This window comes from Salipiger mucosus DSM 16094, assembly GCF_000442255.1.
GTDB lineage: Bacteria > Pseudomonadota > Alphaproteobacteria > Rhodobacterales > Rhodobacteraceae > Salipiger > Salipiger mucosus.
Genome location: NZ_KE557275.1, coordinates 184,047 through 241,447, shown reverse-complemented (window position 1 = coordinate 241,447; position 57,401 = coordinate 184,047). Strand labels below are relative to the sequence as shown.

Below are 57,401 nucleotides of genomic sequence, written 5' to 3'. Positions count from 1 at the left end.
CCATGCTGACCGCGCAGATGCAGAACCAGGATCCGCTCAATCCGCTCGACGCATCGGACTATGCCACCCAGCTGGCAACCTTTTCGCAGGTCGAACAGCAGGTGCTTACCAACGACCTTCTCACCAACCTGGGCGCGCAGTTGGCAGGGAGTGCATTCCAGCAGATGGCCGCCTGGGTAGGCATGGAGGCGCTGGCCCGCGCGCCGGTCCGCTACGAGGGTCAACCGATCGAGCTGCGTCCCGAGGGCGCGAATGGCGCCGAGAGCGCGCGCCTAGTGATCTACGATTCATCCGGCGACGTGGTTGCCACGCACCAGCTCGACCTTTCCGACCCATTCTTCACCTGGGACGGCAAGGATGGCGGTGGCGGTGATGTGCCGAACGGGGTCTACAGTTTCGAGATCGAAAGCTACGCCGAGGGGGAACTCATCAACACGCATACCGCGCTGGCCTACAGTGAGATCGGCGAAGTGCGTGAGGAGGCGGGATATGTGTACCTGACTCTCTCGGATGGGTCTCTGGTTCAGGCCGACACGGTGATCGGCCTGCGCTCGCCGGACGGGGCGAGCTAGCCCTGGGTCTCGCGGTAGCTGCGATACCAGTCGACGAAGGCCGCGACGCCCTCGTCGAGCGGGGTGCGGGGCAGGGGGCCGGTGAGCTGGGTGAGCAGCGCGGTATCGGCCCATGTCGCGGGCACGTCACCGGGCTGCATGTCCATGTAGTTGCGTTGCGCCGGCTGGCCGAGGGCCCGCTCGATGGCCGAGACGAAATCCTCGAGCGGTTGCGGCGCGCCGTGCCCGATGTTGAGGACGCGAAACGGGGCCACGGGCGACAGGCTGTCGCCCTCGACCGACTGGCCGATGACCGGGGGCACCCCGGCCAGGCGTCGCAGCCCTTCGATCAGGTCGCCGACATAGGTGAAATCGCGGCGCATGTTGCCGTGGTTGTAGATGTCGATGGGCCGGCCGCCGAGGATCGCTTCCACGAACTTGAAGAGCGCCATGTCGGGCCGTCCCCAGGGCCCGTAGACCGTGAAGAACCGGAACATGGTGATCGGCAGGTCGTAAAGATGCGCATAGGAATGCGCCATGGCCTCGTTCGCCTTCTTCGTCGCCGCGTAGAAGGACATCTGGTGATCGGCCTTCATCGTCTCGCGGTAGGGCATCTCGGTGTTGGCGCCATAGACCGAAGAGGTCGAGGCCATGAGCAGGTGCGCCGGTGGCACGGCCCGCGCCGCCTCAAGCACCTCCATCGTGCCGAGCAGGTTGGACTGCGCGTAGGACCGCGGCGCCTCGATCGAGTAGCGAACGCCCGCCTGTGCCGCGAGATGCACGACAAGGTCCGGCTTCACCCGGTCAAAGAGCGCAGCCAAAGCCCCCACGTCTTCGATCCTCTGGATCACCGGCTGAAAGCGCGCGTTGCTGCCGAGGATCGCGTGCCGCCGTTTCTTGAGCCCCACGTCGTAGTAGTCCGTCAGCGCGTCCACGCCAACGACGCGGTAGCCCTCGTCCAGCAGGCGCTGGCACAGGTGGAACCCGATGAACCCGGCGGACCCGGTGACAAGCGCCGTGCGATCGGTCTCTGCCATGCGATCGTTCCTTTCAGGATCGGGGCCCGTCGGGCCGAAAAAGCCGGGTTGCCAGGCTGTCAGGCCGAGACATGCCAGAGCAGGACAAGCGCCGCGCCAAGGGCGGTGCCGCCGCCGCCCCAGAACAGGCGCCCGGGCCATGGGTTGCGCCTGGGCGGCTCTCGCGGATCAGCCTGACGGATGAGCGCGGCCTCGACAAGGCCCGGCAGGCGCGGGCCGAAGCGCGCGAGCACCTGCGCCGCGCGGGTCAGGTCGCGGACCGAGGCGCGGGGGCCGATGGCGTTCTTGATGTAGTCCTCGACCACGGGGTGCGCGACGCGCCAGATGTTCATGTGCGGATTGAGCGAGCGTGCCACGCCCTCGACCACCACCATGGTGCGCTGCAGCAGGATCAGCTCGGTCCGTGTCTCCATGCCGAAACGCTCCGTCACCTCGAAGAGATAGGAGAGCAGCCGCGCCATGGAGATCCGCGTGGCGTCCATGCCGAAGATGGGCTCGCCCACCGCGCGCAGGGCGCGGGCGAATTCGTCGACGTCGCGGTCCGCGGGGACGTAGCCCGCCTCGAAGTGCACCTCGGCGACGCGCTTGTAGTCGCGGCGAATGAACCCGTAGAGAATCTCGGCGTAGACCCTTCGGGTGTATTCGTCGATATGCCCCATGATGCCGAAATCATAGGCGACGATATCGCCGTTGGGCGCGACCTTGAGATTGCCCTGGTGCATGTCGGCGTGGAAATAGCCATCGCGCAGGGCGTGGTTCAGGAAGAGCTGAAGCACCCGCTCGCTCAGTGCGACGCGGTCGTGGCCGGCCCGGTCGATGGCGTCGTTGTCGCCCAGCGGCACGCCCTCGGCCCAGCTCATGGTCATGACCCTGCGGCCGGACAGGCCCCAGACCACTTCGGGCAGCTGGAAGCCTGCGTCACCCTCGGTATTGGCGGCGAATTCGCTCGCGGCGGCCGATTCCAGCCGCAGGTCCAGCTCGCCCAGCACAACGCTCTCGAAATGCGCGACCACGTCGCGAGGCCGGAGCCGGCGCGCCGAGGGCGCGAGCGTCTCGATCACGAAGGCCGAGAAGTAGAAGGCGTCGATATCCGTGCGGAAGGCACGCTCGATCCCCGGGCGCAGCACCTTGACGGCGACGGGCTGGCCGGTTTCGGCCAGACGTGCCTTGTGCACCTGCGCGATCGAGGCCGCGGCGACCGGTTCGCCGAACTCGGAAAAGGCCTCCTCCACGGTCAGACCAAGCTCGGCCCGGACCTGTTGCCTTGCGGTCTCGATGGAGAAGGGCGGCAGCTTGTCCTGCAGAACGCGCAACTGCTGAGCCAGCTCGTTGCCCACCACGTCGGGGCGGGTCGAAAGGATCTGCCCGAACTTGATGTAGGCCGGCCCCAGCGCAGAGAGCGCGCGCGTGGCCGGCGGCATCGAGGGGTCGCCCTCGTAGCCCAGCCACTTGAAGGGCCAGCCCAGCAGGCGCGCGGCGATGCGCAGCGGCCGCGGCGCGTCGAAGGCATCCAGCACGACGCCCATGGCGCCGGTGCGTTCCAGCGTGGCGCCGGTGCGAACCAGGCGCCAGATATTGTGCGGGCCCTTCACGCGCTACAGCTTCCAGCCGGAATGCAGGCAGGCAATGCCCATCGAGAGGTTGCGGTATTTCGCCTGCCCGAAACCCGCGTCGCGCACCATGCCAAGGAAGGTTTCCTGGTCGGGGAAGCGGCGGATCGACTCGACGAGGTATTGGTAACTGTCGCGATCACCCGCGATCAGCTGGCCCATGCGCGGGATGATGTTGAAGGAGTAGAGGTCATAGGCCCACTGCATCAGCTCGTTGGGGATCTGGCTGAACTCCAGCACCATGAGGCGGCCGCCGGGTTTCAGCACGCGGTAGGCCTCGGCCAGCGCATCCTGCGGCCGGGTGACGTTCCGGATGCCGAAGGAGATCGTGTAGACGTCGAAGCTGTTGGCCGGAAAGGGCAGCGCCATCGCGTCCCCCACCACCCAGTCCAGCTGATCGGCCATTTCCGCCGCCTCGGCCCGCTTGCGGCCTTCGACCAGCATGGGCTCGGTCAGGTCCAGCACCGTGGCGTGGCCGTATCCGGCCCGCTTGAGGAAGCGGAAGGCGATGTCGCCTGTGCCGCCGGCCACGTCCAGCAGCCGCTGGCCGGGACGGGGCGCAAGCCAGTCCATCATCGCGTCCTTCCACACCCGGTGGATGCCCATCGACATGGCGTCGTTCATCACGTCGTATTTCGACGCCACCGAGCCGAAGATGCCGCGCACGCGGCCGGCCTTTTCCGTCTCGGGGATCTCGGCAAAGCCGAAATGCGTGGTTTTTCCAGTCTCGTCGGTCATGGCCCTTGCCGTCTGCTGCTCGGGACTCCTTATAGGGCGGCGGGGGCGCGCTGCAATGCGACCCATGCGAAAGAGGACGTCCATGCCCGAACTGCCCGAGGTCGAAACCGTGCGCCGTGGCCTTGCCCCGGTGATGGAGGGGCTGCGCATCGCCCGGGCCGAGGTGAACCGCCCCGACCTGCGCTGGCCCTTTCCGCCGCGCATGGCCGAGCGGCTGACCGGCGCGAGGGTGGAGCGGCTGCGGCGGCGGTCGAAGTACATCCTTGCCGATCTCGACAGTGGCGAGACGTTGCTGGTGCACCTCGGGATGTCGGGGCGCATGCTGATCTCGGGCGACCCGCTGGGGCGCTTCGTGCACGACCATCCGGCGCCCGCGAAGCACGATCACGTCGTCTTTCACATGGAGAGCGGCGCACGGGTGACCTTCAACGACCCGCGCCGCTTCGGGGCGATGGACCTGATGCCGACCGACGCCACCGAGGCGCATCCCCTGCTGGCCGCGATCGGGCCGGAACCGCTTGGAAACACCTTCAGCGAATCCCATCTCGTTGCGGCGCTGGCGGGGCGGAACACCCCCATCAAGGCCGCGCTGCTCGACCAGAAGATCGTCGCCGGGCTGGGCAACATCTACGTCTGCGAGGCGCTGTTCCGTTGCGGCATCCATCCCGCCCGCAGGGTCAGGCGCATTTCCGAACGCCGCATCGCCACCCTGGTGCCCGTCATCCGTGCGGTGCTGGACGAGGCCATCGCCGCAGGCGGATCGTCATTGCGTGACTACCGCCAAGCCGATGGTGAGCTTGGATATTTCCAGCATTCCTTCGACGTCTACGGCCGCGAGGGGCAACCGTGCCGCACGCCGGACTGCACGAAGACCGTGCATCGAATCGTGCAATCCGGGCGCTCGACGTTCTACTGCCCGGCCTGTCAAAGATAACTTGATCGCGGGCTCCAAGGTGTTAAGGCTCGCGTTTGGACGCTAACGCTTGGGAGCCCGAAGCCATGGCCTACGAGTCGATCATCGTCGAGATCGAGGACCACGTCGCCATCATCACCCTGAATCGCCCGGATGCCCTGAACGCGCTGAACAGCCAGCTTCTGCAGGAGCTTTCGAAGGCGCTGGGTGAGGCCGACGCGAACGACAAGGTGCGCTGCATCATCATCACCGGCTCGGCTAAGGCCTTTGCCGCCGGTGCCGACATCAAGGAGATGTCGGACAAGAGCTTTGTCGACATGTACATGTCGGACTACTTCGAGCCGGCCATGCGGACGATCTCGAACGTGCGCAAGCCGGTGATCGCCGCGGTCGCGGGCTACGCGCTGGGCGGCGGCTGCGAACTGGCGATGATGTGCGACTTCATCATCGCGGGCGAGAACGCCAAGTTCGGCCAGCCCGAGATCAACCTCGGCGTGATCGCCGGCATGGGCGGCACCCAGCGCCTGACGCGCTACGTCGGCAAGGCCAAGGCGATGGACATGCACCTCACCGGTCGCTTCATGGATGCCGAAGAGGCCGAGCGCTCGGGGCTGGTGAGCCGCGTCGTGCCGCCGAAGAAGGTTCTGGAAGAGGCGCGGCAGGCCGCCGAGAAGATCTCGGAGAAGTCGCTGCTTGCCTCCATCGCCGCCAAGCAGGCGGTGAACCGGTCCTACGAGACGACCCAGGAAGAAGGCCTGCTCTTCGAGCGCCGCCTGTTCCATTCGCTCTTCGCCACCGAAGACCAGAAGGAAGGCATGTCTGCATTCCTGGAGAAGCGCAGCCCGCAGTTCCGAGACCGCTGAGGCCTTGTCCGGCTGCCCGGACGGGAGGTTTTGCGCGAATGCCTTTGCATTTCGCGCAAAACCGTCTATAGGCGCCCGATACATGCGTGTGATGCCCGCTCAGGCTAGAATCGGTCCGGTCTCGTGACCCGGGTCTGACAGGTGTTGCATGCCGAACAGTCACTGACCCGATACAAGACCAGGAACGATCATCATGGCCAACACGCCGCAGTCCAAGAAACGCGCCCGCCAGAACACCAAGCGGTTCGACGTCAACCGCGCGCGCCGCTCGCGTATCCGCACTTTCCTCCGCAAGGTCGAAGAGGCGATTGCCTCGGGCGACAAGGCCGCCGCACAGGCCGCGCTCCGCGCCGCTCAGCCCGAGCTGATGCGCGGTGTGACCAAGGGCGTCTTCCACAAGAACACCGCCGCGCGGAAGATGTCGCGCCTCTCGTCACGGGTGAAGGCGCTGGGCTGAAAAGCCACAGTCGACTCGAGCTGATCGAAAAGGCGCCACCACATGTGGCGCCTTTTGTCGTTTGAGCCACTGAATATCGTTTCGCGAGATTCTTTTCTGGAATACCGTGAGTCAAGGCAGATGTTCAGTTGCCGCTCTTTGTCGAAGGTTGGTAATTTCCCCGAGCGAGTCATATCGCTTGGGGGGACAGGCAGGCAGAGACGCGGCCCATATTGCGTGGCGAGCTCTCTGCGGGTTTGACGGTCTGCTGCAGGCCGGCAATTCCACGGGCATCACGCCCGGCCAGTCCAATATATCGATGCGCGAACAGCGCCTGCATGCGGGATCCGGACAGGCACCGGCCACGCAACTCGGGACGCTTTTCGACAGGAATGGCAGGCCATTCCAGCCCGTGCCGTCAGGCAACGGGGCGTGCATCCTTTCCCCGGGCGTTGCTGGCTCGCGACGGGCAATTGCGGATTTGGGGTCCGCATCACAAAAGCGGGGACGAGATGATAAAGGAACAATGGGGCGCGTTGCAGGACCGTCTGAGCAGCACCATCGGCGAGAACAACTACAAGACCTGGATCAAGCCGCTCGAATTCCACGGAATCGAGGACGGCGAGGTCGCGGTGTTCCACGTGCCGACGAACTTCATCGGCACCTACGTGTCGCAGAACTACGGTGATCTTCTGCTGTCGCATGTCGCGTCGCTGAACGACCAGGTGCGCCGGCTGCAGTTCCGCGTCGCCAACGCGCCGCGCCCGGACGCCGGCACGCCGCGGGCGGCCGCTCCGACACCCGCCGCCCAGCCCCAGGCGACCAACGGCGCCGCGACCGACCTGCTTCCCAGCGCCCCGCTGGATGCCCGCTTCACCTTCGAAAGCTTCGTCGTCGGCAAGCCGAACGAGCTCGCCCACGCGGCCGCAAAGCGCGTCGCCGAGGGCGGACAGGTCACCTTCAACCCGCTGTTCCTCTACGGCGGCGTCGGCCTCGGCAAGACGCACCTCATGCACGCCATCAGCTGGGAGCTGCGCACCCGCCACCCCGAGCTGAACGTCCTCTACCTGTCGGCCGAACAGTTCATGTACCGCTTCGTGCAGGCCCTGCGCGAGCGCCGGATGATGGACTTCAAGGAGCTCTTCCGCTCGGTCGACGTGCTGATGGTCGACGACGTGCAGTTCATCGCCGGCAAGGACAGCACCCAGGAAGAGTTCTTCCACACGTTCAACGCGCTGGTGGACCAGAACAAGCAGATCGTGATCTCGGCCGACCGCGCCCCCGACGAGATCAAGGACCTCGAGAACCGCATCCGCAGCCGCCTGCAGTCGGGCCTGGTCGTCGACCTGCACCCCACCGACTACGAGCTGCGCCTCGGCATCCTGCAATCCAAGGTAGACAGCTACCGCAGCCAGTATCCCGCGCTGGAGGTGGACGCCGGCATCCTCGAGTTCCTCGCGCACCGCATCTCTACCAACGTCCGCGTGCTCGAGGGCGCGCTGACCCGCCTCTTCGCCTTCGCCTCGCTGGTGGGCCAGCCGATCACGATGGAACTCACGCAGGACTGTCTCGCCGACGTGCTGCGCGCCTCGGACCGCAAGATCTCGATCGAGGAGATTCAGCGCAAGGTGGCCGAGCACTACAACATCCGCCTCAGCGACCTGATCGGGCCCAAGCGGGTGCGCAATTTCGCCCGGCCACGGCAAGTGGCGATGTACCTGTGCAAGCAGCTCACCGCACGGTCACTGCCCGAGATCGGCCGCCGCTTCGGCGGGCGCGACCACACCACCGTCATGCACGGCGTGAAGCGCATCGAGGAGCTGCGCTCGCAGGACAGCCAGATCGCCGACGACGTCGAATTGCTGCGCCGCGCGCTCGAAGCGTGAGACCCCATCACAACACAAGCGCATGGGCCCGCGGGAACGGGCGCCATGCCCTTGACGCTGCCGGAAAACTCTTCGATCAATCGGCAAAACAGGGTTGGAGCATGCCGCGCAGGGCGCTAGGCTGCGCCTCCGGCCATGCGGAGGGCGAGGGTGATGAAAGTCAGCATTGAACGGGCGGTCCTGCTCAAGGCGGTAAGCCAGGCGCAATCGGTGGTCGAACGCCGCAACACGATTCCGATCCTGGCCAACGTGCTGATCGAGGCCGAGGGCGATACCGTCAGCTTCCGCGCGACGGACCTCGACATCGAGGTGCTGGACCGCGCCCCGGCGCAGGTCGAGCGCGCGGGCGCCACCACCGTCTCGGCCGTGACCCTGCACGAGATCGTCCGGAAGCTGCCGGACGGCGCGCTGGTGCAACTGGCCGACGATGCCGCCTCCGGGCGGCTGACGGTCACCGCGGGCCGGTCGAACTTCAATCTCGCGACGCTCCCGCGCGAGGATTTCCCGGTCATGGCCTCCTCGGAGTACTCCTCGAACTTCTCCGCCAAGGCCGAGGTGCTGCGCCGGCTCTACGACAAGTCGAAGTTCGCCATCTCGACCGAGGAGACGCGCTACTACCTGAACGGCGTCTACATGCACGTCGCGGAGAGCGAGGAGGGCCGGGTGCTGCGCTGCGTGGCAACCGACGGCCACCGGCTCGCCCGCATCGACGCGGCGCTGCCCGCCGGGGCCGAGGAGATGCCGGGGGTGATCGTGCCGCGCAAGACGGTGAATGAGCTGCGCAAGCTGCTCGACGACGACGAGATGGACATCGCGGTCTCGGTCTCCGAGACCAAGGTGCGCTTCGCCACGCCCGATATCACGCTGACCTCCAAGGTGATCGACGGCACCTTCCCCGATTACTCCCGCGTGATCCCAATGGGCAACACGCGCCGGCTCGAGGTCGATGCCAAGGAATTCGCCAAGGCCGTGGACCGTGTGGCCACCGTGTCGTCCGAGCGGTCGCGGGCGGTCAAGCTGCAGCTCGACGAGGACCGCCTCGTGCTGTCGGTGAACGCTCCGGACAGCGGTGCCGCCGAGGAAGAGCTGGCCGTGGCCTACGGCGACGAGCCGCTCGAGATCGGCTTCAACGCGAAGTACCTGCAAGAGATCGCCGACCAGGTCGACCGCGAGAACGCGGTATTCCTGTTCAACTCCTCGGGCGACCCGACGCTGATGCGCGAGGGGTCCGATACCAGCGCGGTCTATGTCGTGATGCCGATGCGGGTGTGAGCTGGCCGCGACCCGTCCGCCAGAGCCGCCTTTGCGTATTTGGAGAAAGATGAAAGACCGGAATCCGCATCCCTTTCATCTTTCCGAAAATACGCATGATCCCCTGTCGTCGCGGCACCGCGCCCGAGGGTCCGGCGCATGAGCCTCCACCTGTCCCGCCTGAGCCTGTCGCACTTCCGCTCGCACAAACGCGCTGTGGTGGAGGTCGATGCGCGGCCGGTGGCGATCTTCGGCCCGAATGGTGCTGGCAAGACCAACCTGATCGAAGCGGTTTCACTCTTCTCGCCGGGTCGTGGGCTGAGGCGCGCGGCCGCGCCGGACATGGCGCGCCGACCGGAAGACCTCGGCTGGACCGTTTTGGGCCTTCTGCAGACCCCGGGGGGCCTGCACGAGATCGACTTCCGGTCCGAGGGTGGATCTGCGCGGCAGGTGCAGATCGACGGAAAGCCGGCGCCACAGACGGCGCTGGGGCGTCTGTCCCGGGTTCTCTGGCTGGTGCCCTCGATGGACCGGCTCTGGATCGAGGGGCCCGAAGGGCGGCGTCGATTCCTCGACCGAATGGCGCTGAGTTTCTTTCCGGACCATGCCGAGGCGGCGCTGGCCTATGAAAAGGCGATGCGCGAGCGCAACCGCCTGCTCAAGGACCAGGTGCGCGACCCGCACTGGTATGCCGCGCTCGAGGCGCAGATGGCGCAGGGCGGCGCGGTGCTGACAGCGAACCGGCGGGCCGCACTGGAGCGGCTGTCGGAGGCGCAGGCCGGTGCCGAGACCTCGTTTCCGGCGGCCGAGCTCGAGCTGGTCTCGACCGAAGCCGAGATCCCCGGGACCGAGGCCGACCTTGCCGCGGCGCTCGCCGAGAGCCGCTTTCGCGACCTGGCCGCCGGTCGCGCGCTGGTCGGGCCGCACCGCGCTGACCTGCGCGGGGTCTATGCCGCCAAGGGTGTGCCGGCGGCCGACTGTTCGACCGGCGAGCAGAAGGCGCTGCTGATCTCGCTGATCCTTGCCAATGCCCGGGCGCTTGCCACTGACATCGGCGCACCCCCGATCCTGCTGCTGGACGAGGTTTCGGCGCATCTCGATTCCGACCGGCGTGCGGCGCTTTACGACGAGATCTGCGCGCTGGGTGCCCAGGCCTGGATGACCGGCACGGGCCCGGAGCTGTTCGACGATCTCGGCGCCCGGGCGCAGCGCCTGCACGTCACCGAGGAGGCCGGCCAATCGCTGGTTGAAAAGCGCGAATGACCCCCCCAAATCTTGTGTCAGCGGCGTGACAATCTCCCCCGTTCCGCGTATAAAATCCTCAAATATCATGAAGGAAGGCGGCATGGCCGAACCCGCAGGCGCCCAGAACGATTACGGCGCGAATTCCATCAAGGTTCTCAAGGGCCTGGAGGCGGTGCGCAAGCGCCCCGGCATGTATATCGGGGACACAGATGACGGCTCCGGCCTGCATCACATGGTCTACGAGGTCGTGGACAACGGCATCGACGAGGCGCTGGCCGGGCATGCCGATTTCGTGCTGGTCAAGATCCACGCCGATAACAGCGTCTCGGTCCGGGACAACGGTCGCGGGATCCCGGTCGATTTGCACGAGGGCGAGGGTGTTTCGGCAGCCGAGGTCATCATGACCCAGCTGCACGCTGGCGGGAAGTTCGACCAGAACTCCTACAAGGTCTCCGGCGGCCTGCACGGCGTGGGCGTCTCGGTGGTGAACGCGCTCTCGGTCTGGCTCGAGCTGCGCATCTGGCGCGACGGCAAGGAGCACTATGCCCGTTTCGAGCACGGCGAGACGGTCGAACATCTGCGCGTCACCGGCGAGGCCGAGGGCGAGACCGGGACCGAGGTGCGCTTCCTGGCCTCGACCGAGACCTTCAGCAATCTCGACTATGAGTTCGCCACGCTGGAGAAGCGCCTGCGCGAGCTCGCCTTCCTGAACTCGGGCGTGCGCATCATTCTCGCGGACGAACGCCCGGCCGAGCCGCTGCGCAGCGAATTGCACTACGAGGGCGGTGTCCGCGAGTTCGTGAAGTATCTCGACCGCTCGAAGCACCCGATGATGTCCGATCCGATCCACATGGTGGGCGAGCGCGACGGCATCGGCGTCGAGGTGGCGATGTGGTGGAACGACAGCTTCAACGAGATGGTGCTGCCCTTCACCAACAACATCCCGCAGCGCGACGGCGGCACGCACATGGCGGGCTTCCGCGGGGCGCTGACCCGGACGCTGACACGCTATGCGGCGGACAGCGGGCTCGCACGCAAGGAGAAGGTGAATTTCACTGGGGATGACGCAAGGGAAGGCCTGACCTGCGTGCTCTCGGTGAAGGTGCCTGATCCGAAATTCTCGTCCCAGACCAAGGACAAGCTGGTGTCCTCCGAGGTGCGCCCGGCTGTGGAAAACCTTGTGAGCGAAAAGCTGGCCGAGTGGTTCGACGAGCACCCGAACGAGGCGAAGGTCATCGTCGGAAAGATCGTCGAGGCGGCGCTGGCGCGCGAGGCGGCGCGCAAGGCGCGCGAGTTGACGCGGCGCAAGACGGCGATGGACGTGAACTACCTCGCGGGCAAGCTCAAGGATTGTTCCGAGAAGGATCCCTCCAAGACCGAGCTCTTCCTGGTCGAGGGCGACTCGGCCGGCGGCTCGGCCCAGACCGGGCGTGACCGGGGCACGCAGGCCGTCCTGCCCCTGCGCGGCAAGATCCTGAACGTCGAGCGCGCGCGCTTCGACCGGATGCTGGGCAGCCAGGAGATCGGCAACCTCGTGATGGCGCTTGGCACCGGCATCGGCCGCGACGAGTTCGACATCTCGAAGCTGCGCTACCACAAGATCATCATCATGACCGACGCGGACGTCGACGGGGCCCACATCCGGACGCTGCTGCTGACGTTCTTCTACCGGCAGATGCCCGAACTGATCGAGGGCGGGTATCTCTACATCGCGCAGCCCCCGCTCTTCAAGGTGACGCGCGGCAAGTCCGAGGTCTACGTCAAGGACCAGGCGGGCCTCGACGACTATCTGATCCGGCAGGGTGTCGACGGGGCACAGCTGACGCTCGGCAGTGGCGAGGCCATCGCAGGCCAGGACCTGACCCGTGTCGTGGACGAGGCGCGCCAGCTCAAGCGCGTGCTGGATGCCTTCCCGACGCATTACCAGCGCCACATCCTCGAACAGGCCGCCATTGCGGGGGCCTTTACGCCGGGCGCGGTGGAGTCGGACCTGCAGGGCGTCGCCGACCGTGTGGCGCAGCGGCTCGACCTGATCGCCGTCGAATACGAGAAGGGCTGGCAGGGCCGCATCACGCAGGATCGCGGCATTCGCCTTGCCCGCATCCTGCGCGGGGTCGAGGAGGTGCGTACCCTCGACGGACCGATGCTGCGCTCGGGCGAGGCCCGGCGCACCGGCAGTTTCACGGAGGCGCTGCAAAACATCTACAACGTGCCCGCGACGCTCGAGCGCAAGGATCGGCGCCAGGCGATCTACGGCCCGCTTGGCCTGCTCGAGGCGATCCTCGATGAGGGCGAGAAGGGCCTGACTCTGCAGCGTTACAAGGGCCTTGGCGAGATGAACCCGGACCAGCTGTGGGAGACCACGCTGGACCCGGATGCGCGGACCTTGCTGCAGGTGACCATCGACGACATGGCAGAGGCGGACGACCTCTTCACCAAGCTGATGGGCGACGTGGTGGAACCGCGCCGCGATTTCATCCAGCAGAACGCGTTGAGCGTCGAGAACTTGGATTTCTGAGGGATGTAGGCGCGCGTAGTTTTTCGCCGCGCGAATATTTTTTCGCGTAGGGATGACGGGTTAAAAGTGAAAAATTTATACTTGTCAGTAGGTTGTCGAAACTTTCAAAAGCGGCAACCTACTTCGCAAACTGATCAAGCGTAGAGCCTTTACGGAGCGAAGTGGCCAGCAGCCTCTTTCTGCTCTGGCCCAGAATTGGCCATTGCCCATGAAGGCTGCGCTGAGCAATTCTCCATAGAATGAAGTTGCCAAGGGTCGGAGGTTGCGGCTTAGAGCGAGATGACCGGCGGCAGGCGGACCTTGGGATGACGAGCGGGATGCCAGAGGGCTTGGGCTCACGGTGCATACTCGGCAGCGGTTACCATGGAGGGAAGACGGAAGCTCCGCTACCTTCGAGACAACTGGTCGTCGACCCCGGTCATCCGAGCTCGCCAAGCCAGCATTTCGCGGCTGACCAGATACTGGCTGACCTGCTCCCCATAGAGTCCGCGTTCTTTAGTTCGCTCTGTTCAGCGTTTGGTCCTCGACTGACCGTTGGTGATACTCCCACGGTGAGCCCGTCGAGGCTCGTGTGGGGGCGGTGGTGATTGTAGTCGTTGCGCCATTCAGCGATCAGCTCCCGGGCGTGACGCAGGTTGGTGCCATCGTAGATCGCGCAGGAGCCAGAGCCGCTTTGCCAGCCGCCACCGTGCAGCCAGACCATGACCGGCAGGCCCTCGGCGCCCTGGGGCGCCCAGATGTTCAGCGCCAGGCAGTCGTCCCCGGCCTCGGCGTAGTCTGGCGGGGCGAAGGCGGGGGTGACAGGGGTGCCGTCGACCGGTTCAGGGCCCTCGCGGGGCGGTGTCGGCGTGGCGGTCGGCGACAAAGGATTCGGTCCAAGAGACGACTGGTTGCGGTGGAAGGAAGCGGTTTTCGCCCGCGATGGATCGCGCGTAGGGAATGCCGAGGAAGAGGGCGGCGCCGGCCCCGGCCAGGACCGCGCGTCGGCCGAGGCTGAAGTCGGAAAGCACGATTGTGATGATCGTCTCCTTCGTTGCGGCTGGGCGCGCCGGTCTACTCATGTGAAAACCGCCGCCCCGGAGGGCGGCGGCATCTGTCATCGGGCGGGCGTCACGCAGGCGAAGCTGTCGATCGACGCTTCATCGCCGCCGGTGTATTCGGCTGTGGCCGGGTAGGCGCAGACCGGCATCTGGCGGTCCGGCATGGACGGGGCAGAGGCGGGCATCCGTTCCGGCGCTTCGCCGCTGTCCTGCCAGTCTTCCAGCAGCGTCAGCGGATCGAAATCCTCGAAAGCGGGGCCGCCGCCGCAGTGGGTCATGCCGGGCACCACGAAGAGCCGGGCGAAGTCATCCCCGGTGTCCTCGGTCGCCGCGTCATGCCAGCGGGCGATGTCATGGGCGGAGAAGATCGGGTCCGCCGCCCCTTGGAAGATCACCATCTTGCCACCGCGCGCGGCATAGGTCGTCAGGAAGGTCTCGTCCGCGTCGAAATATCCGCCGACATCAGCCACGGCGCGCGCGAGTTCGCCGAAGTCGAGATCGGCGGGCACCTCTTGCGGAGGCGTCATGAAGACGGCGCCGGCCGACGGCACGCTGAGGCTCTGGTGCATCGCGGGCCGCTCGGCGGTGCCCAGCTTCCAGGCGCGCCAGCCGTCGGCGCTGATACCCGGATCCCAGGGATAGCCGGTGTAGACCGGGTTGCCCGCGCTGTCCTTGGCGCCATCCATGATGGCCAGCAGGGCGTCCAGCTTGTCGTCGTCCAGCTGCCCGCGCAGCGCCTGCGGGTCGAAGTCGCACTGGCCGTAGGCGGCGACCACACCGTCCTCCAGCTCGTCCAGCGCATCGCATTGGGCGAGGACCTCCTCCGAAACGAGGTTCAGATCCTCGGGCGTCAGGGCCGCATGAAGCTGCCCCTCGGGAGCGATCGGCATTAGCTGTTCAACATCCCAGACCGAGCCGACTGCGGCCCGCGACAAGTGAAAGCCGGGGTTGCCCACGACCACGCCGTCGAACTCCAGCGGGAAGCGTTGCGCGGCCATCATCGCTTCGCGTCCGCCGTTGGAACAGCCCATGAAATACGACTGGCCGGGCGCGCCGTCATATTAGGCGCGGATCAACGACTTGGCCGTGTCGGTCACCTTGCCGATGGAGGCATAGGCGAGGTCCAGCCGTGCCTGTTGATCGGCGGTGAAGTCGAGGTTGAGACCGTTGTGTCCGCCGTCCATGCTGACCACGGCATAGCCCCGCGCCAGCGCCGGGGTCGCCGTCGATCCGGTCGAGGGGATGGCCCCGATGGCCGGCGCGATGAAGCCGTCGGTGCCGCCGCCGCCCTGGAACAGGGACCGTCCGTTCCAATCCTCGGGCATCCGGAGTTGGAAGCGGATGCCGTATTGGTTGCCGTCAGCACCGGTGCGGTCCTCGATCTTGCCCTCGACCAGGCAATGCGCGCCAACCTCGACCGGGCGGGGCGAGCCGCCGGTCATCGCGCTCATCGGGTCAGGTGGCAGAGTTCCTGCACCCTGAGCGCTGGCGGTGCGGATCTGGGTCGACGGCAGGTCGATGCCGGTCAGCGCCGCGCAGGCATCTCCGGATTGGGCCAGCGCGGGACCGGCCAGCGTGGTCGACCCCAGCAGGGCAAGGGTGAGCAGTTGGGTCTTCATGGGGGTGTCCGTCTTGGTCTTCGTGGGGTGTCTGCCTTGGCATTTCAGCCAGGATGTCCATATAATTGACTTATGGTCAGATAAATAGTGACCGCCGGTCATTTAGCAAGGTCTGGCCCCGGTGCAAGGAAGGAAATCGACATGGTCTTGCCGAAAAACAGGCAGCGTGCGCGCTCGGACAGCGAGAAAGAGGCGCGGCGCGATGCGATCCTTGCGGCGGCGCAGCGCCTGATTGGCAGGGTCGGGATCGACGGCATGACCATGAACGCCCTTGCGACCGAGGCCGGGGTGTCCAAGGGCACGCTCTACATCTACTTCAGCAGCAAGGAAGAGGTGCTGCTCGCGCTCTTCGTCGATGCGATGGCGCAGGTGGTCGCGATCATCGAAGCAGAGGCGAACGCTGACACGCTGATCGAGGTCATGGGCCGTGCGCCGACCGAAGCCCCGCTGTTCGTGCCGCTTTTGGCGCGGCTGGTGGCGGTGATCGAAGCCAACGTGCCGGACACGTCGCTCTTTGCGGAGAAGCGGAAGATGCGGGACATGGGGCAGCGCGTTGCCGCCTTCATCGCGCAGGTGACCGGGGCGCCGGAGCACAAGGCGCGTGAGGCCAGCACGGCGCTGATGCTGACGATGCAGGGGGCGGCGCAGTTCGATATTTCGGCGCGGCGGGATCTGTCGTCGGTGCCGGACGACATGCGCCCCATGTTCGAAGGCCAGTCCTTCTCCAAATCCTTCCCCGCGGCCGCTCGGCTGATCCTGTCCGGGGTCACGTCGGATGGCCCGTCCTGAAGCCTGAGGGGCTCAGACGGCCGCGCTGTCCTGATCGATGAGGCGCTTCAGGTCCTTGGATGGGGCCAGGCCGAACATCCGTGCATATTCGCGGCTGAACTGAGAGGGGCTTTCGTAGCCGACCGCGAAACCCGCACGGGCGATCTCGGTGCCTGACAGGATCGCGCGCCGGGGGGCCTGAAGGCGCAGGGCCTTCTGGTATTGCAGGGGGCTCATGCCTGTGGCGTTTCGGAAATGGCGGTGGAAGGAGGCGATGCTCATCCCGGCGCAATTGGCCATGTCCTGCACCGGAACGCTTTCGTCCAGGTGGGTGCGGATCCAGGTCAGCGCCCGGCGCACCTGTGTCAGCTTGGGGTCCGAGGCGACGATCTGGTGCAGGGCGGCGGCTTGCGGCCCGCGCAGCAGCCGATAGAGCAGCTCGCGCTGAATCAGCGGGCCGAGGATCGCGGCGTCCTCGGGGGCATCTTGCAGAGCGAGAAGGCGCGCACAAACCTCCGGCGGGCCCTCGGCGACTGGCCCGAAGGCATAGCATTTGCCCTTCTCCGCAGCGACCTGGGGCGCATCGGCCAACAGGTCTGCCAGGGCATCGCGCCGCAGGGCGACACGGATGGCGAGATAGGGCGCATCACGGCTGGCCCGGGTGACCCGGCCCGTCACCGGCAGGTCGATGGAGCCCACGAAACAGGTGCCCGGCGCATAGTCCAGAATGGCCTGCCCGATGGTGACCTCCATCGCGCCCTGCAAGACGATCACGGCCATCGGTTCAAAGAACATGGCCATGCGGCTGTCGGTCGATCTGGCGGACAGAAGGGTCACGCCCTCCAGAAGGTCGACCGCATCCTGCTGCGCGACGATCCCGGCCGCGCGCGCCGCCAGCTTTGCGATGTCTTCGGGCATTCGGGCCTCCTGCATGGGCAGCCGGTTTGATCGGATCAGGCAAGTCTCCGAGAGAATGCATGATGGCGCCCGATGATCCTATGCATACCTTCACTTTGCAAGACAGGGTGTTGCGCCTTCTGCCGCTAGGGGGCGCGCACTGCCTTTCGGCGCGCGGGCCCGCCCGGGCTGCACGGATCGGGCAGGCACCCCCTGTCACAACAGACACCAAGACCCCTGCGCGGGCGCGTGCGCCCCGCAGGCAAGACACGGAGATCATACCGTGGCAGACCGCATCAAGGTCGGCTTCATCGGCCTCAACCCCGACAGCAACTGGGCCTTCAACGCGCACCTTCCGGCGCTGAAGACCCTGACCGACGACTTCGAGATCACAGGCGTTGCCAACAGCACCCCCGAAAGCGGTCAGCGGACGGCCGAGGCGCATGGGCTGACAGCCTTCGACACGCCCGCCGACCTCGTCACCTCGGACCAGATCGACCTGGTCGTCGTCACGGTCAAGGTGCCTCACCACTTCGAACTGGTCAGGCTCGCGTTGAACGCGGGCAAGCATGTCTATTGTGAATGGCCGCTGGGGAACGGGCTGGAGGAGGCGCGCAAGCTTGCCGCGCTGGCCGAGGAAAAGGGCGTTGTCGCCGTCGCCGGCACCCAGGCGCGTGCGGCGCTGGAAGTCGAGCATCTGAAGACCCTGATCGCCGACGGCTATGTCGGGCGCGTGCTCTCGACCTCTCTCATCGGGTCGGGCGGGAACTGGGCGAACACGACCTCTGCCGCGCTTTACTACCTGTTCGACAAGGCCAATGGCGGCACCATGGAGGACATTCCGATGGGCCATACGCTTGCCGCCGTGCGCGACGTGCTGGGCGATTTCGGCCCTCTCAGCGCCACCAAGACCTTCAATTTCGACACGGTGACGGTGACCGATACGGGTGAGGAACGGCCGAAGACCGCGCCTGATCAGGTCATGGTGCAGGGCCAGATGGCCAGCGGCGCGGCGCTGTCGCTCCATTACCGTGGCGGCACCAATCGTGGGACCAATTTCCTGTGGGAAATCAACGGGACGGAGGGCGATATTCAGGTCACCGCAGGGCTTGGTCACGCGCAGATGGTGCAACTGACCATCAAGGGCGCGCATGGGGACGAGACCGAGCTGACCGAGCAGATGCCGGACGCGTCGCTCTACGAGGGCAAGCCCGAGTTTCCGGGCGCGCGCAACGTGGCCGGGGTCTATGCCCGCATGGCCAACGACATCCGATCCGGATCGCGCACGGCGCCAAGCTTTGCTGATGCCGTAGAATTGCACGAAGTTCTGGACCGGATAGAACGCTCTGCGTCGAATGCCTGATTTTGGCTCTTGGCCGGCCCGACAATCGGGCCGGCGCTCGAAGCGGCGCGGGCCAGACAGGACCTGAGGAAGACGCCCATAACGAGGCCGCGAGCAGGACGGCCTCGGCAACTGACATGGGCGTACGCTTTCCCGGCAAGATTGATGAGCGCCCATCATGAGCGTCCGCGTCCTGCGCAGCATAGTGCGTCGCAGAGTTCAGGTTAGTTTGTTCATCATAAGAGACGGTTCGTGCTGCTGATGCCAGAGCTTCGCGGTGTCGCCCGCAGGTCGACGAAACAACAGGAGAGCTTGATGATGAAATCCCTCAAACCCCGTGCGCTTGCCGCGACTGTCGCGGTGCAGTCCTTGGTCCTGGCCCCGATGCCGGCGGCTGCCCATCATGGCTGGAGCAGCTTCGAGACCACACGCGCCTATTACATCCAGGGCACCGTGACGGATGTCCGCTGGGGCAATCCGCACAGCGAGGTCACGATCACCGTGGACCAGACAGAATTGCCGGATGGGTTCCGGGAACGTCCATGGCCACAGGGCGCCAACCCGTCGGAGGGCGATGCAACCATGGCGTCGGCCCGGCCCTATGAGGGCGAACACCAGGAGATCCACCTGACCCTGGCAGGGCCCGGCTGGATGTCCCGCTGGGGCCTCGACCGGCCGCTCGAAACGGGGGAAACCCTCGAGGTGCTGGGATATCTTGGTGCCGAAGACGCGTATGACCTGCGCCCCGTGATGTTCTGGCTGGAAGACGGGCAGGGCGTCTGGCAACAACTGACGGCCTTTCCCAGCCAACCCGAACCGGCGAACTGATCCTTGCCAGCCTGGTTTGTCTCTGCGCTCGCGGACCTGGAACGCACGCCAGTGGCGATCTGGGTCCGCATGGCGCCGCAAGCCTACCCTCTGCTCGAAAGCCTCCACATCCTTGGGATCGCCCTGTTGGTCGGAGGGGCGATCGTCGTCGACCTGCGTCTGATGGGGCTGGGCGGACGGCATGTGCCCGTGACCACGGTGACCCGCAACGTGCTGCCGCTGTGTCTTGTCGGTTTCGCGGCCGCGGCGATCAGCGGCGGCCTGATGTTCACGGGCGTCGCCCGTGCGGTCGGTCTCAGCGCGGCGGCGCCTTGGAAGCTGGGGCTTATCCTGATCTCCGGCGTGAACATCTTGATCTTCCATGTCGGCATCTACCGATCCGTCCATGCCTGGGATCAGGCAGCGGTTCCTCCCTGGCCCGCCAGGATCGCCGGGGCGCTCTCGATGATTGGTTGGGTTGGCGTTCTGGTGGCTGGCCGGTATCTTGCCTATGTTTAACAGGCCGCTGAAAAACTCCGGCCTCGACGCCCGTAGCGGAACATGACTCATCGCCACCACGGCATGGATGGAGGTGGCGATGCGCGGACCGGACCAGGTGACGGTATCGCTGTTCAGCTACGTGGATCTCGAGGAGCGCACCTGCGTCGAGGAGACGGTGATGCCCAGCCGATCCGCCTCGGCGTGCCCGTCAAAGCCCAGCGGGTTGACGATGAACAACGCCCCGCCGGGTTTCAGGCTGGTCAGGAGGCGTGCCGCAGCTGCCCCGCCGACACAGTCGAGCACCAGGTCCAGGCCCGTGCTGACCTCTTCGGGGGTCTCCTGCGTGTAGTCGATCACCTCGTCCGCGCCGAGATCACGCAGCAGGTCCCCGTGACGCCCCGAGGCGACGGCGATCACATGCGCGCCCTGCCATTTTGCCACCTGAAGCGCCAGGTGCCCGACGCCGCCCGCAGCGCCGTTGACCAGCACGCGCTTGCCCTTCAGCGGAACGGGGACGTGCGCCACCGGCTGGAACGGGTTCGGAGCGTCGTGGCCGACCTCGATCAACCACCCCGCCCGCTCCGCGCTTCGATAACTGCGCTGCAGTGTCACCTGCGCTAGGTCGGCGGATCGCCGAGGTCGTCGCGTTCGATCTGGGACGGGAAGATCCATCGCTGGCGGACCAGGCCCTTGTCCTCTTCGAAAGCGCAACCCATGCGGCGGTCCATCGTGGAGCAGAGGCCGTCTCCGCAGCGCGCGAAGTTGCGGCCACGCTGGTCGAGGGCGCACGACCATAAGCCAGGCGCTGCGCATCGGCGTGACGGGCTTTGACCTTGCAGCCCTCACCGTGCTGGCCGCGGTCTTCCGATCCAGCAAAGCGCACAGGTCTGCGCCAGAACAGCCGGTTTGAATTGCACGTCTTCCCACGGGCCAGGCGGCTTGATTTCCAACTCGGAGAGAGCGTCGGACAAGCTGGAACTGGCGGCAACTTGACCTTGGGCGATGCTGCCGCGGTCTTCGAAGCAGCGTTTCCCGTCGGTGTATCGTGGCAGTTATCCCTCCTGCATCAAGCGATGCGGCCTCGCGGATCTGGCGTCACCGGAATGCAGGTTCGCTTCCTGCGCACCGCTGTCATTTGTCCAAGCCGCAGCGAACGACAGCGCGCCGGCCTTCGGCACAGCCGGGCGGCCGGTCTTCTTGGGCTTTCCGTTACGATCTGTCCGATCCCTGACGCATGAAACGAAAGCGCCCCGCGCTGCCCTTGGGCGGCGCGGGGCGCAGTGTCATGCCTTGAGAAAAGGCCTCAGCCGAGGATGCCGTTCAGCGTGGCCGAGGGGCGCATCACCGAGAGCGTCTTGGCCTCGTCGCCGTGGTAGTAGCCGCCAAGGTCCACAGGGCTGCCCTGAACGGCGGCCAGTTCACCGACGATCTTGTCCTCGTTCGCGGCGAGCTTTTCGGCGATGGGCGCGAAATAGGCCGCGATCTCGGCGTCGTCGGACTGTGCCGCCAGCGCCTCGGCCCAGTAGCGGGCGAACCAGTAGTGGCTGTCGCGGTTGTCGGGCTGGCCGACCTTGCGCGAGGGCGAGCGGTCGTTGTCCAGCACGCCCTGCGTCGCGACCTCGACGGCCTTGCCCAGCACGCGGGCCTTGGCGTTGTCCTTCTGGTCGGCGAGGAACTTGAAGCTCTCGCCAAGCGCGCAGAACTCGCCCAGGCTGTCCCAGCGCAGGTGGTTTTCCTCGACCAGCTGCTGCACGTGCTTGGGCGCCGAGCCGCCCGCGCCGGTCTCGAAGAGGCCGCCGCCGTTCATCAGCTTCACGATGGACAGCATCTTGGCCGAGGTGCCCAGCTCGAGGATCGGGAAGAGGTCGGTGAGGTAGTCGCGCAGCACATTGCCGGAAATCGCGATCGAGTTCTCGCCCTTGCGGATGGTCTCGAGCGTCTTGCGCGTGGCCTTGGCCGGCGAGAGGATCTCGAACTTGTCGGCGACGCCCTTGGCCTCGAGGATCGGCTTCACATACTTGATGAGCTCCGCGTCATGCGCGCGGTTCTCGTCCAGCCAGAAGATCGCCTGGCAGCCCTCGGCGGCCTGGCGGTCGATCGCCAGCTGCACCCAGTCCTCGATCGGGCGCTGCTTGGCGGTGGCCGAACGCCAGATGTCGCCGGGCTCGACCGCGTGTTCGTGCAGCACGTCGCCGTTGGCGGCGATCATCTTGACCGTGCCCTTGGCCGGGATCTCGAAGGTGGTCGGGTGGCTGCCGTATTCCTCGGCCTTCTGCGCCATGAGGCCGACGTTCTGAACCGTGCCCGAGGTGGTCGGGTCCAGCTTGCCGGTCTCCTGGAAGTATTTCACCGTCTCGTCGTAGACCGGCGCGTAGGAGTTGTCGGGGATCACGCAGTTGGTGTCGTGTTGCGCGTCGTCCGGGCCCCAGCCCTTGCCGCCGTCGCGGATCACCGCCGGCATCGAGGCGTCGATGATGACGTCCGAGGGGACGTGCAGATTGGTGATGCCCTTGGACGAGTTCACCATGTACATCGGCGGGCGCTGCTCGCGCACCTCTTCGATGGCGGCGAGGATCTCGGGCTTGTCCTTGACGCGCTCCAGCAGGTCGCCGAGGCCGGAGTTCGGGTTCACGCCGGCGGCCTTCATCTCGTCGCCGTACTTGTCGAAGACCGGCTTGAGCCAGGTCTTCACCGCGTGGCCGAAGATGATCGGGTCCGAGACCTTCATCATCGTGGCCTTCATGTGCAGCGAGAACAGCGTGCCGTCCTTCTTGGTCTCCTCGATCTGCTCGGCGAGGAAGGCGTCGAGGGCCTTGGCGCTCATGAAGGTGGCGTCGACCACGGTGCCGGCGTCGAGCTTCACGCCCTCCTTAAGCACGGTCTCGGAACCGTCGTCACCGACGAGCACGATCTTCGCGGCGCCGGCCTGGTTCTCGGGGAGCGTCAGGCTCTTCTCGTTCGAGAAGAAGTCGCCGCCCGACATCGCCGAGACCTTGGTCTTGCGTGTCCGAGGACCACTCGCCCATGCGGTGCGGGTTCGCCATGGCGAATTTCTTGACCGCGGCGGCGGCGCGGCGGTCCGAGTTGCCCTCGCGCAGGACCGGGTTCACGGCCGAGCCCTTGACCGTGTCGTACTTGGCCCGGACGGCCTTTTCCTCGTCGGTCGAGGGGGAATAGGGGTAGTCGGGCAGCGCGTAGCCCTGGTCCTGCAGCTCCTTGATCGCGGCCACGAGCTGCGGCTCGGAGGCGGAGATGTTCGGAAGCTTGATGACGTTGGCCTGGGGCTGCTTCACCCAGTCGCCCAGCCAGGCAAGATCGTCGCCCTGCTTCTGCTCGTCGGTCAGCACCTCCGGGAAGGTGGCCAGGATGCGACCCGCGAGCGAGATATCGCGCGTCTCGATGCTGACGCCGGCGGCTTCGGCAAAACTGCGTACGATCGGCAGAAGCGAGTGCGAGGCCAGCTCGGGCGCTTCGTCTACCTTTGTATACACAATATCGGGAGTCGAGTTCTCAGCCATGGTACAAATACCCCTCCTAGAGTCGATGGTGGCTTAAACGAGCGCGCCGCCAAGGTCCACAGCCCGGAATGACGCGGCCTAGATCCGGCGTGCCCGAAGCGTCAGAACCTGTCGAATTGCCCGGTGCGGCGGCACCGTGCGGAAGATGTCGCCCAGCATGGCGGCATCGGCGCGAAGCCCGGCGAGGCGGCCGTGCTTGGCGTATTTCAGCGGGCTATCGACGGCGGGCCAATGGACCACCGAGACCCGCATCCTGTTCTCGAGCCAGAGCCCGTTGATGAAGACCTCCAGCCCGAAGCGCGGCAGGCGGCGGATCGTGTCGGTGTGCGGAAGCAGCAGGTCGCGCGGCATGACACGCTCGCCCGAGATGTAGTCGATGCCCAGCAGGTGCCATAGCCGCGGCGCGTTGCGGCGCAGGCTGATCGCCACGTCGGCCCGCCCGGCCAGCACCGGCGCCGCGAGATCGCTGAGGTGATCGGCGCCGAGCCCCAAGAGGTCGGCATCAAGAAGCATGATAAGCCGGCCCTGCGCGGCCTCGATCCCGGCGGCGACGGCGCGGCTCTTGCCGCCGTTCTCGGGCTGGCGAAGGATGCGCCGCCCGGCGTGATCGCCGGCCGCGGCCTCGGCGATGTCGGCGGTGCCGTCGTCCGAGCCGTCATCGACCACGATCACCTCGTCGATCAGGGGGTGACCGCGCAGCGCGTCCAGCACCGTCTCGATGCGGGGCGCCTCGTTGAAGGCCGGGATGATGCAGGTGAGGGCCGTCATGCCTGTTTCTTCGAGCGGGTTTTCATGATGTAGACGAGGCCGCCAAGCACCAGCACTGCCAGCAGCACCAGCGAGACGCGTGCGATCCAGCTGTCGATCTGGCTGTAGGCCGAGCCGAAGGCATAGCCGAGGCCGACGAAGAGCAGGCTCTTGGGGACCGTCGCGACAAGGTTGATGCCGATGAAGCGCAGCAGGGGCATCCGCGCGAGGCCCGCGGCGACCAGAACGGCGGCGCCGGCCGAATGGGTGAGCTTGCCGATCACCAGCGTGCGCCCGCCCTTGGTGCCGAAATGTGACCCCAGGGCCGTCAGCCGCGCGCGGTTCAGTCCCAGCCGCAACCGCCAGCGCGGGGGCAGGCGGTTGATGCCCCAGCGACCCAGCGCGTAGAGCACCACGTCGCCCAGCAGGTCCGCGAGGATCACCACAAGGGTCACGCTCCACAGGTCCATGAGGCCACGGCTGGCCAGCCAGGCGGCGATCACCGTGACGATCGGCCCCTCGATCAACGCGATCGGCGCGAGGATGGCCAGGCCGTTCTTGGCGATCAGGGCTGCGACGGTTTCAAGTCCGAACAAGCGTCACTCCGCAGGGCCGGGAGCGGGCTGCCTGCCCATCTCCGTGCCTCGCCAGCTAAAGCCTTTGGCGGTCCATGTCACGGCCCAGATCGCGGGCAGCAGGGCGTCGCGGATCAGCATGGCGGCCAGATCGCGGGGTCCGTGCGGCCAGCCTGCAACCCGCGCCAGCGCGATCTCGGCGCCGTACCAGGCGATGAGCAGCGGGGGCAGCGTCCAGGCTGACGCACTGCCCGTGGCGACCAGCGCCGCGAGCGCGGCCAGCGGCAGCAACGGGCCCTGGGCGATCTCGGCCGTGAAGAGCAGGGGAAAGCCGTCGCGGCGCACCTGGCTCCAGCGCAGCTGCCGGGCCCAGACCTCGGCAGCGGCGCGCGTGCCGATGGGCTGCGCGAAGAGCCGCCGCGTCAGGCGCACTTTCAGGCCCTGCCGCCGCACCAGCTTGGTCGAGGCCACGTCCTCGGCGAGGTTGCCGCCGAGTGCGCGCAGCCCGCCGCCGGCCTCGAGGACGGCGCGCGGCCAGAACAGCGTCTTGCCCTGCGCAAAGCCCATGCCCAGCGAGTCCGCCGCCAGCTGCCAGCGCGCCTGCGAGCTGTTGAGAAAGGCGCATTCCACGGCGCCCCAGAGGTTGCCAGGCCGGATACCCACAGGGGGTGCGGTCACGAGACCGGTTTGCAGGTCGCGCGTGGCCACGAGGCGGTGCAGGTAGTCCGGCGGCAGCAGCAGGTTGCTGTCGGTCATCGCGACCCAGTCGCCCCGCGCGGCCATGTAGCCCTTGTGCAGGTTGTTGAGCTTCGGGTTGCCGGTGATGGCCGGATCTCCGATCAGCAGCCGCGCCTCGACTGCCGGATGCTCGGCGATCAGCCGGCGGACGAGCGGCACGGCGGGGTCGTCCGCATCCTGCGCGCAGAAGATGATCTCGTAGCGCGGGTAGTCCTGCGCGAAGGAGGACCGCAGCGTCTCTTCGTCGAAGGCATCGACGCCGCAGACCGGGCGCACCAGCGAGACGAAGGGCAGGGCGTCGTCCCGTGGCGCAGGCGCGCCGGGGCGCAGATAGCGCCAAGCCGCCAGCGCGGCCGACAGCAGGTGCACGCCGAAGGTCGCCGCGACGAGGAGCAGAAGCGTGGCCGTCAGAAACGTCATGCGATGCCCCCGGCCAGCGCGCCGCCCTCGGCTGGGCGCGGAAGACCCTCGGCCGGGCGCGCGGGCGCCTTGAGCGCCTCGGTGCCGTGGCGCAGCAATTGCAGCCGGCCGTCGCGATCCTCGGCCAGCGCGGTGAGGCTGTCGACCCAGTCGCCGCAGTTGGCGAAGACCATGCCGTCGCGCGTGCTGCGCAGGCCGGGCTTGTGCGAATGGCCGCAGATCACGCCGCGTGCCCCGGCGGCCCGGGCGAGCGTCGTCAGGCGGTTCTCGAACCGGTCGCCCATGGCCAGAAGCTGGTTCGCCCAGCCGATGACACGCTGCCCCGGGGTCCGGGCCGGGTCGAACGGCCCGGCCGCCGCCTGGATCCAGTGATCGAGCTGGCGCAGGCTGCCGTCCAGCCGGCTGCCCAGGCGCGTCATCGCGTGCCAGCGCAGGATGCGCGGATCGCACTGGTCGCCGTGCAGCACGAGGTAGCGCCGTCCGTCCGCCGCCTTGTGGATCACGGCCTCGCGCAGCTCCCATCCCTCGATCCGGGCATCGGGCGCGCGCATCACCGTGTCGTGGTTGCCGGGCAGGTAGACGATGCGCGCCCCGGCGCGGGCGCGGTCGCGCAGGTCCTCGAGAACATCGTCATGTGCCGCCGACCAGTGGACGCGGCCGCCGTGCCAGAGGTCGAAGATGTCCCCGACGAGGTAGATGGTCTCGGCCTCGACCGTGCGCAGGAAGGTGCGGACCACGTCCGCCCGGCTGGCCCGGGCGCCGAGGTGCAGGTCCGACAGGAACAGGGTCCGGTAGAACTGGCGGGCGTCGGCGCCGGAAGACGGCATGGCGTTGGATCCTTTCCGATTTCGCCAGCCTTATGACGATTCGTTGTATCGGGACTGTGACGGCCCTCAACGTGTGGTCAGGTTCCATGTTCCATCACGGCACCGGGATCGACCCGGCGTTTGCCAGGCTCGCGAACGCACGAAAACGGCCCGGTGCGCTGGGGCACCGGGCCGGCGGAAAACCCCTTGTTGCAGGCGTCAGCCCTGCGTTTCTGCCGAGATCGCCGCGCGGATGCCCTGTTCCAGCATGACCCGAAGCCGCGCCTCGACGGCCGCGCGCCAGGCGTCGCTGGCCTGCAATGCCTCGGGGAAGAGCCCGGGCAGCGCCATGAGCCGCGACAGGATGTCGCCCGCACCCTCGGCGCCCTCCAGCGTCTCGGCGATGGCCGCCTCGCGCGGGTCGCGCAGGGCATAGGCCTCGCCGGCGTCGGTCCGGCCCACGGCGTAGCGCATCCAGGCCGCAGCGGCGAAGGCGAAGGCATCGAGCGATTGCCCCGCCTCGAGCGCCGCGCAGGCGGGAGCGAAGATGCGCTGCGGCAGCTTCTCGGTGCCGTCCATGGCGATCTGGTAGGTCTCGTGCGCGAGGTGCGGGTTCGCGAAGCGGTCGCGCAGCGCCTGCGCGTAGTCCGCGAAATCGACTCCCGCGAGCGGCGCCAAGGTCGCTGCGGCGGCATCCAGGTGCCGCCCGACCAGCGCCGAGAGCTCCGCATCGCCCATCACGTCGCGCACGTACCTGTGCCCGGCGAGGAAGCCGGAGTAGGCCAGCATGGAATGCGCGCCGTTCAGCATCCGCAGCTTCATTTCCTCGTAGGGGCGCACGTCCGCGGCAAAGATCGCGCCACCCGCGCCCCAGCGCGGTCGGCCCTGCGGGAAGTCGTCCTCGATGACCCATTGCCGAAAGGCCTCGGTCTCGATGGCGGCGGCGTCCTCGTGGCCGGTCATCTCGCGGGCAAGCGCCAGCGTGCCCGCGCCGCGCGCCGGCGTGATGCGGTCCACCATGGTCGAAGGGAAGGCCACCTCGGCCGAGATATGGCCGACAAGCCCCGGCGCCGTGCGGTCTGCGAAGTCGACTAGCAGCGCGCGCAGAAGTGTGCCGTTTTCCGGCAGGTTGTCGCAGCACAGCACGGTGAAGGGCTCGATCCCCAGCTCGCGGCGGCGCCCCAGCGCCCAGACCAGCAGGCCCGCGATGCCCACCGGGTTCTCCGGGTCCACGAGGTCGGCCGAGATGGCCGGGTGCGCCGGATCGACGCCCCCGGTGGCGCGGTCGATGCCATAGCCCTTTTCCGTGACGGTCAGCGAGACGATGCGCGTCGCCGGATCGCAGAGCGCGTCCAGCACCGCCTGCCGGTCATTCGTCAGCGAGAGGGCCTGCGCAATGGCGCCGATCACCCGCGCCGAGGTGCCCTCGGCGGAATGTTCGATCACCGTGTAGAGCCCGTTCTGCGGCGACAGTTCCTCGGCCGGGGCGGTGCTGCGCAGGCTGACGCCGATGATGCGCCAGTCGCCGCCGCCCTCGGCCAGCGCGTCGTCGGTGTAGACCGCCTGGTGCGCCTTGTGAAAGGCGCCAAGGCCGATGTGCACGATCCCTGCGCCATGCGCCTCGGGGTCGTAGCCGGGCCGGGCCACCGTGTCGGGTAGCCCGTCGAGCGAGGTCAGGCGCCGCGTCATGCCAGCTCCGCCGTGACGCGGGGCTCAAGCGCGGCGATGATGCCGCGCAGCTCGGCCAGGCCCTTGAGCCGGCCGATCGCGGGATAGCCCGGCTGCGCCCGGCGGCCGAGGTCGTCCAGGATGTCCTGCCCGTGGTCGGGTCGGAACGGGATCGACCAGTCGGCGCGGCCCTCCGCCTTGCGGCGGGCCTCTTCGCGCAGCGCGGCTTCGACCAGCGCCACCATGTCGGTGTCGCCGCCCAGGTGTTCGGCCTCGTAGAAGGAGCCGCGGATCTCGCTCGTCTCGCGCTTGACGTTGCGCAGGTGCAGGAAGTGCACCCGGTCGCCCAGTCGCTGCATCATGCCCGGCAGGTCGTTGTCCGGCCGCGCGCCCAGCGAGCCCGAGCAGAGCGTGATGCCGTTCGCGGGGCTGTCCACGGCGCGCATGACCTCGGAGTAATGCGCCTCGGTCGACATGATCCGGGGCAGGCCCAGCAGCGGCACCGGCGGATCGTCGGGGTGGCAGCACATGCGCAGGCCCAGCTCCTCGCAGGTGGGCACCACCTCGGACAGGAAGTCGACGAGGTTCGCGCGCAGCTGCGCCTCGCTCATGGCGGCGTATTCCGCCAGATGGTCGCGCACGTCCTCGAGGGTAAAGCTCTCGGCGGCGCCAGGCAGGCCGAAGACCACGTTCTTGGCCAGCGCCATGCGCTGCGCGTCGCTGGCCTGCGCGTGGCGGCGGGCGGCCTCGTCCTGCAGGGCGGCGTCATAGTCCTCGGCCGCGCCGGGGCGTTCGAGCACGTGGATGTCGAACATCGCGAAATCCGCGAGGTCGAAGCGCATGCAGGTGGCGCCGCCGGGCAGCGTCCACGCGAGGTCGGTGCGGGTCCAGTCCAGCACCGGCATGAAGTTGTAGCAGATCGTCTCGAGCCCGGCCTCGGCGAGATTGCGCAGGCTCTCGCGGTAGGCGTCGATATGCGCGCGCCAGTCGCCGGACTGCTTCTTGATGTCCTCGGAGACGGGCAGGCTCTCGACCACGTCCCAGCGCATGCCGGTGTCGGTGCCGTCGGCTGCCGTCGAGATCGCCTCCCGCCGTGCGGCGATTTCCCCCGGCGTCCAGACCGCGCCCGTGGGCACGTGGTGCAGCGCGGTGACGATGCCCTCTGCGCCTGCCTGCCTCACGTCCTGAATCGATACCTGGTCCTGCGGACCGAACCAGCGCCACGTCTGTCTCATTGCGGCTCCTCCCGAGTCGTCTGCGTCGGGAGTCCATAACATTCCTGTTGGTTGCTGACTAGTATGGAAGTATGGTATCGGCATGCGGAGGGAGGACGAATCATGAAGCCGGGCACCCACATTCTGGAGTCTCTTGATCCGGCTCGACCGATTTCTCCCCAGATTTCGCGCGGGCTGCGCGATGCCATCATCCGAAACCGTCTCACGCCCGGAAACCGGATCTCGGAGTCCGAGATCGCGCGTGGCTGCAACGTGAGCCGGCAGCCGGTGCGCGAGGCCTTCATCAAGCTCGCGGCGCAGGGCCTGCTGCTGATCCTGCCTCAGCGCGGCACCATCGTCAGCCGCATCGCCTATTCCGCCGTGCTCGACGCGCGCTTCCTGCGCGAGGCGATAGAAGCCGACATCGTCAAGATCCTCGCCCAGCGGGCGGACCCGACGCTTGTCGCCGACCTGCGCGCGCAGGTCGAAAAGCAGAAGGCGGTTGCCGGCAGCGCGCCGCACGATTTCATCCAACTCGACGAGACCTTTCACCGCACGCTGGCCGAGGCGGCCGGCAAGGCCACGGCCTGGCGTCAGGTCGAGGGGCTCAAGGCGCAGATGGACCGCGTGCGGTTCCTGTCGCTGGGCCAGTTCCCGGTGACCAAGCTGATCGCCCAGCACGGCGCCATCGTCGATGCCATCGCCAAGGGCGACGTGCCCGCCGCCGAGCGGGCAGTGCGCCTGCACCTGCGCGAAATCCTGCGCGACCTGCCGACGGTGGTCGCCGCGCATCCCGATTTTTTCGAGTTGCCGGACGGGGCGCTCCCCGAGCCGGTGAACGTGCCAATCCAAGGAGGAGACCTGTAATGGCATTCAACTGGAAACCCAAAGCCATCGCTGCGGCGACGGCCGTCATGCTGGCCGGCCCGCTTTCGGCGCAGGAGACGACCCTGCAGCTGGGCCACCTCGCGAACGAGGACAACTCGTGGCACAAGGCCGCCGTGAAGTTCGGCGAGGAGCTCTCGGCGCTGACCGACGGCCGCATCGCCGTCGAGGTCTACCCCAACGAGTCGCTCGGCAAGGAGATCGACCTCATCAACGGCATGCAGCTGGGCACCGTCGACATGACGATCACCGGCGAGAGCCTGCAGAACTGGGCGCCGATGGCGGCCCTTCTGGCCGTGCCCTACGCTTACAGCTCGCTCGAGCACATGGACGAGGTCGCCAGCGGCGAGATCGGCGACCAGATCGAGGCGCAGATCGTCGAGCAGGCGCAGATCCGTCCGATCGCCTACTTCGCCCGCGGCCCGCGCAACCTGACCTCGAACCGTCCGATCACCACGCCCGACGAGCTGGACGGCCTGAAGATGCGCGTGCCCAACGTGCCGCTCTTCGTCGACGTCTGGAAGTCGCTCGGCGCCCAGCCGACCCCGATGGCCTTCTCCGAGGTCTTCACCTCGCTGCAGAACGGCACCATCGGCGCGCAGGAGAACCCGCTCGCGCTGATCCGTTCGGCCAACTTCAACGAGGTGCAGAGCCACGTGAACATGACCGAGCACGTCCGGTCGTGGATCTACCTCACCATCTCGGAAATGACCTGGAACGAGCTGTCTGCCGAGGATCAGGACGCCGTGATGGAGGCCGCGTCGCGCGCCCAGGAGTACGAGCGCGAGCTCTTCCTCCAGAGCCTCGAGGATGACCGCGCCTGGCTCGAAGAGAACGGCATGACCTTCGTCGAGGTCGACGGCCCGGCCTTCCAGGCACAGGCCAAGGACGCCGTCCTGGCCAACGTCAACGAAGAGATCACGCCGATCGTCGAGGACCTGTTCTCGGCGTCGGAAAGCAACTGATCACTCGCGGAAGCGCGGCGGTCCCGGTTCAGGGGCCGCCGCACCGCGCATGGTGGACGCTATGAAGACTGCCGAACGCATCATCCGGATCCTCTCGCTCCTCGCCCGCATCGGCGCGGGAGTGGCCTTTGCCGTCCTGATCGCCGCCGTCCTGATCCAGGTCGTGACGCGGACGCTGGGCAACTCGCCCGTCTGGACCGAGGAACTAACACGCTTCGCGCTGCTCTACCTCGTGGCCTTCGGCGCGGGGCTGGCGCTGCGCACGGGCGACATGGTCAATGTCGACGTCATCTGCGAACACCTGCCGGGCCGCGCCCCCTGGGTGCTGCGCCTGGTCTCGGCCGTGGCGACCGCCGGGCTGGCGCTCTACCTGATCCCGGCCGCCTGGAAATACACCTCGATCGGCGCGATGCAGAGTTCGCCCGCGCTTGGTCTGCAAATGAATTTCGTGCATTTCACCATCACGCTGCTGCTGGCGCTGCTGGCGCTCTTCGCGTTGCTGCGGGTGGTGGGGATGCTCTCGGGCGCCGAGGACGGCAAGCCCGAAAAGGCCGTCGACGCGCCGGAAAGCTGACAACATGGAAGTCTGGGTTCTCTTCGCCGTCTTCGTGGGCGGGCTCATCATCGGCATCCCCGTGGCGATCACGCTGGGGCTGTCCTCTCTCGTATACATCCTGCTGTCGGGCATTCCGGCGGTGGTCATGCCGCAGAAGATGTATGCCGGCATGGATGTCTTCGTTCTGCTCTCGATCCCCGGCTTCATCCTCGCCGGGAACCTGATGAACCAGGGCGGCATCACGAACCGCATCATCCGCTTCGCGCAGGCGCTCATCGGCTGGGTGCGCGGCGGGCTCGGGCTGACCAACATCGGCGCCTCGATGCTCTTTGGCGGCATCACGGGCACCGCCGTGGCCGACGCGGCCTCGATCGGCGGCGTGATGATCCCCGGCATGAAGAAGGCCGGCTACCCCGGCGATTTCTCGGCCGCGGTGACGGCGGCCTCCTCGACCGTCGGACCGATCATCCCGCCCTCCGTGCCCATGATCATCGTCGGTGCGCTCTCGGGCATCTCGGTCGGCAAGATGTTCCTCGCCGGCGCCATTCCCGGCATCCTGATGGGCGTGGCCATGATGGTGACGGCCTACGTGATCTCGGCGCGCAAGAACTTCCCCCGCCAGCCCTGGCAGGGCTGGGGCGAGGTCGCGCGCAGCTTCGGCGGTGCCTTCTGGGCGCTGGCGATGACCTTCCTCATCATCTACGGGCTGCTCTCCGGCCTCGCCACGCCGACCGAGACCGCCGTCGTCGCCTCGGTCTACGCGCTGATCGTCGGCGCCTTCATCTACCGCGAGCTCAAGCTGCGCAAGGTGCCCGCCATCCTCGTCGACAGCGCGATCTCGGCGGCCGGCATCCTCGCGCTGGTGGGCTTCGCCAACGTCTTCGGCTGGATCCTCGTCTCCGAGCGTATCCCGCAGGCCATCGCCGACGCGGTGCTCGGTTTCACCGACAACCCCTTCCTGGTGATCCTGATCATCAACCTGCTGCTGCTCTTCGTCGGCATGTTCATGGAGACGATCGCCGCGCTCATCATCCTCTTCGTGCCGCTGCTCTCGCTGGCGCAGGCGGTGGGGATCGATCCGCTTCACTTCGCCACCTTCGCGGTGCTGAACCTGATGATCGGCCTGACAACGCCGCCGGTGGGGGTCTGTCTCTTCGTCTGCGCAGGGATCGCGCGGCTGCCGCTGGCGCCGGTGATCGTCGCGGTGCTGCCGTTCCTGTTGACGAACATCGCCGTGCTGCTGCTTGTCTCCTACGTGCCGGCCATCGCGACATGGCTGCCCAACACGCTCATGCCCTGAAGGAGGGTCCCATGGACACCCGCGTCTGCCGTCTCCACCAGAAGGGAGACATCCGCATCGAAACCCTCGACGTCGCCGCGCCCGGCCCGGGCGAGGCGCTGCTGGCGCTGTCCGCCGGCGGGATCTGCGGTTCGGACCTGCACTACTACCAGCACGGCGGCTTCGGCCCCATCGTGGTGAAGGAGCCGATCATCCTGGGCCACGAGGCCTCGGGCACCGTGCTCGCGGTGGGCGAGGGCGTGACCGGGCTGGAAAAGGGCGCGCATGTCGCGATCAACCCCTCGCGCCCCTGCGGCGACTGCGAATACTGCAACGCGGGCCTGCCGACGCACTGCCTGAACATGCGCTTCTCCGGCTCCGCCATGCGCTTTCCGCATGAACAGGGCCTTTTCCGCGACCGCATCGTCGTGGACGCGGCGCAATGCGTGCCGGTCTCGGGCGATGTCTCGCTGGCCGAGGCGGCCTGTTCCGAGCCGCTCGCGGTCTGCACCCACGCCCACGCCATGTCGGGCGGCACCGAGGGAAAGCGCGTGCTGGTCACCGGCGCGGGGCCCATCGGCGCGCTCTGCGCGGCCGTGGCAAAGGCCGGGGGTGCCTCCGAGGTGGTGGTGACCGACCTGCAGGACTTCACGCTGTCGAAGGCCGCCGAGATGGGCGCGACCGAGACGGTCAACATGGCCACGCAGGCCGACCGTTTCGCGCGCTTCACCGAGAACAAGGGCCATTTCGACGTGGTCTTCGAGTGCTCGGCGGCGGCGCCCGCCATCGCCTCTGCCATCTCGGCGCTGCGCCCGCAGGGCAAGCTGGTGCAGGTCGGCGTCGGCGGCGAGACGAAAGTGCCGCTTAATGCCATCGTCGGCAAGGAACTCACCTTCCAGGGCACGCAGCGCTTCCTGCGCGAGGACTTCGAGACGGCGGCCTCGAACATCTCGTCGCGCCGCATCGACGTGCGGCCGATGATCACCGGCTCCTTTCCGCTCGAGGACGCCGACGCCGCCTTCAAGCTGGCCGGGGACCGGACGCAGGCCGTGAAGGTGCACCTCAGCTTCGCGGGCTAGGGCGCCGGGCCGGCACATCATCACGACAGGCGCGCGGGCATCCGCCCGCGACAGCGAAAAGGCCGCCGGCACCCGTTGCCGGCGGCGTCACATGGGAGGACATCATGACGGACCGCTATTCGCGCGACGATCTCAAGGCGCTTGCGCTGGACATGCTCACCAAGGGCGGGCTCGCCGCCGAGAAGGCCGAGGTCGTGGCCGAGCTTCTGACCCGCACCGACGAGCTTGGCGTCACCACGCATGGGCTGTCGATGGTGCCCTACTACCTGCCCGAGATCGCATCGGGCGGCATGTCCTCGGAGGGAGAACTCGAGGTGGTGACCGACAAGGGCGCCACGATGGTCTGGGACGGCAACTACCTGCCGGGTCACTGGATCATGACGCAGGCGCTCGAGACCTGCATGGAGCGTGCAGGCAGCCACGGTATCGCCGCGCTGGCGATCCGGCGCAGCCACCACATCGGCTGTCTCTCGACACTCACCCGCATCGCGGCCGAGCGCGGGTTCGTCTGCATGATCTCGACCTCGGACCCCTCGGGCCGCTGGGTCGCACCCTATGGCGGGACGGAGCCGACGCTCACGCCCAACCCCTGGGCCGTGGGGTATCCGGCGGGCGACCACCCGGTGCTGATCGACACCTGCGCCTCAATCACGACGGTCTCGAAGGTGCGCGAGTACATCAACAGCGGGCGGCAGTTCGACCACCCCTGGATGCTGGACGGCGAGGGCAACGCGACCACCGACCCGACCGTCGTGAACGCCGATCCGCGCGGCACGATCCTGCCGGTGGGCGGCATGGACCACGGCCACAAGGGCTATGCCATGGGGCTGACGGTCGAGATGCTGAGCCAGGCGCTTTCGGGCCACGGCCGGGCCGAGGAGGTCACGCGCTGGGGCGGCAATGTCTTCGTGCAGGTCATGGACCCCGAAGCCTTTGCCGGGCTCGATCCCTTCAAGGCGCAGGTTGACGCGCTGAACGCGGCCTGCCGGGCGAACCGGCCCGCGCCGGGGTTCGATCAGGTGCGCATCCCGGGCGATCGCGCCGCGGCCATGGTCGAGCGCAGCCGGACCGAGGGCATCGCGCTGCCCGACGAGGTCTGGACCCGCGTGCGCGCCAGCGCAGAAGAGCTGGGTGTGGCGCTGCCGGAGCCGCTCTGAAGGCAGTTTCAAGCCGGGGAACAAGGGCCGGCGCCCGACCGCGGGCGGTCGCGGTGCAAGTGGTGGTTCCCCGGCCCGGAATCAAGCGCAAAGCGCGCCGGGCCAGCGCCCGTCCGCCCCCTCGGGCGGGCGCTTTTCGACATCCGGCCTGCCGCCTCGATTGCTGGCATATGGCCGAGGGATAAAGTGCCGGAGCCTCTCGCGGAAGAAGCGCCCACCCGGCGGACGGGCGCCGGCCCTCCCGAAAGGGCCGGCTTCGAGCCTCAGAACTTCGCGCGCAGATCGCAGAGCGCGGCGCGCAGGACCAGGACGTCGCCGCCCACCGCCACGAACTCGACGCCCATGTCGACGTAGTCCTTGGCCACGTCCGGCACCGTGGCCAGCACGCCGGCCGCCTTGCCGCCTTCCTGGATGCGCTTGAGCGCCCCGGTCACGGCCTCGCGCACCTCGGGAGCGTCGGGTCCGTAACCCATGTCGGTGCCAAGGTCGCTGGGTCCGATGAACACGCCGTCCACGCCCTCGACCGCGAGGATATCGTCCAGCGCCTCGAGGCCCTTCAGGCTCTCGACCTGCACCAGCAGGCAGACGGTCTCATTCGCGGTCTGTGTGTAGTCACCGATGGCGCTGTAGCCCGAGGCCCGGGCCACCGCCGCGCCGACGCCGCGCACGCCCTTGGGCGGGTAGAGCATGGAGCGCACCGCTTCGCGCGCCTGCTCGGCGGAGTCGATCATCGGAACGAGGATCGTCTGCGCGCCGATGTCCAGCATCTGCTTGATCGTCGCGCGGTTGTCGTCGGGGACGCGCACCACGGGGTGGCTCTTGTCGCCCACGGCGCGCAGCTGGCCGAGGATGTCGCGCAGACCGTTGGGCCCGTGCTCGCCGTCGATCACCAGCCAGTCGTAGCCGCAGCCTGCGGCCAGTTCGGCGATGCTGGCGTCGCCCGAGGACACCCAGAGGCCGACCTGGGTCTCGCGGGCTTCGAGCCGCTTCTTGAAGGTGTTGGCGGGTGCGGGCATGAGGTCTCCTCCGGTTGATCCGGCGCGACCATAAGCCGGGTTTCAGGGCGACCGCCAGCAGATATCCCGGCGCCGCAAAACCGTGCGCCGATGCCGCGCTGCGGCAGGCCGACCGCGATGGCCCCTTTACAAGTGGGCGGGAACGTGGCGCTAAGGAGGTATGAGCGATGCCCTTTCCATCGTCGTGGTCGAAACCGACCGGGATCGCGCGCTGCTGATCGTCGACAGCCTGCGTGACGCCGGGGCGTTCGACGTTCACGTCATCTCGGAGCCCACGGGCCTGGCCCGCAAGATCCTCGCGCGGCAGCCGGACGTGGTGCTGATCGACCTCGAGAGCCCCTCGCGCGACACGCTTGAGGAACTGGCGCTGGCCTCGGGGCCACTCGACCGTCCGGTGGCCATGTTCGTCGACCGCGACAACGAGGGACTGACCGATGCCGCGATCGAGGCGGGCGTCTCGGCCTATGTCGTCGACGGGCTACAGCGGCAGCGCGTGAAGCCCATCCTCGACGCCGCCATCGCCCGCTTCCGCATGTTCCAGCGGATGCGCACCGAACTGGCCGAGACCAAGCGCGCGCTGGAAGAGCGCAAGGTCATCGACCGCGCCAAGGGCATGCTGATGAAAGCCCGCGGCGTGGACGAGGACGAAGCCTATGCCCTGCTGCGCAAGACCGCCATGGACCAGGGCCGCCGGGTGGCCGAGGTGGCGCAGGCGCTTGTCACGGCCGCGGGGCTGCTGTCATGAGGGCCGCGACCCTCTCGGTCGGGTTCATCCCGCTGGTCGATGCCGCGCCGCTGATCGTGGCGCAGGACATGGGCTATGCCGCCGAGGAGGGGATTTCGCTCGACCTGCGCCGCGCCGCCTCGTGGTCGAGCCTGCGCGACATGCTCAACTTCGGCCGGGTCGATGCGGCGCAGATGCTCTCGCCCATGCCGATCGCGGGCGCGCTGGGACTGGGCGGCGCGGGACCGACCATGTCGGTCGTGTCTGTCCTCTCGATGAACGGGCAGGTGGTGGGCGTCAGCAATGCGCTGGCCGCGCGGCTGCGCGACGCGGGCCACGACTTTGCCTTCGACGACGCACGCCTCGCGGGCGAGGCGCTGATCCGCGTCAGCCCCGAACCGCTGCGCATCGGCGTGCCCTTTCCCTTCTCGATGCATGCCGAGCTCCTCTATTACTGGCTCTCCGCGCTGGGTCTGCCCGCGCCGCAGGGGGTCGAGATCCGCACCGTGCCCCCGCCGCTCATGGCCGATGCGATGGAGGCAGGCGAGATCGACGCCTTCTGCGTGGGCGAGCCCTGGGGCAGCCAGGCCATCGAGACCGGCGTCGGCACGCTGCTGCTGCCGGGCCGTGCGATCTGGGAGTTCTCGCCGGAAAAGGTGCTCGCGGTGCGCAACGACTGGGCCGAAGCGGAAGAGGCCATGCTCGGCCGGCTGATCCGCGCCGTCTGGCGCGCGGGGCGCTGGCTGGCGGAGCCCGGCTCGCACATCCTCGCGGCCGAGATGCTCAGCCGCAGCCCCTACCTCGACCTGCCCGCCGAGATCATCGAGCGCGCGCTGACCGGGCGCATGGTCATCACGCCGCAGGGCGACGAACGCCGCGTGCCGCGCTTCATCGAGTTCCACGGCGGCGCCGCCACCTTCCCCTGGCGCAGCCAGGCGCAGTGGATCGGCCGTCAGCTTGCCGCCCGCACCGGGCTCGACCGCGACGCGGCTGCCCGGGCCGCCGCGCGGGTGTTCCGTTCGGACCTGCACCGCGCCGCGCTGGCCCCGACGCGCGCCGACCTGCCGGGCGCATCCTCGAAGATCGAGGGCGCGATGGGCCAGCAGACCGCCGTCGCCTCCGGGGCCGGGCACCTGATTCTGGGCCCGGACCGGTTCTTCGATGGCAAAGTTTTTGATCCCGGGCACGACTGAGCGGCGCGTTTTTGTGCAGCTGCAGCATCGACGGCGCCGAAGACCGGGAAAGATGCGGGGGATCGGAACTTTTTCATTGCTCGGGCCGGGTGCGAACATGAATAACGGGCTCACGATCCAGCAACGGAGCTGAATCGGCGAAACATTCTCCCAAAGCCTGGGATTGCTGAGCAAAGCCGCTCGACCTCTGCGACATCCGTCGCGGTGCGTCAGCGGCTTTTTTGTTTTGCCCGGTTCCTCCGGGCGCACTTCAGGGACGGACACGACATGAAGAAGACCCTCATCGCATTCGCTGCCTCCACGGCGCTCACCTCGCCCGCGCTGGCCCAGATGCTGGAGCTGGAAAAGGACGAACTCACCTTCGGCTTCATCAAGCTCACCGACATGGCGCCGCTCGCGGTGGCCTACGAGCAGGGCTATTTCCTCGACGAAGGGCTCTTCGTCACGCTCGAGGCACAGGCCAACTGGAAGGTGCTGCTCGACGGCGTGATCGACGGGCAGCTCGACGGCGCGCACATGCTCGCGGGCCAGCCGCTGGCCGCCACCATCGGCTTCGGCACCGAAGCGCACATCATCACGCCCTTCTCGATGGACCTGAACGGCAACGGCATCACCGTGTCGAACGAGGTCTGGGAAGCGATGAAGCCCAACATCCCGACCAACGACGAGGGCCTGCCGCAGCACCCCATCTCGGCCGAGGCGCTGGCGCCGGTGGTCGAGCAGTACAAGTCCGAGGGCAAGCCCTTCAACATGGGCATGGTCTTTCCGGTCTCGACCCACAACTACGAGCTGCGCTACTGGCTCGCCGCCGGTGGCCTGCACCCGGGCTTCTACTCGACCGAGAACATCTCGGGCCAGATCAACGCCGACGTCTTCCTGTCGGTGACGCCGCCGCCGCAGATGCCCGCCACGCTCGAGGCCGGCACGATCCACGGCTACTGCGTGGGCGAGCCCTGGAACCAGCAGGCGGTGTTCAAGGGCATCGGCGTGCCGGTGATTACCGACTACGAGCTGTGGAAGAACAACCCCGAGAAGGTTTTCGGCATCACCGCCGAGTTCGCCGAGGAAAACCCGAACACCACCCAGGCCGTGGTCAAGGCGCTGATCCGCGCGGCCATGTGGCTGGACGAGAACGACAACGCCAACCGCGAGGAAGCCGTCGAGATCCTGTCGCGCCCGGAATACGTCGGCGCCGACGAGGAGGTCATCGCGAACTCGATGACCGGCACCTTCGAGTATGAAAAGGGCGACACCCGCTCGGTCCCCGACTTCAATGTCTTCTTCCGCTACAACGCGACCTATCCCTTCTACTCCGACGCCATCTGGTACCTGACCCAGATGCGCCGCTGGGGCCAGATCGCCGAGGCGAAGCCGGACAGCTGGTACGACGAGGTCGCCAAGTCGGTCTACAAGCCCGAGATCTACCTCGAGGCGGCCCGCGCGCTGGTCGACGAAGGCCTTGCCGACGAGGCCGACTTCCCCTGGGACAGCGACGGCTACAAGGCGCCGACGCCCGCCGAGGACATCATCGACGGCATCGCCTACGACGGCCGCACCCCCAACGCCTACCTCGAAAGCCTGCCCATCGGCCTGAAGGGCGAGCAGACCGTGGTGGGCAACGAGGTCGAGGGCTGACGCCCCGCGCGGGGTGCGCCGCGACGCGCGCCCCGCTCCGACCACCTTCCGAACAGCCATCCTCTCTCCGAAGGACCGCGAACCCATGACGACCGTCGATCCCGAATACGCCCGTGAAGCCGAGCGCGAAGCCCGCCGGGCGCGCCTCTTCACCCGCATCAACAAGGCCGACTCCTGGTTCCAGGTTCTCGGTCTGAGCTGGATCACCCCGATCCTCAAGGCCGCCGCCGGCGACAACCCCCGTGCCCAGGGCAAGGAGATCTGGCGCCTGCTGGGCGTGCCGCTGCTGGCCATCGCCGCCTTCCTGGCGCTGTGGTCCGCCCTGGCGCCGCAGGTGCAGACCTCGCTGGGCGCCGTGCCCGGACCCGCCGCCGTCTGGGAAGAGGCCGTGAACCTGCACGAGGACGCCGAGGCCAAGGCCGTCAAGAAGGAGCGCTTCGAGACCATGGTCGCGCAGCGCAACGAAAAGCTCATCGCCGCCGGCCGCGAGGACGAGGTCAAGACCATCGCCTATACCGGGGCGCCGAGCTACTACGACCAGATCTGGACCTCGATCCAGACCGTGTTCTTCGGCTTCCTGCTGGCCACCGTCGTCGCCGTGCCGCTGGGCATCGCCGCGGGCCTGTCGCCCTATGCCAATGCGGGGCTCAACCCGATCATCCAGATCTTCAAGCCGGTCTCGCCGCTGGCCTGGCTGCCCATCGTCACCATGGTCGTCTCGGCGGTCTACACCACCGACGACGGGCTCTTCGCCAAGTCGTTCCTCGTCTCCGCGATCACCGTGACGCTCTGCTCGCTCTGGCCGACGCTGATCAACACCGCGCTTGGCGTGGCCTCCATCGACAAGGACCTCGTGAACGTCTCGAAGGTGCTCAAGATGGACACCCGCACCAAGATCGCCAAGCTGGTGCTGCCCTCGGCCCTGCCGCTGATCTTCACCGGCCTGCGGCTGTCGCTGGGCGTCGGCTGGATGGTCCTGATTGCGGCCGAGATGCTGGCCCAGAACCCGGGCCTCGGGAAGTTCGTCTGGGACGAGTTCCAGAACGGCTCTTCCAGCTCGCTCGCCAAGATCATGGTCGCGGTCTTCACCATCGGCATCATCGGCTTCCTGCTGGACCGCGTGATGTACGCGCTGCAGTCCCTCTTCACCTTCTCGAACAACCGGTGAGCGGCGCTCACGTAGCGACCCGATAGCGCGAAAGGACATGCCATGAGCATCCTCAAGTTCGACAATGTCTCCAAGAGCTTCGGCCAGGGCACCCGTGCCTCCCACGTGCTGAAGAACATCGACCTGGAGGTCCGCGAGGGCGAGTTTCTCGTGCTCCTGGGCTTCTCGGGCACCGGCAAGACGACGCTCATCAACCTGATGGCGGGTCTCGAAAAGCCGACCTCGGGCGAGGTGACCTTCAAGGGCCAGCCCGTCACCGGCCCCGGCCGCGAGCGCGGGGTGATCTTCCAGAACTACTCGCTGATGCCCTGGCTCACGGTGAACGGCAACGTGCGGCTGGCGGTCGACACGGTCTTCCCCGGCATGCCCAAGTCCGAGAAGGAGGCCAAGGTCGCCCACTACGTCGAGATGGTAGGCCTCGGCCACGCCACGACGCGCCGCCCGGCCGAGCTGTCGGGTGGCATGCGCCAGCGGGTCAACGTCGCCCGTGCGCTGGCCATGTCGCCCGAGATGCTGCTGCTGGACGAGCCGCTCTCGGCGCTCGACGCGCTGACGCGGGCCAACCTCGCCGATGAGATCGAGCACATCTGGGAGCAGGACAAGAAGACCTGTGTGCTCATCACCAACGACGTGGACGAGGCCATCCTGCTGGCCGACCGCATCATCGCGCTGAACCCCGACGGCACGCTGGGCGAGGAGTTCCCGGTGAACATCCCGCGCCCCCGCGACCGGGGCGAGATGAACCACGACGAGGGCTTCAAGACGCTGCGTGCCAAGGTGACCAATCACCTGATGGACGTGGGCATCGAGTCCAAGGCCGAGGGCACCCGCAGCCTCCCGTCCGTGACGCCGGTGCACGGCATGGCGCCCGATGTGCCGCAGGCCGTCGCCCGCGCGAACGAGGGCCTGATCGAGGAGCGCTTCCTCGACTTCTCGCAGCTTCACAAGGTCTATCCCACGCCCAAGGGCCCACTCACGGTGGTCGAGGACTTCAACCTCAAAATGGACCGGGGCGAGTTCATTTCGCTCATCGGCCACTCGGGCTGCGGCAAGTCCACGGTGCTGACCATGGCGGCAGGGCTCAACGACATTTCCAAGGGCGCGATCAAGCTCGACGGCCGCGCGGTGCAGGGGGCCGATCCCGAGCGTGCGGTGGTCTTCCAGTCGCCCTCGCTCTTCCCCTGGCTCAGCGCGCGCGAGAACGTCGCGGTGGGCGTCGACAAGGTCTATCCCAAGGCCTCGCAGGGCGAACGGCAGGACGTGGTCGACTACTACCTCGAGCGCGTGGGCCTCGCCGATGCGATGGACAAGCCCGCTTCCGAGCTGTCGAACGGGATGAAGCAGCGCGTGGGCATCGCCCGGGCCTTTGCCCTCTCGCCCAAGCTGCTGCTGCTCGACGAGCCCTTCGGCATGCTCGACAGCCTCACCCGCTGGGAGCTGCAGGAGGTGCTGATGGAGGTCTGGTCGCGCACCAAGGTCACCGCGATCTGCGTCACGCATGACGTCGACGAGGCGATCCTGCTGGCCGACCGCGTGGTGATGATGACCAACGGTCCGCAGGCCACCATCGGCAAGATCGCCGACGTCGACCTGCCCCGCCCGCGCACCCGCAAGGCGCTGCTCGAGCACCCCGACTACTATCTCTACCGCGAGCAGGTGCTGAACTTCCTCGAGGAATACGAACACGGCAAGCACGGCAAGTCCGAGTCATCCGCCGCCAAACCCGCACGGAAGGAGGCCGCGTGATGGACACGGCGATCGACAGCGTGACCGACACCTTCATCCAGGTCTCCGAGGTCTGGGTGCCCGACACCGAGACCGGCGAGACGCTGGTTCTGGCCGAGGGCTCCTACGGCGAGCTGGCGGGCTTCGAGGCGGCCTCGCGCCGCGAGAGCTTTGCAAAGGGCGAGGGCCTGCCCGGCAAGGCCTGGGCCGAGGCGCGGCCCGTCGTGCTCAAGGGCTTCGACGGCTCCTACTTCAAGCGCACCGAGGCCGCGCGGGAGGCCGGCCTCACCGCCGCGGTGGCCGTTCCCGTCTTCGACGGCGACACGCTGAACGCGGTGCTCGTGGTGCTCTGCGGCGACGACGACACCCGCACCGGCGCCATCGAGGTCTGGGCCGACACCGACGGGTTGCTGATGCTCGACGACGGCTACTACGGCGCGGCCAAGCACTTCGAGTGGGTCAGCCAGCACACGCATTTCCCGCGCGGGCAGGGGCTGCCCGGCGGGGTGCGGGCCTCGCACACGCCGATGCTGATGCGCGACCTCGGCTCGGGCTACCGCTTCATCCGCGCCGACAGCGCGGGCAAGGCGGGGCTGACGACGGGCCTCGGCCTGCCGGTCCCGGTGCCGGGCGGCGCGGGCTATGTCCTCACGCTGCTCTCGGCGCGGGGCACGCCCATCGCGCGGCGCTTCGAACTCTGGGACGCGCGCTCGGTCAAGGTGGGGCGCGATCGCGCCGCCGTCCTCGCCGATGGCGTCTGCCAGCGCGAGGGCCCGCTCTGGACCGACGACACGCAGGAGCCGCCCCGGCGCGTCGCCCCCTGGCAGGGGCAGATCGGCAAGGTGCTGGCCACCGGCGTGCCGGTCGTCACCAGCGGCAATCCCGGCCTCAGCGCCGGCTACGAGACAATGGTCGCCCTTCCCATCCACGACGACGGCGAGATCGCACACATCGTCGCCTGGTATTGCTGAAAGGACAGGACATGCAGAAACTGGTCGTCATCGGTGCCGGCATGGCCACGGGCCGCGCGCTCGAGCACCTTCTGGACACCGCGCCCGGCGCGTATGACATCACGCTCTTCAACGCCGAGCCGCGCGGGAACTACAACCGCATCATGCTCTCGCCGGTGCTCTCGGGCGAAAAGAGCTACGAGGAAATCGTCACCCACGACGCGGACTGGTACGAAGAGAACGGCATCACCTGCCGCTTCGGCGAAAAGGTCGTCAGCATCGACCGCGAGCGCAAGGTCGTGGTCGGCGAACAGGGCGAGGTGGCCTACGACAAGCTGATCTTCGGCACCGGCTCGTCCCCCTTCATCATTCCCGTACCCGGCCACGATCTGCCCGGTGTCGTCGCCTACCGCGACCTCGAGGACACCAACGCGATGATCGAGGCCGCGGGCAAGCCCGGCGCGCGCGCCGTGGTCATCGGCGGCGGCCTGCTGGGGCTGGAGGCCGCCGCTGGCCTGCGCCTGCGGGGCATGGAGGTCACGGTCCTGCACCTCATGGGTCACCTCATGGAGCGCCAGCTCGACGAGGCGGCGGGCTACCTTCTGAAGAAGGACCTCGAGAGCCGCGGCATCGAGGTCCGGCTTGAGGCCGCGACCAACGAGATCTCAGGCGACGGCAAGGTGGAACGCGTCCTGCTCGAGGACGGCACGGTGCTGGACGCCGACATCGTCGTCATGTCCGTGGGCATCCGCCCGGCCATCGGGCTCGCCAAGGACGCGGGGCTCGACTGCGGCCGCGCGCTGAAGGTCGACGCCCAGATGCAGACCTCGGACCCCGACATCTACGCCCTCGGTGAATGTGTCGAGTTCGACGGCAATGTCTTCGGCCTTGTCGCGCCGCTCTACGACCAGGCGAAAGTGCTGGCCAAGACGCTTGCGGGCGAAGCCGATGCCTTCGTGATGAAGCAGCTCTCGACCAAGCTGAAGGTCACCGGCTGCGACCTCTTCAGCGCGGGCGATTTCGCCGGGGGCGAGGGCCGCGAGGACATCGTCTACCGGGACCCTGCGCGCGGCATCTACAAGCGGCTGGTGATCGAGGACGACCAGCTGATCGGCGCCGTGATGTATGGCGACACCGCCGACGGCAACTGGTTCTTCGGCCTCATCAAGGACGGCACCGACATCTCGGAGATGCGCGAGACGCTGATCTTCGGGCCGGCCTACCAGGGAGGTGCCGCCGCGGACCCTCTCTCAGCCGTTGCAGCATTGCCGCCTGATGCGGAGATCTGCGGCTGCAACGGCGTGTGCAAGGGCGACATCACTGCCGCGATCGAGGGCGGCGCCACCGACCTCGGCGCCATTCGCGCGCAGACCAAGGCCAGTGCCTCCTGCGGGACCTGCACCGGACTCGTGGAGCAGGTGCTCTCGGTCGCGCTGGGCGACGATTTCGTCATGCCGACCGCGCAGCCGGTCTGCGGCTGCACCGACCTCACGCACGAGGACGTCCGGCGGCTCATCAAGGCGCGCGAGCTGAAATCGCAGCCCGCGGTCTGGCAGGAGCTGGGCTGGACCACGCCCAACGGCTGCCACGTCTGCCGCCCGGCGGTGAACTTCTACCTGCTGGCCGATTGGCCGCTCGAGTACAGGGACGACCCGCAGTCGCGCTTCGTGAACGAGCGCAACCACGCCAATATCCAGAAGGACGGCACCTACTCGGTGATGCCCCGCATGTGGGGCGGCATGACCGACGCGAACGAGCTGCGCGCCATCGCCGACGCCGCCGACAAGTACGGCGCCACGGTCAAGGTCACCGGCGGCCAGCGCATCGACCTGCTGGGCGTGAAGAAAGAGGACCTGCCGGCGATCTGGGCCGACCTCAACGGGGCCGGCATGGTCTCGGGGCATGCCTATACCAAGGGTCTGCGCACGGTGAAGACCTGCGTGGGCAAGGACTGGTGCCGCTTCGGAACGCAGGATTCCACGGGCCTCGGGATCGCGCTGGAAAAGCGGCTCTGGGGCTCCTGGACGCCGCACAAGGTCAAGCTGGGCGTCTCCGGCTGCCCGCGCAACTGCGCCGAGGCGACCTGCAAGGACATCGGTATCGTCTGCGTGGATTCCGGCTACCAGATCGGGGTCGGCGGCGCGGCCGGGATGGACGTGAAGGAGGTCGAGCGTCTCGTCGACGTCAAGACCGAGGAAGAGGCGATCGAATGGGTCGTGGCCTTCGTCCAGCTCTACCGCGAGCACGCCAAGTACCTCGACCGGGCCTACAAGTGGCTGGGCAAGGTCGGGCTCGAGTGGGTGCAGGAGGTGCTGGCCGACGATGCCGAGCGCGCGGCGCTGGTCGAGCGTTTCGACCTGTCGCAGAGCGTCTACCAGACCGACCCCTGGGCCGAACGGGCCGAGCCCGAGGCTGCCCGGCGCTTCCAGCCGCTGGCCGATCTCACGCTGGAGGCGGCGGAATGATCCCGGGTGTCAGCGGCCCGCGTGTCCGGCCCGGCCTGCAACCGATCACCAAGGAGACTGCGTCATGAACTGGATCGACATCGGTCACATCGACGACGTGCCCCTGCGCGGCGCGCGCCTCGTGAAAACCAGCGCGGGCTGCATCGCGGTTTTCCGGACCGGCAAGGACGAGGTCTTTGCCGCCTCGGACACCTGCCCGCACAAGGGCGGCCCGCTCAGCGAGGGGATCGTGCACGGGCAGAAGGTCACCTGCCCGCTGCATAACATGGTCTTCGACCTGAACACCGGCGCGGCGCAGGGCGCGGACGAGGGGCAGATCCCGACCTATCCCGTCCGCCTCGACGGCGGCCGCATCCTGCTGGACGGCGACGCGCTGGCGAACCGGAGTGCGGCGTGATGGACGGCTCCGGGCTTCCCGAGACGCGCTCGACCTGCGCCTATTGCGGGGTCGGCTGCGGCGTGCTGCTGCGTCCCGATGGGCGCGGCGGGCTCGAGGTGCGGGGCGACCCGGACCATCCTGCGAACCTCGGGCGGCTCTGCTCCAAGGGCTCGGCCCTGGGCGAGACGGTGGGCACCGCGCACCGGCTTTCCGCCCCGCGCCTCGACGGGCGCGACACGGACTGGGACAGCGCGCTGTCGCATGTCGCCGAGCGCTTCCGCGAGACCATCGACCAGTACGGGCCCGAGAGCGTCGGCTTCTATGTCTCGGGCCAGCTTCTGACCGAGGACTACTACGTCGCGAACAAGCTGATGAAGGGCTTCATCGGCACGGCGAACATCGACACCAACTCGCGGCTCTGCATGGCCTCGAGCGTGGCCGGCCATAAGCGCGCCTTCGGCACCGACACCGTGCCCGGCACCTACGAGGACCTCGAGGAAGCCGACCTCGTGGTGCTGACCGGGTCCAACCTCGCCTGGTGCCACCCGGTGCTCTACCAGCGCGTCCTCGCGGCGAAACAGGCGCGTCCGCGCATGCGCGTGGTGGTCATCGACCCGCGCCGCACCGCCTCCTGCGACATCGCCGACATGCACCTTCCGGTGCGGCCCGGCTCGGACGTGGCGCTCTTCAACGGGCTGCTCTGCGCGCTCTACGAACGCGGCGCGCTGGATGCCGCCTTCCTTGCGCATGTCGAGGGCTTCGACGACGCGCTTGCCGCCGCGAGCGGCGACGATCCTGCCGAAACGGGGCTGAGCGAGGCGCAGCTCGAAGCCTTCTACGCGCTCTGGGCCGGCACGGAAAAGGTCGTCACCGTGTACAGCCAGGGCGTGAACCAGTCTTCGGCGGGATCGGACAAGGTCAACGCGATCCTCAACTGCCACCTCGCCTCGGGGCGGATCGGGCGGCCGGGCTGCGGGCCCTTCTCGGTCACCGGGCAGCCCAACGCCATGGGCGGGCGCGAGGTCGGGGGGCTGGCCAACACGCTGGCCTGTCACCTCGACATCGAGAATGCCGACCACCGCGCCGCCGTGCGCGCCTTCTGGGGCGCGCCCGCCATTTCCGATCGGCCGGGCCTCAAGGCCGTCGACATGTTCCGCGCTGTCGAGACCGGGCAGATCCGGGCGCTCTGGATCATCCACACCAATCCCGCCGTCTCCATGCCTGACGCCAACCGGGTGCGCGATGCCATCGCCGGTTGCGACTTCGTGGTGGTGAGCGACATCACCGACGCCACCGACACCGCCCGGCTGGCCGACGTGCTGCTTCCCGCCGCCGCCTGGGGCGAGAAGGAGGGCACTGTCACCAACTCCGACCGTACGATCAGCCGGCAACGTGCGGCGCTGGCCCCCTGGGGACAGTCCCGTCCCGACTGGGCGATCCTGGCCGAGGTCGGGCGGCGCATGGGCTGGCAGCAGGCCTTCGACTACGCAGGCCCGGCCGAGATCTTCCGCGAATACGCGGCCCTGTCGGGCGTCGCCGGGGGCTTTGGCCGCGACTTCGACATCTCTGCCCACGCCGACATCGCCGACAGCGCCTATGCCGACCTCGCCCCCTTCCGCTGGCCTGCCACGGGCGCGCGGCAGGGCGGGCGGTTCTTCGGCGACGGGCGCTTCTTCACCGAAAGCGGGCGGGGCCGGATGCTGCCGGTGCACTGGCGCGCGCCGGTGGCCGCGACCGGGCGGGATTTTCCCTTTCGTTTCAACACGGGCCGCATCCGCGACCAGTGGCACACGATGACCAGAACGGGCCTGTCGCCGCGCCTCTCGGCGCACCTGGCCGAGCCCTTCCTCGAGATCCACCCCGAGGACGCCGCGGCCCAGGGCATCGCGCCGGCGAGCCTTGTCGAGGTGAGCAGCCCGCAGGGCCGCGCCATCCTGCGGGCCTGGGTGACCGACACGGTGCGGCGCGGCGACGTCTTCGCGCCGATGCACTGGACGGGCGAGACCGCGCCCTCGGCCCGCGTCGACGCACTGGTCGCGCCGGTGACCGATCCGGTCTCCGGCCAGCCCGAGAGCAAGGCGGCCGCCGTCGCGCTCGCGCCCTTCGCGGCGCGCTGGTACGGTTTCGCCGTCTCGGCCGGCGACATGCATCCCGACTGTGCCTACTGGGCCTTGGCGCCGACGACCACGGGATACCGCGCCGAACTGGCGGGGACGAACACGCCCGCCGACTGGCTGGCCGAGGCGCGGCGGCTCTTCGGCCTTGACGAGACCGCCGAGGCGCAGGTCGCGAGCGATCCGGCGAAGGGCGGCTTCCGCGTGGCCTTTCACCGCGACGGCCGGCTCGAGGCGGCGCTGTTCGTGGCGCCGACGCCGGTGGCGGTCATGCGCAGCCACCTTGCCTTACTGCCGGGGAAAGAGGCCTGGCACGCGCTGTCCGGCCGGTCGCCCGCCGACCAGCCGGACCCCGGGCCGATGGTCTGTTCGTGCTTCAACGTGGGGGTCAACACCATCCTGACGGCGATCGAGACGAGGGGCCTGATGAGCGTCGAGGAGATCGGCGCGGCGCTGGAGGCGGGCACGAACTGCGGCTCCTGCCGGCCCGAGATCGCGGCGCTGCTGGCGAAGGCCAAGCCGCGGGAGGCGGCGGAACAGGCTTGAAGCGGGGGCGGGCGCCGCTAGCTCGCCTGCCATGGAAAAGGCACTCATCATCGGCGCCAGTGGCGGCATCGGCACGGCGCTCTCCGCCGCGCTCGCCGCGCGGGGCGTGGCGGTCACCGGGCTCTCGCGCTCGGGCGACGGGCTGGACGTGACGGACGAGGATAGCGTCGCCGCGGCGCTGGGGGCGCTCGAGGGGCCCTATGACCTCGTGCTCGTGACCACTGGCGCGCTCGAGATCGATGGCGCCACGCCGGAGAAGACGATCAAGTCTCTGGATCCAAAGGCTTTCATGGACCAGGTCGCGCTGAACGCCATGGGGCCGGCGCTGGTGCTGAAACACGTCCTGCCGCTGCTGCCGCGCGACCGTCCGGCGGTCTTTGCCGCGCTCTCGGCGCGGGTCGGCAGCATCGGTGACAACCGCATCGGCGGGTGGTATTCCTATCGCACGGCCAAGGCGGCGCTGAACCAGCTCGTGCACACCGCGGCGATCGAGCTGGCGCGGACACACAAGCAGCTGGCCTGCGTGGCGCTGCATCCGGGGACTGTGGCGACGCCCTTTACCGAGAAATACCTCGGCCGGCACAGCTCGGTCCCGCCGTCCGAGGCGGCACGCAACCTGCTGGGCGTGATCGACGGGCTGACGCCCAAGGATACCGGGCGTTTCTACGACTGGGCCGGCAAGGAGGTTGTCTGGTGAGCCGGCTGGTGCTGGTGCTGGGCGACCAGCTGTCCGAGGACCTCGCCGCGCTGCGCGAGGCGGATCGTGACAACGACGTCGTGGTCATGGCCGAAGTGGCGGCCGAGACCGACTATGTACCTCATCATCCAAAGAAAATCGCGCTGATCTTTGCGGCGATGCGCAAGTTCGCCGCCCGCCTGCGCGAGGCCGGATGGGACCTGCGCTACACCCAGCTGGACGACACCGAGAATGCCGGGTCGATCCCAGGCGAGCTGCTGCGGCGGGCCGAGGAGACCGGTGCGCGCGAGGTGATCGCGACGGAGCCCGGCGAATGGCGCCTGATCGAGGCGCTGGGCGAGATGCCGCTCGAGGTGCGGATGCTCGAGGACGACCGGTTCCTCGCCTCGCACAGGGATTTCGAGAGCTGGGCCGAGGGGCGCAAGGCCCTGCGGATGGAGTATTTCTACCGCGACATGCGGCGGCGAACCGGGCTGCTGATGGAGGGCGACGACCCGGCCGGCGGGCAGTGGAATTACGACAGCGAGAACCGCAAGCCGCCGCCGGAGGGCATCGACTTCGGCGGGCCGATGCAGTTCACGCCGGACGAGACGGTCGAGGAGGTGCTCGATCTCGTGGAGGCGAAATTCCCGAACAATTTCGGTGATTTGCGGCCGTTCCACTACGCCACGGATCCGGCTCAGGCGCGCCGCGCGCTGGCGCATTTCATCAAGAATGCGCTGCCGAAATTCGGCGACTACCAGGACGCGATGCTGCGCGAGAACGCGCATCTCTACCACGCGGTTCTGTCGCCTTATCTGAACATCGGGCTGCTCTCGCCGATGGAGGTCTGCCGCGCGACGGAGGAGGCTTGGCGCGATGGAACGGCGCCCTTGAACGCGGTTGAAGGGTTCATTCGGCAGATCATCGGGTGGCGGGAGTACATTCGGGGGATCTATTTCCTGCAGGGGCCGGAGTATGCGCGGCGCAATGCGCTGAACCACCAGAGGAGCCTGCCGGGGCTGTTCTGGGGCGGGGAAACGCGGATGAATTGCCTGTCGCACGCGGTGGATCAGACCCGCGAACATGCCTATGCGCACCACATCCAGCGGCTCATGGTGACGGGGAATTTCTCTTTGATTTCAGGGCTTAACCCGCAGCAGGTGCATGAGTGGTACATGGCCAGCTACGTGGATGCCTTCGAGTGGGTGATGACGGCCAACACCATCGGGATGACGCAGTTCGCGGACGGGGGAATCGTCGCGTCGAAGCCCTATGTCTCGTCGGGGAACTACATCGACCGGATGTCGGATTACTGCCGCGACTGCCATTACAGCGTGAAGGCCAAGACCGGCGAAAATGCCTGTCCTTTCAACCTGTTGTATTGGCATTTCCTCGACCGGCACCGGGACAGGTTCGAGGAGAATCCGCGCATGGCGCAGATGTATCGCACCTGGGACCGCATGAACGAGGACAAGCGCGAGACGGTGCTGCGCGAGGCGGGCGAGTTCCTCGACAGGATGAGCGCGGGCGAGACCGTGTGAGGTGGCTCATGTACGGGTCGTACGGGGTTTTCGTACGGTTCGGACAGGCCCCCGAGGCCGAACCGTACGGTTCGCGCCACGAGGGGCGCCGGGCGGCCGGTCGGGGCGGATTCCGGACCCGCCCCGCGACCCGTTTCAGGGCTTGATGTAGGTGTAGCCCTGCTGCTGGAGCTTCGACAACTCGGCCACGCCCGAGGGGACGATGTCCTCTTCCCAGACGTCGTAGAGATCGTTCGAATAGTCGATGTTCCGGCCCTTGAGGGTATTGGCGCAGACGTTGAAGCCGACGTTCTGCGACTTGAGCGAGCCGACCGAGGTCTGCAGGCGGTCGTCCTCCTTGGCGGCCATGAGCAGGCCGAGGCCGTTGCCGTGCATCACCACCTTCACCTCGAGGTTCTCGGCGCCGACGGCGTTGATGTGGTTCTGGATGTTGCGCAGCGCGCCCTTGTAGGACTTGTTGTCGTCGCCGCCGTTGTAGTTGATGTGATAGACCACCTTCTGCTTGTCGTAGCCCGCGCCCTGCGCGGAGACCTGCGGTGCCGTGGCGGCCAAGGCCGTTCCGGCCAGGGCGACCATCGCGAAAATGCGTCTCGAAATCATCTCGGTTCCTCCCATTCCTTGCACGGGCAGAGCGCCCGGTCGGAACACGGTGGCACGGGGCGGGCGAGGTGCGAACCGGCCGAAACCCGTGATTTCTGCCCGAAAACGACCCCGGGAAAACCCTAGGTCGGGTCCGGATCTCTGCTTCCGCGCACCATGTTGCCCGCGACGCTGACGAGTTGTGCAGCGCTGCGCACATCGAACTTGTGCAGCAGGTTCGAGCGGTGGAACTCGACGGTCTTGGGACTGATGCCCAGATCGGTTGCGATTTCCTTGCTGGAGAGGCCGCGGCTCACCAGGGTCAGCACCTGCCGTTCGCGGCGGGTGAGGCTGACCTCGGGCAGGGCGTCGGCGGCCGCGCCACGGGGCAGGGGCAGGGCCGGCAGGCGGTGGCGGAAGCGCAGCGCCAGCAGGGCCAGCAGCCCGAGCGTCACCAGCGCCGCGGCGGCCCAGGGGGCGAGGGCGCGCGCGGGGCCGGGGGCGGGCTGGACCGCGGCGGTGTAGGCGTCGAGCAGGCGGCGCACGGGCAGGTAGCTGACCGGGGCGCGCCAGATGTCGGTGAGCTCGCTTTCGGCGCTTTGCAGCAGGGCGAGCGCGACGGCATCGACAAGCGCGTCGTCGGTGCCCGAGACGGCGGCGAAGGGCCATTCGGGCCAGAGCCGGGTGCTGACCGCGTCGGGATGGGTGTAGCTGGCGCCGGGGTCCAGCGTCTCGATGGCGTCGGGGTCGAGCCGGCCCTCGCGGATCATGCCCTCGATCAGCCCGCTGCGGACGATGCCGATGTCGGCGTCACCCGCCAGCACCGCCTCGACCACGCGGTCCATCGGGAAGCCGAGGTGCACGATCTCGGAGGGCGCAGCGCGCAGGTCGATGCCCTGTTCGCGCGCCTCGTACCAGGCGGTCTGGAAGCCGCCGAAGGCGCGCGGGCTGACTGCCGCGAGCCGGATGCCCGCGACGTCGGAGTAGGAATCGAGCCCGCTGCCCCGGCGGGCGACCAGCACGCTGCCGAAGGCGGTGGCGCGACTGCCGTCCGAGAGGCGCCGGGCGCGGGTGGCCAGCACGCTCATCGGGTAGGTCTCGGCAAGGGTGAGGTAGTGGCCGGGGTTGGTGGCGAGGAACTGGATCGCGCCGGTCTCGATCAGCAGGGCGGCCGAGCTGAGCGTCACCGGCACCAGCCGCACCGTGCGGCCGCCGAGACGATCCGAGAGGTAGCGCGCGAGAGGCTGCCAGTCGTTATGCGCGCTGTCCCAGCCGCGATAGGCCAGCACGCCGAGGCGCAGCTCGTCGGCCTCGGCCTCGTCCTGGGCTGCGGCCTGTTGCGGGGCGAGCGCCCAGAGCAGGCAGAGCGCGGCCGCCAGCAGGCCGCCGCGCAGCCGGGTCAGTTGTCCGCAGACTCCTCGCCCGCGGAGTCCGCCTGCTGGTCCGATCCGGTCCCGTCGCCTTCGGCCTCCGCGTCGTCGGTCTGCACCGGCGTGTCGGTGGTCAGCACTCCGTTGACCCATTCGCCCGTGGTCTCCTCCCCACTGGCATAGCGCATGGTGCCTTCGCCCTGGCGCTTGCCGTCCGCGAACATGCCCTCGTAGACATCTCCGTTGGCGTAGGTCGCGACGCCCTGGCCGCTGATCTCGCCGTTCTCCCATTCCCCTTCATAGCGGAATCCGTCGGGCATGACGATGGTGCCGCGCCCGTGGCGCTGGCCGTCGCGGAACGCGCCCTCGTAGACGGTGCCGTCGGGGTAGGTGGCGGTGCCCTGGCCGTGGCGCTGGCCGTCCTGCCATTCGCCTTCGTAGCGGTAGCCGTCGGGATAGGTCATGACGCCCTGTCCCTCGTTGCGGGCGTTCTCGAATTCGCCCTCGTAGACGAGGCCGTTGGCATAGACCGCGCGGCCCGAGCCCTCGATCACGCCGTCGACCCAGTCGCCCTCGTAGGTGGAGCCGTCGGGGTAGGTGATCTTGCCCACGCCGTTGGCGAGATCGCCGACGAATTCGCCCTCGTAGACCGAGCCGTCGGGGTAGGTCACGGTGCCCTGTCCCTCGATCTGGCCCGAGACCCATTCGCCGGAATAGCGGTAGCCGTCCTGCCCGGTGAAGGTGCCCTGCCCGTGGCGCTGGTCGTTCTCGAAGTGGCCCTCGTAGACGTCGCCGTTGGCATAGGTGACCTTGCCTTCGCCGTCGCGGCGACCCTCGACCAGTTCGCCCTCGTAGACGTCGCCGTTGGGCTGGGTGAGCGTGCCGACGCCGTCGATCTGGCCCTCGCGCCACATGCCCTCGTAGACGAGGCCGTCGGCCATCTCGAGCTTGCCGCGGCCGTCTCGCAGGCCGTTGGCGACGCGGCCCTCGTAGACCGAGCCGTCGGGGTAGGTGATGGTGGCGTTGCCTTCCTTGACGCCGTTCACCCAGTCGCCCTCGTAGGTGTAGCCGTTGGGCGAGGTCATGGTGCCGCGCCCGTGGTGCAGGGCGTTGCGGAAGTTGCCCTCGTAGCGGACGCCGTTGGCGTAGACCGCGACGCCCTTGCCGGTGATCTTGCCGTCGCGCCAGAGCCCCTCGTAGGTGCCGCCGTCGGCAAAGACGATGCGGCCGGCGCCCTCGGGCTTGCCCTTGGCGAACTGGCCCTCGTAGACCGAGCCGTTGGGGAAGCGCGCGACGCCCTCGCCGCGGATCTCGCCCTCGACCCAGTCGCCTTCGTACTCGTAGCCGTTGGGCAGCCGGTAGGTGCCGGTGCCGTGCTGCAGCCCGTCCTGGAAGGTGCCCTCGTAGACGCCGCCGTCGTCGTACTGCTTGGTGACGATGTCTTCATCGTCCTCCTGCGCCAGCGCGACGCCCGCCAGCGCCAGCAGCGCTGCCGTCGCGACGGCTCTGCCTGCGATCTTCATGCCCGATCCTTGCCGCAATGCCATCTCCTGCTGCGCGAAACGTAAACAACGGCCTGTGCAGGGGCAATCTCTTTTGCCCGGCGGTGCTTTTCCTCGGGCGTGGTTCTGCTATGTCGGCACCGGATGTGACCGAGAAGGACAAGGGCCATGGCCGACAGGTTCCGCCTGACCATCGCGCAGTACAATCCCATCGTGGGCGACCTGGCCGGCAATGCCGCCCGGGCCCGCGAGGCCTGGGAGGCGGGCAAGGCGGCGGGCGCCGACATGGTGGCGCTGCCCGAGATGTTCGTGGCGGGCTACAACCCGCAGGACCTGCCGATGAAGCACACCTTCACGCTGGACTGCATGGAGACGGTGCGGAACCTGGCGGCGGACTGCGCCGACGGGCCGACGCTGGCGGTGGGCAGCCCCTGGATCGAGGGCACCGAGCTTTTCAACGCCTACTGCATCTGCACCGGCGGCAAGGTGGTCACGACGGTCTTCAAGCATCACCTGCCCAACTACAACGTCTTCGACGAGCTGCGGATCTTCGACAGCGGCGAGATCGGCGGGCCCTACGCGGTGGGCAACACGCGGCTGGGCAGCCCGATCTGCGAGGATGCCTGGTACGAGGACGTGGCCGAGACGCTGGCCGAGACCGGGGCCGAGTTCCTGCTGGTGCCGAACGGCTCGCCCTACTTCCGCAACAAGTACGAGACGCGGCTCAACAAGATGATCGCCCGCGTGGTCGAGACCGGGCTGCCGCTGATCTACCTCAACATGGTGGGCGGACAGGACGACCAGGTCTTCGACGGCGGCTCCTTCGTGCTGAACCCGCACGGGGCGGTGGCGCTGCAGCTGCCGGTCTTCGAGGAGGCCGTGGCGCATGTCGACCTCGAGCGCACCGACGAAGGCTGGCGCGCGCTGGAGGGCGACTTCACCGTGCACCCCGACGCGATGGAGCAGGACTATCACGCGATGGTTCTGGCGCTGCGCGACTACTGCCGCAAGACGGGCTTCGGCAAGGTGCTGCTGGGCCTTTCGGGCGGCGTGGATTCGGCGCTGGTGGCGACCATCGCGGTGGATGCGCTGGGCGCCGGGAACGTGCGCTGCGTGATGCTGCCCTCGGAATACACCTCGGAGCATTCGCTGGAGGACGCCAAGGCGGCGGCGGAGAACCTCGGGTGCCACTACGATTTCGTGCCCATCGGGCCGGGCCGTGACGCGATCACCGAGACGCTGGCGCCGCTCTTCGAGGGGCGCGAGCCCGACGTGACCGAGGAGAACATCCAGTCGCGCCTGCGCGGGCTGCTGCTGATGGCGATGTCGAACAAGTTCGGGGAGATGCTGCTGACCACCGGCAACAAGTCCGAGGTGGCGGTGGGCTATGCCACGATCTACGGCGACATGGCGGGCGGCTACAACCCGATCAAGGACCTCTACAAGACGCGGGTCTTCGACATCTGCCGCTGGCGCAACGACAATCACCGTCCCTGGATGCAGGGCGGCGATGGCGCGGTGATCCCCGAGCGGATCATCTCGAAGCCGCCCTCGGCCGAGCTGCGCGCCGACCAGAAGGACAGCGACTCGCTGCCCGACTACCCGGTGCTGGACGGCATCCTGCAGATCCTCGTGGACGACGACGGCTCGATCGCCGACTGCGTGGCGGCGGGCCATTCGCGCTCCGATGCCAAGAAGATCGAGCACCTGCTCTACATCTCGGAATACAAGCGCTTCCAGGCGGCGCCGGGGGCGCGGCTGTCGAAGCGGGCCTTCTGGCTGGACCGGCGCTACCCGGTGGTGAACCGCTGGCGCGACGAAAGCTGAGGCGATGGGCGCCTCGGTCCTCTTCGTCGTCCCGCGGTTCCACACAAACCTCTTCTTCGCGACCCGCACGCTGGTCGAGGCCGGGCACCGGGTGACGGTGCTGGCCGCCGAGGCCGTCGAGATGGAGGATCATCGCCACGTCGCGCCGCGGGTCATGGGCCGCGATCCCGCGCGGGCCGAGGTGCGCGCGGCGCTGGAGGCCGCGCAGCCGGACCTGGTCCTGCTGCGCAACGCGGGCGGCCTGTCGGACCGTGTCGCGCGCGAGGGCCGGCGCATGGGCCTGCGGGTCGTGGGCTACGACCTCAAGCCGATGACGCGCCGCCGCAGCCTGCGCAAGCGGCTGTCGCTGCGCCTGCGGT

At 67.9% G+C, this 57,401-nt stretch carries 47 protein-coding genes and 4 pseudogenes (1 of these 51 only partly in view); 31 read left to right on the top strand and 20 right to left on the bottom strand.

Annotated elements, in window-relative coordinates; genetic code table 11:
• Positions 1-572 carry the 3' portion of a flagellar hook capping FlgD N-terminal domain-containing protein gene (locus SALMUC_RS10525; RefSeq protein ID WP_021120200.1) on the top strand. Its footprint begins 121 nt before the window's first position, so only the last 572 of its 693 coding nucleotides appear in the window; its start codon lies off the left edge, out of view; its stop codon occupies positions 570-572.
• Here the strand turns inward: SALMUC_RS10525 and SALMUC_RS10520 are convergent.
• Genes SALMUC_RS10520 through ubiE form a run of 3 tightly spaced genes read right to left on the bottom strand, consistent with a single transcriptional unit; the run spans position 569 to position 3,936 of the window.
• Positions 569-1,588, bottom strand: a complete 1,020-nt coding sequence (locus tag SALMUC_RS10520) for an NAD-dependent epimerase/dehydratase family protein (protein WP_020042004.1) — start codon at positions 1,586-1,588, stop codon at positions 569-571. The two genes, SALMUC_RS10525 and SALMUC_RS10520, sit on opposite strands and share 4 nt — an antisense overlap.
• Before the next feature lie 59 nt (positions 1,589-1,647).
• Positions 1,648-3,180 carry a 2-polyprenylphenol 6-hydroxylase gene (gene ubiB / locus SALMUC_RS10515; RefSeq protein ID WP_020042003.1) on the bottom strand — a complete coding sequence of 511 codons (1,533 nt, stop codon included), beginning with the start codon at positions 3,178-3,180 and terminating at the stop codon, positions 1,648-1,650.
• A gap of 3 nt (positions 3,181-3,183) precedes the next feature.
• Positions 3,184-3,936 carry a bifunctional demethylmenaquinone methyltransferase/2-methoxy-6-polyprenyl-1,4-benzoquinol methylase UbiE gene (gene ubiE, locus SALMUC_RS10510; RefSeq protein WP_020042002.1) on the bottom strand — a complete coding sequence of 251 codons (753 nt, stop codon included), beginning with the start codon at positions 3,934-3,936 and terminating at the stop codon, positions 3,184-3,186.
• Between the two features lie 82 nt (positions 3,937-4,018).
• Between ubiE and mutM the strand changes: the two genes are divergently transcribed.
• From mutM to gyrB, 7 genes are all read left to right on the top strand, one after another.
• Complete coding sequence (gene mutM / locus SALMUC_RS10505; protein WP_020042001.1) at positions 4,019-4,870, top strand: bifunctional DNA-formamidopyrimidine glycosylase/DNA-(apurinic or apyrimidinic site) lyase; 852 nt, start codon at positions 4,019-4,021, stop codon at positions 4,868-4,870.
• A 65-nt stretch (positions 4,871-4,935) separates the two neighbouring features.
• Positions 4,936-5,712, top strand: coding sequence for an enoyl-CoA hydratase (locus tag SALMUC_RS10500; RefSeq protein ID WP_020042000.1), 777 nt, complete (start codon positions 4,936-4,938; stop codon positions 5,710-5,712).
• Between the two features lie 193 nt (positions 5,713-5,905).
• Positions 5,906-6,169: a 30S ribosomal protein S20 gene (gene rpsT, locus SALMUC_RS10495; RefSeq protein WP_020041999.1), complete on the top strand. Its 264-nt coding sequence runs from the start codon at positions 5,906-5,908 to the stop codon at positions 6,167-6,169.
• Between the two features lie 491 nt (positions 6,170-6,660).
• Positions 6,661-8,034, top strand: a complete 1,374-nt coding sequence (gene dnaA / locus SALMUC_RS10490) for a chromosomal replication initiator protein DnaA (protein WP_021120198.1) — start codon at positions 6,661-6,663, stop codon at positions 8,032-8,034.
• 153 nt (positions 8,035-8,187) lie between these two features.
• Positions 8,188-9,306, top strand: a complete 1,119-nt coding sequence (gene dnaN / locus SALMUC_RS10485; RefSeq protein WP_020041997.1) for a DNA polymerase III subunit beta — start codon at positions 8,188-8,190, stop codon at positions 9,304-9,306.
• Positions 9,307-9,444: 138 nt separating this feature from the next.
• Positions 9,445-10,548 (top strand): DNA replication/repair protein RecF, encoded by a 1,104-nt coding sequence (gene recF, locus SALMUC_RS10480; protein ID WP_020041996.1) that lies wholly within the window; start codon positions 9,445-9,447, stop codon positions 10,546-10,548.
• 82 nt (positions 10,549-10,630) lie between these two features.
• Positions 10,631-13,048 carry a DNA topoisomerase (ATP-hydrolyzing) subunit B gene (gene gyrB / locus SALMUC_RS10475; protein ID WP_020041995.1) on the top strand — a complete coding sequence of 806 codons (2,418 nt, stop codon included), beginning with the start codon at positions 10,631-10,633 and terminating at the stop codon, positions 13,046-13,048.
• A gap of 495 nt (positions 13,049-13,543) precedes the next feature.
• On the opposite strand, the pseudogene SALMUC_RS30425 reads toward gyrB, so the two are convergent.
• The 4 genes and pseudogenes from SALMUC_RS30425 to SALMUC_RS30420 all read right to left on the bottom strand — a co-directional run.
• Positions 13,544-13,685, bottom strand: a pseudogene (locus SALMUC_RS30425) (integrase core domain-containing protein); the annotation flags it as partial.
• Positions 13,686-13,724: 39 nt separating this feature from the next.
• Positions 13,725-13,913 (bottom strand): annotated as a pseudogene (locus SALMUC_RS31520) (carboxylesterase family protein); the annotation flags it as partial.
• Positions 13,870-14,109 (bottom strand): carboxylesterase family protein, encoded by a 240-nt coding sequence (locus SALMUC_RS31800; protein WP_198014563.1) that lies wholly within the window; start codon positions 14,107-14,109, stop codon positions 13,870-13,872. The gene SALMUC_RS31800 and the pseudogene SALMUC_RS31520, both read right to left, overlap by 44 nt.
• 35 nt (positions 14,110-14,144) lie before the next feature.
• A pseudogene (locus SALMUC_RS30420) lies at positions 14,145-15,530 on the bottom strand (tannase/feruloyl esterase family alpha/beta hydrolase).
• Between the two features lie 318 nt (positions 15,531-15,848).
• On the opposite strand from SALMUC_RS30420, the gene SALMUC_RS28210 reads away from it, so the two are divergent.
• Positions 15,849-16,496, top strand: a complete 648-nt coding sequence (locus SALMUC_RS28210; protein ID WP_020041991.1) for a TetR/AcrR family transcriptional regulator — start codon at positions 15,849-15,851, stop codon at positions 16,494-16,496.
• A 12-nt stretch (positions 16,497-16,508) separates the two neighbouring features.
• Here SALMUC_RS28210 and SALMUC_RS10455 read toward each other — a convergent pair whose 3' ends face one another.
• Positions 16,509-17,393, bottom strand: coding sequence for an AraC family transcriptional regulator (locus SALMUC_RS10455; protein ID WP_020041990.1), 885 nt, complete (start codon positions 17,391-17,393; stop codon positions 16,509-16,511).
• Between the two features lie 262 nt (positions 17,394-17,655).
• On the opposite strand from SALMUC_RS10455, the gene SALMUC_RS10450 reads away from it, so the two are divergent.
• From SALMUC_RS10450 to SALMUC_RS10440, 3 genes are all read left to right on the top strand, one after another.
• Positions 17,656-18,735: a Gfo/Idh/MocA family protein gene (locus SALMUC_RS10450; protein ID WP_020041989.1), complete on the top strand. Its 1,080-nt coding sequence runs from the start codon at positions 17,656-17,658 to the stop codon at positions 18,733-18,735.
• A 294-nt stretch (positions 18,736-19,029) separates the two neighbouring features.
• The gene (locus SALMUC_RS28205; RefSeq protein ID WP_020041988.1) at positions 19,030-19,542 is read left to right on the top strand and encodes a DUF6152 family protein; all 513 of its coding nucleotides are present in this window, start codon (positions 19,030-19,032) and stop codon (positions 19,540-19,542) included.
• Positions 19,543-19,593: 51 nt separating this feature from the next.
• On the top strand, positions 19,594-20,040 hold the full coding sequence (locus tag SALMUC_RS10440) for a DUF6644 family protein (protein WP_020041987.1): 447 nt from the start codon (positions 19,594-19,596) through the stop codon (positions 20,038-20,040).
• A gap of 117 nt (positions 20,041-20,157) precedes the next feature.
• Here SALMUC_RS10440 and SALMUC_RS10435 read toward each other — a convergent pair whose 3' ends face one another.
• The 8 genes and pseudogenes from SALMUC_RS10435 to uxuA form a co-directional block, all read right to left on the bottom strand.
• Positions 20,158-20,589 (bottom strand): zinc-binding dehydrogenase, encoded by a 432-nt coding sequence (locus SALMUC_RS10435; protein WP_020041986.1) that lies wholly within the window; start codon positions 20,587-20,589, stop codon positions 20,158-20,160.
• Positions 20,590-21,325: 736 nt separating this feature from the next.
• A pseudogene (locus SALMUC_RS10430) lies at positions 21,326-23,540 on the bottom strand (NADP-dependent isocitrate dehydrogenase).
• Between the two features lie 78 nt (positions 23,541-23,618).
• On the bottom strand, positions 23,619-24,308 hold the full coding sequence (locus tag SALMUC_RS10425) for a glycosyltransferase family 2 protein (protein ID WP_020041984.1): 690 nt from the start codon (positions 24,306-24,308) through the stop codon (positions 23,619-23,621).
• Positions 24,305-24,883 (bottom strand): DedA family protein, encoded by a 579-nt coding sequence (locus SALMUC_RS10420; protein ID WP_020041983.1) that lies wholly within the window; start codon positions 24,881-24,883, stop codon positions 24,305-24,307. The genes SALMUC_RS10425 and SALMUC_RS10420 overlap by 4 nt, the downstream gene beginning before the upstream one ends.
• Positions 24,884-24,886: 3 nt before the next feature.
• Positions 24,887-26,020 (bottom strand): ceramide glucosyltransferase, encoded by a 1,134-nt coding sequence (locus SALMUC_RS10415; RefSeq protein ID WP_020041982.1) that lies wholly within the window; start codon positions 26,018-26,020, stop codon positions 24,887-24,889.
• Positions 26,017-26,847 (bottom strand): UDP-2,3-diacylglucosamine diphosphatase, encoded by an 831-nt coding sequence (locus SALMUC_RS10410; RefSeq protein ID WP_020041981.1) that lies wholly within the window; start codon positions 26,845-26,847, stop codon positions 26,017-26,019. Before SALMUC_RS10410 ends, SALMUC_RS10415 begins: the two co-directional genes overlap by 4 nt.
• Before the next feature lie 198 nt (positions 26,848-27,045).
• Positions 27,046-28,515, bottom strand: a complete 1,470-nt coding sequence (locus SALMUC_RS10405; protein ID WP_020041980.1) for a mannitol dehydrogenase family protein — start codon at positions 28,513-28,515, stop codon at positions 27,046-27,048.
• Complete coding sequence (gene uxuA, locus SALMUC_RS10400) at positions 28,512-29,729, bottom strand: mannonate dehydratase (protein ID WP_020041979.1); 1,218 nt, start codon at positions 29,727-29,729, stop codon at positions 28,512-28,514. The genes SALMUC_RS10405 and uxuA overlap by 4 nt, the downstream gene beginning before the upstream one ends.
• 102 nt (positions 29,730-29,831) lie before the next feature.
• Here uxuA and SALMUC_RS10395 point away from each other — a divergent pair, with 102 nt between their 5' ends.
• From SALMUC_RS10395 to SALMUC_RS10370, 6 genes are all read left to right on the top strand, one after another.
• Positions 29,832-30,575 (top strand): GntR family transcriptional regulator, encoded by a 744-nt coding sequence (locus SALMUC_RS10395; RefSeq protein ID WP_020041978.1) that lies wholly within the window; start codon positions 29,832-29,834, stop codon positions 30,573-30,575.
• Positions 30,575-31,558, top strand: coding sequence for a TRAP transporter substrate-binding protein (locus SALMUC_RS10390; protein ID WP_020041977.1), 984 nt, complete (start codon positions 30,575-30,577; stop codon positions 31,556-31,558). The genes SALMUC_RS10395 and SALMUC_RS10390 overlap by 1 nt, the downstream gene beginning before the upstream one ends.
• 61 nt (positions 31,559-31,619) lie before the next feature.
• Positions 31,620-32,132, top strand: coding sequence for a TRAP transporter small permease (locus SALMUC_RS10385; protein ID WP_020041976.1), 513 nt, complete (start codon positions 31,620-31,622; stop codon positions 32,130-32,132).
• A 4-nt stretch (positions 32,133-32,136) separates the two neighbouring features.
• The gene (locus tag SALMUC_RS10380; protein ID WP_020041975.1) at positions 32,137-33,414 is read left to right on the top strand and encodes a TRAP transporter large permease; all 1,278 of its coding nucleotides are present in this window, start codon (positions 32,137-32,139) and stop codon (positions 33,412-33,414) included.
• A gap of 11 nt (positions 33,415-33,425) precedes the next feature.
• Positions 33,426-34,472 carry an L-idonate 5-dehydrogenase gene (locus SALMUC_RS10375; protein WP_020041974.1) on the top strand — a complete coding sequence of 349 codons (1,047 nt, stop codon included), beginning with the start codon at positions 33,426-33,428 and terminating at the stop codon, positions 34,470-34,472.
• A 104-nt stretch (positions 34,473-34,576) separates the two neighbouring features.
• Complete coding sequence (locus SALMUC_RS10370; protein ID WP_020041973.1) at positions 34,577-35,629, top strand: Ldh family oxidoreductase; 1,053 nt, start codon at positions 34,577-34,579, stop codon at positions 35,627-35,629.
• Between the two features lie 263 nt (positions 35,630-35,892).
• Here SALMUC_RS10370 and SALMUC_RS10365 read toward each other — a convergent pair whose 3' ends face one another.
• Positions 35,893-36,645, bottom strand: a complete 753-nt coding sequence (locus tag SALMUC_RS10365; RefSeq protein WP_020041972.1) for an HpcH/HpaI aldolase family protein — start codon at positions 36,643-36,645, stop codon at positions 35,893-35,895.
• Positions 36,646-36,805: 160 nt separating this feature from the next.
• Here SALMUC_RS10365 and SALMUC_RS10360 point away from each other — a divergent pair, with 160 nt between their 5' ends.
• The 11 genes from SALMUC_RS10360 to SALMUC_RS10310 all read left to right on the top strand — a co-directional run bounded on the left by SALMUC_RS10360 (position 36,806) and on the right by SALMUC_RS10310 (position 51,764).
• Positions 36,806-37,390 carry an ANTAR domain-containing response regulator gene (locus SALMUC_RS10360; RefSeq protein ID WP_020041971.1) on the top strand — a complete coding sequence of 195 codons (585 nt, stop codon included), beginning with the start codon at positions 36,806-36,808 and terminating at the stop codon, positions 37,388-37,390.
• Positions 37,387-38,562, top strand: a complete 1,176-nt coding sequence (locus tag SALMUC_RS10355; RefSeq protein WP_020041970.1) for a CmpA/NrtA family ABC transporter substrate-binding protein — start codon at positions 37,387-37,389, stop codon at positions 38,560-38,562. The genes SALMUC_RS10360 and SALMUC_RS10355 overlap by 4 nt, the downstream gene beginning before the upstream one ends.
• A gap of 267 nt (positions 38,563-38,829) precedes the next feature.
• The gene (locus SALMUC_RS10350; RefSeq protein WP_020041969.1) at positions 38,830-40,197 is read left to right on the top strand and encodes a CmpA/NrtA family ABC transporter substrate-binding protein; all 1,368 of its coding nucleotides are present in this window, start codon (positions 38,830-38,832) and stop codon (positions 40,195-40,197) included.
• Between the two features lie 85 nt (positions 40,198-40,282).
• On the top strand, positions 40,283-41,365 hold the full coding sequence (locus SALMUC_RS10345; protein WP_020041968.1) for an ABC transporter permease: 1,083 nt from the start codon (positions 40,283-40,285) through the stop codon (positions 41,363-41,365).
• Positions 41,366-41,407: 42 nt separating this feature from the next.
• Positions 41,408-43,111, top strand: coding sequence for an ABC transporter ATP-binding protein (locus SALMUC_RS10340; protein ID WP_020041967.1), 1,704 nt, complete (start codon positions 41,408-41,410; stop codon positions 43,109-43,111).
• Positions 43,111-44,061 carry a GAF domain-containing protein gene (locus SALMUC_RS10335; protein ID WP_020041966.1) on the top strand — a complete coding sequence of 317 codons (951 nt, stop codon included), beginning with the start codon at positions 43,111-43,113 and terminating at the stop codon, positions 44,059-44,061. The genes SALMUC_RS10340 and SALMUC_RS10335 overlap by 1 nt, the downstream gene beginning before the upstream one ends.
• Positions 44,062-44,072: 11 nt before the next feature.
• A complete protein-coding gene (nirB, locus tag SALMUC_RS10330; protein WP_020041965.1) occupies positions 44,073-46,505 on the top strand; it encodes a nitrite reductase large subunit NirB in 2,433 nt (810 codons plus the stop codon).
• Positions 46,506-46,569: 64 nt separating this feature from the next.
• Positions 46,570-46,902 (top strand): nitrite reductase small subunit NirD, encoded by a 333-nt coding sequence (nirD, locus tag SALMUC_RS10325; RefSeq protein WP_020041964.1) that lies wholly within the window; start codon positions 46,570-46,572, stop codon positions 46,900-46,902.
• Entirely contained in the window at positions 46,902-49,544 is a 2,643-nt protein-coding gene (locus tag SALMUC_RS10320; protein WP_020041963.1) for a nitrate reductase, read from the top strand. Before nirD ends, SALMUC_RS10320 begins: the two co-directional genes overlap by 1 nt.
• 31 nt (positions 49,545-49,575) lie before the next feature.
• A complete protein-coding gene (locus SALMUC_RS10315; protein ID WP_020041962.1) occupies positions 49,576-50,241 on the top strand; it encodes an SDR family NAD(P)-dependent oxidoreductase in 666 nt (221 codons plus the stop codon).
• Positions 50,238-51,764, top strand: coding sequence for a cryptochrome/photolyase family protein (locus tag SALMUC_RS10310; protein ID WP_020041961.1), 1,527 nt, complete (start codon positions 50,238-50,240; stop codon positions 51,762-51,764). The genes SALMUC_RS10315 and SALMUC_RS10310 overlap by 4 nt, the downstream gene beginning before the upstream one ends.
• A 135-nt stretch (positions 51,765-51,899) precedes the next feature.
• On the opposite strand, the gene SALMUC_RS10305 is transcribed toward SALMUC_RS10310, so the two are convergent.
• The 3 genes from SALMUC_RS10305 to SALMUC_RS10295 all read right to left on the bottom strand — a co-directional run bounded on the left by SALMUC_RS10305 (position 51,900) and on the right by SALMUC_RS10295 (position 55,236).
• Complete coding sequence (locus tag SALMUC_RS10305) at positions 51,900-52,364, bottom strand: DsrE family protein (protein WP_020041960.1); 465 nt, start codon at positions 52,362-52,364, stop codon at positions 51,900-51,902.
• Positions 52,365-52,486: 122 nt separating this feature from the next.
• Positions 52,487-53,632: a PhnD/SsuA/transferrin family substrate-binding protein gene (locus SALMUC_RS28200; RefSeq protein WP_020041959.1), complete on the bottom strand. Its 1,146-nt coding sequence runs from the start codon at positions 53,630-53,632 to the stop codon at positions 52,487-52,489.
• A gap of 110 nt (positions 53,633-53,742) precedes the next feature.
• Positions 53,743-55,236, bottom strand: coding sequence for an MORN repeat-containing protein (locus tag SALMUC_RS10295; protein WP_020041958.1), 1,494 nt, complete (start codon positions 55,234-55,236; stop codon positions 53,743-53,745).
• 147 nt (positions 55,237-55,383) lie between these two features.
• On the opposite strand from SALMUC_RS10295, the gene SALMUC_RS10290 reads away from it, so the two are divergent.
• Both SALMUC_RS10290 and SALMUC_RS30410 read left to right on the top strand, forming a co-directional pair.
• The gene (locus tag SALMUC_RS10290) at positions 55,384-57,042 is read left to right on the top strand and encodes an NAD+ synthase (protein WP_020041957.1); all 1,659 of its coding nucleotides are present in this window, start codon (positions 55,384-55,386) and stop codon (positions 57,040-57,042) included.
• A gap of 4 nt (positions 57,043-57,046) precedes the next feature.
• Positions 57,047-57,401, top strand: a 355-nt coding sequence (locus SALMUC_RS30410) for a glycosyltransferase family protein (RefSeq protein WP_037371696.1), incomplete at its 3' end; no start/stop codon positions are given.

Coding starts and splice junctions, on each gene's coding strand:
- SALMUC_RS10295 (WP_020041958.1), bottom strand. CDS start 55,236: ATGAAGATCGCAGGCAGAGCCGTCGCGACGGCAGCGCTGCTGGCGCTG.
- SALMUC_RS10350 (WP_020041969.1), top strand. CDS start 38,830: ATGAAGAAGACCCTCATCGCATTCGCTGCCTCCACGGCGCTCACCTCG.
- SALMUC_RS10305 (WP_020041960.1), bottom strand. CDS start 52,364: ATGATTTCGAGACGCATTTTCGCGATGGTCGCCCTGGCCGGAACGGCC.
- SALMUC_RS10425 (WP_020041984.1), bottom strand. CDS start 24,308: ATGACGGCCCTCACCTGCATCATCCCGGCCTTCAACGAGGCGCCCCGC.
- SALMUC_RS10380 (WP_020041975.1), top strand. CDS start 32,137: ATGGAAGTCTGGGTTCTCTTCGCCGTCTTCGTGGGCGGGCTCATCATC.
- SALMUC_RS10410 (WP_020041981.1), bottom strand. CDS start 26,847: ATGCCGTCTTCCGGCGCCGACGCCCGCCAGTTCTACCGGACCCTGTTC.
- SALMUC_RS10320 (WP_020041963.1), top strand. CDS start 46,902: ATGGACGGCTCCGGGCTTCCCGAGACGCGCTCGACCTGCGCCTATTGC.
- uxuA (WP_020041979.1), bottom strand. CDS start 29,729: ATGAGACAGACGTGGCGCTGGTTCGGTCCGCAGGACCAGGTATCGATT.
- SALMUC_RS10340 (WP_020041967.1), top strand. CDS start 41,408: ATGAGCATCCTCAAGTTCGACAATGTCTCCAAGAGCTTCGGCCAGGGC.
- nirD (WP_020041964.1), top strand. CDS start 46,570: ATGAACTGGATCGACATCGGTCACATCGACGACGTGCCCCTGCGCGGC.
- SALMUC_RS28210 (WP_020041991.1), top strand. CDS start 15,849: ATGGTCTTGCCGAAAAACAGGCAGCGTGCGCGCTCGGACAGCGAGAAA.
- SALMUC_RS10455 (WP_020041990.1), bottom strand. CDS start 17,393: ATGCCCGAAGACATCGCAAAGCTGGCGGCGCGCGCGGCCGGGATCGTC.
- SALMUC_RS10500 (WP_020042000.1), top strand. CDS start 4,936: ATGGCCTACGAGTCGATCATCGTCGAGATCGAGGACCACGTCGCCATC.
- SALMUC_RS10395 (WP_020041978.1), top strand. CDS start 29,832: ATGAAGCCGGGCACCCACATTCTGGAGTCTCTTGATCCGGCTCGACCG.
- SALMUC_RS10385 (WP_020041976.1), top strand. CDS start 31,620: ATGAAGACTGCCGAACGCATCATCCGGATCCTCTCGCTCCTCGCCCGC.
- SALMUC_RS10520 (WP_020042004.1), bottom strand. CDS start 1,588: ATGGCAGAGACCGATCGCACGGCGCTTGTCACCGGGTCCGCCGGGTTC.
- SALMUC_RS10335 (WP_020041966.1), top strand. CDS start 43,111: ATGGACACGGCGATCGACAGCGTGACCGACACCTTCATCCAGGTCTCC.
- SALMUC_RS10365 (WP_020041972.1), bottom strand. CDS start 36,645: ATGCCCGCACCCGCCAACACCTTCAAGAAGCGGCTCGAAGCCCGCGAG.
- ubiE (WP_020042002.1), bottom strand. CDS start 3,936: ATGACCGACGAGACTGGAAAAACCACGCATTTCGGCTTTGCCGAGATC.
- mutM (WP_020042001.1), top strand. CDS start 4,019: ATGCCCGAACTGCCCGAGGTCGAAACCGTGCGCCGTGGCCTTGCCCCG.
- SALMUC_RS10315 (WP_020041962.1), top strand. CDS start 49,576: ATGGAAAAGGCACTCATCATCGGCGCCAGTGGCGGCATCGGCACGGCG.
- nirB (WP_020041965.1), top strand. CDS start 44,073: ATGCAGAAACTGGTCGTCATCGGTGCCGGCATGGCCACGGGCCGCGCG.
- SALMUC_RS31800 (WP_198014563.1), bottom strand. CDS start 14,109: ATGAGTAGACCGGCGCGCCCAGCCGCAACGAAGGAGACGATCATCACA.
- gyrB (WP_020041995.1), top strand. CDS start 10,631: ATGGCCGAACCCGCAGGCGCCCAGAACGATTACGGCGCGAATTCCATC.
- recF (WP_020041996.1), top strand. CDS start 9,445: ATGAGCCTCCACCTGTCCCGCCTGAGCCTGTCGCACTTCCGCTCGCAC.
- SALMUC_RS28205 (WP_020041988.1), top strand. CDS start 19,030: ATGATGAAATCCCTCAAACCCCGTGCGCTTGCCGCGACTGTCGCGGTG.
- dnaA (WP_021120198.1), top strand. CDS start 6,661: ATGATAAAGGAACAATGGGGCGCGTTGCAGGACCGTCTGAGCAGCACC.
- SALMUC_RS10375 (WP_020041974.1), top strand. CDS start 33,426: ATGGACACCCGCGTCTGCCGTCTCCACCAGAAGGGAGACATCCGCATC.
- SALMUC_RS10405 (WP_020041980.1), bottom strand. CDS start 28,515: ATGACGCGGCGCCTGACCTCGCTCGACGGGCTACCCGACACGGTGGCC.
- SALMUC_RS10415 (WP_020041982.1), bottom strand. CDS start 26,020: ATGACGTTTCTGACGGCCACGCTTCTGCTCCTCGTCGCGGCGACCTTC.
- SALMUC_RS10345 (WP_020041968.1), top strand. CDS start 40,283: ATGACGACCGTCGATCCCGAATACGCCCGTGAAGCCGAGCGCGAAGCC.
- SALMUC_RS10360 (WP_020041971.1), top strand. CDS start 36,806: ATGAGCGATGCCCTTTCCATCGTCGTGGTCGAAACCGACCGGGATCGC.
- SALMUC_RS10355 (WP_020041970.1), top strand. CDS start 37,387: ATGAGGGCCGCGACCCTCTCGGTCGGGTTCATCCCGCTGGTCGATGCC.
- rpsT (WP_020041999.1), top strand. CDS start 5,906: ATGGCCAACACGCCGCAGTCCAAGAAACGCGCCCGCCAGAACACCAAG.
- SALMUC_RS10370 (WP_020041973.1), top strand. CDS start 34,577: ATGACGGACCGCTATTCGCGCGACGATCTCAAGGCGCTTGCGCTGGAC.
- SALMUC_RS10290 (WP_020041957.1), top strand. CDS start 55,384: ATGGCCGACAGGTTCCGCCTGACCATCGCGCAGTACAATCCCATCGTG.
- SALMUC_RS10390 (WP_020041977.1), top strand. CDS start 30,575: ATGGCATTCAACTGGAAACCCAAAGCCATCGCTGCGGCGACGGCCGTC.
- dnaN (WP_020041997.1), top strand. CDS start 8,188: ATGAAAGTCAGCATTGAACGGGCGGTCCTGCTCAAGGCGGTAAGCCAG.